This is a genomic window from Prevotella heparinolytica, assembly GCF_004342845.1.
GTDB lineage: Bacteria > Bacteroidota > Bacteroidia > Bacteroidales > Bacteroidaceae > Bacteroides > Bacteroides heparinolyticus.
The window spans coordinates 115020-172690 of sequence record NZ_SLXB01000002.1 but is presented as its reverse complement, the minus strand read 5'-3'; the positions used below and the strand labels follow the sequence as shown (position 1 = coordinate 172690).

Below are 57671 nucleotides of genomic sequence, written 5' to 3'. Positions count from 1 at the left end.
GACGAAACAGTCTATACAACTGAGTTCCTCGCGAAATTGCGTCAAGCTGTGAACGACATGGCATTGATTGCTTTGTCCGATGAAGAATTGGAGTATATGGTGCATCACTGCCGTTTCTTACCGAGAGTTTATTGGGAATGGCTTTCTTCTTTCCGATTCCACCCAGAGAAAGTCAAAATACATTTGGACGAGGAACAGCATTTGAACATTGAAATCACGGACTATCTGTACAAGGCCACCCTTTATGAGGTTCCTCTGCTTGCTCTTGTTTCGGAGTTGAAGAATCGTACATTGGGTAATGTACCTGATATGAAAGATATCCTCTGCAAGCTGTCCGAAAAGGTGATCTTTTCCAATGAACATCGTATCAGTTTTTCGGAGTTCGGTACGCGTCGGCGCTTTTCGTTCGATGTACAGGATAGAGTCATCGGCTATCTGAAAGAGGCTTCGTTGTATTGTACAGGAACATCCAACTGCTATTTTGCCATGAAACACGGCATGAAGCCGATGGGGACACATCCGCACGAATGGTTTATGTTCCACGGTGCCCAGTTCGGCTACAAACATGCCAACTATATGGCGTTGGAAAACTGGGTGAATGTGTATGACGGAGATTTAGGCATTGCTTTGTCCGACACTTATACATCGGATATCTTTTTGAACAATCTGAGCCGTAAACAAGCCAAACTGTTTGACGGTGTACGCTGTGATTCGGGCAATGAATTTCTTTTCACCGATAAGTTAGTGGCACGCTACAACGAATTGGGTATTGACTCTACTACCAAAACCATCGTATTCAGCAATGCACTGGACTTTGGCAAAGCACTCGACATTCAAGAATACTGCAAAGGCAGAATCCGTTGTGCCTTCGGCATCGGTACCAATCTGACGAACGACACCGGATTCAAGCCTTCGAACATTGTAATGAAACTGACCCGATGCAAGATGAATACCAATCAGGAATGGCGCGAATGCGTAAAGTTGTCGGATGATGCGGGAAAACATATCGGTAGTGAGGCGGAAGTCAGAGCATGCTTGTATGACTTGAGGTTGAATGAGCATTGATCCCCTCTCTATTTTTCCGTCTCTCTTTTCCTCTTATACGCAAACTCTTTCCATTTCTCCTCCGGCCAGTTTTGCCGTTGCATCTCCATGCGTGCCATCACGAAGAAGAGGTCGGATAGACGATTGACGAAACATAGTATATCCTTGTTCACGGAATCTTGTCGATGGAGTGTCCATAAGCGGCGTTCGGCACGACGAGCGATGGTGCGGGCATATTGCAGATGGGCAGATAGGGGAGTGCCGCCGGGTAAAAGGAAATAGCCGTTATCATGTAGCAAGACGGTCATGGCATCCATTTCTTGCTCGCAACGCAAAGTGAGCTCGGCAACTGAAAGCGGATTGGGATTTACCGTACCCGAAGGAGTGGCTACATGGCTCATCACCGTCATCAATTCGCATTGAATGGCATGCAGCAGGTTATATCGCTCATCTCCCGAAGGAAGCATAGAGCGTACAATGCCAATAATGGCGTTCAACTCATCAAGACATCCGTTGGCTTCGATGCGTATATCGTCTTTGGGAACACGGGCACCGCCATGAATGCCTGTGGTGCCTTTATCGCCGGTTCTGGTATAAATTCTTTTCATAAAAAAGGATTAAAAATTTATGTTATCAGTTATTTGTTTTTTCAGAACAGAGACAATGGGTCGGTCTCTCCCCAATAGAGGTGTGTATAGCTGGCAATGACGTTCTTGTATCGGAAAACAAGAGTGGTTACCGGCTGTCCTTTGGCGTTGTATACTTGTGCGACAGAATCAGGCAAATTCAGCATGCAGTTTCCTTCATCTTCCGGCAGACAGTCGCCTTCGTAGTCCTTGAAACACTCGGTGTAGGCCAGTCCTTTCTTACCGAATTGGGTATAGTGGAACTCATGCCCTCGCAGTTGCTTTCCGTTGTATTGAAATTGCCGATAGCCCAACGACAGTTTTTTGTCATGGGTTTCGGCCGAAATGTAAAAAGGAAAGACGCCAACCATTCGGTGTACCATGCGTCTGTCCGCAGATTGCATGCTTTCCGCGTCGCAGGAGATGGCTTGAGACAGATACATCATTCCGCCACACTCGGCCAAAGCTTTGCCTCCGGCTTCTATGTATTCTCGGATGGATTTTAAGGTACAACGAGCTGCCGACAGTCTATCCGCATGCTTTTCGGGATATCCTCCGGGTAAATAAAGCAAGTCGGTATCTTGAGGCAAGGGGAGGTTCTCTTCCGGATTGAAAAGGGTGACAGTGCCCATACGGTGCAGTATATCCAAATGCTCGGCATATAGAAAAGAAAAAGATTCTTCGTTACAAGCTACGGTAATGTGTAGTTTTCTGTTGTCCGTTTCCGTTTTTTCATTCTTCCTCTCCGGCAAGGGACGCATGGTTGCATTCAGCAGCAATTGCCAGTCTACGTATTGTTCCAGAAGGTCGGCAAGAGTGTTCACCTCCATATCTTTCAAGTGGCTGAAGTCGAGCCCCAGATAGCGCGTATCTTGTTCCAAAAGTTTTTGTTTGGGCAGATAGCCGAGGCAGGTCACATTAAGGTCGGAACAGACTTCTTGCAACATCTCATAATGTCTGGGCGAACCCACCCGATTGAACAGTATGCCTGCTATCTTTACTTCCGGACGGAAATGAATAAAACCGGATAGTAAAGGAGCCATGGAATAAGCGGCAGACTTGGCATCGACGACCAGCACCACGGGAAGATGAAGCAGTTCCGCTATCTCGGCAGAGGATCCCCGACTGCGGTCGTAGCCATCGAACATTCCCATCATTCCTTCCGCAACCACTACGTCGGCATCTGCCGAATAACGGGCATACAGTTCTTGCACGTGTTCTTCGGATGCCATGAAAGTGTCCAGATTGATAGAGGGACGGTGACACATGGCGGTGTGATATTTGGTATCTATGTAGTCCGGACCGCACTTGAAAGGCTGCACCTTAAAGCCTTTCCTCACCAGCAACGCCATAAGTCCGCGACTGACGGTGGTCTTTCCGCTGCCCGATGCAGGTGCAGCTATTAAAAATTGGGGTATGCTTCTCATCCTTTCTAACCGCTTCGGCAGGCACGACATCCTGCATTTTCTTTTTTCCTTCCACAAAGGTAAACATATCTCCGACAAAAACCTTATCTTAGCTGCCAAAATAAACATACGCCATGATAACCGAAGAACTGAGAAAACTCTACATCACGCATACCGGATACGAGCCGGAACACATTGACGAACTTCCTTCTTCCGGCTCCAACCGCCGTTACTTCCGTCTTACGGGAAACCTCACATTGATTGGCGTGAGCGGCGAATCGGTGGAAGAGAACCGCGCTTTCCTATACATGGCCGGGCATTTCCGCCAAAAAGGATTGCCGGTGCCGCAAGTCGTTATTCACTCCGAAGACGAGATATATTATCTGCAAGAGGATTTGGGAGACACCTTGCTGTTCAATGCCATCGAAAAAGGACGCAAGACCAGTGTCTTCGGTGAGGACGAAAAGCAACTGTTGCGTAAAACCATCCGACTGCTACCGGCCATACAATTTGCCGGCGCCGACGGGATGGACTTCTCATACTGCCATCCGCAAGCAGAGTTCAACAGCCGTTCCATCCTGTGGGATTTGAACTATTTTAAATATTGTTTTCTCAAGGCCACGGGGATGGAGTTTCAGGAAGACCGTTTGGAGGATGATTTCCAGAAGATGGCGGACGTACTGCTGCGTAGCAGCTCGGCCACCTTCATGTATCGCGATTTCCAGAGCCGCAATGTTATGATAAAGAATGGAGAGCCGTGGCTCATCGACTTTCAGGGCGGGCGGAAAGGTCCGGTCTATTATGATGTGGCTTCGTTCTTGTGGCAGGCCAAAGCCAACTATCCGGACAGCCTTCGCAAGGAACTTCTGAAAGAGTATCTTGATGCACTGTGCAAATACCGGCCCGTAGATGAGGCTTATTTTTACGCCCAACTTCGTCATTTCGTACTGTTTCGTACCATGCAGGTGCTGGGAGCCTATGGTTTCCGGGGATATTTCGAGAAGAAGCCGCATTTTATCCAGAGTGTTCCCTTTGCCATCGAGAATCTGCGCCAATTGTTGCAAGAGCCATATCCCGAATATCCCTATCTCTGCCGGATATTGCGTGAACTTACCGAATTGAAACAGTTTACGGACGACCTGCAAAAACGCCGGCTGGTAGTGAAAGTCACCAGCTTTGCTTATAAGAAAGGTATTCCCGAAGACCCTTCGGGCAACGGAGGGGGATTTGTATTCGACTGTCGTGCGGTGAACAACCCGGGTAAATACGACCGTTACAAGCCTTTTACGGGATTGGATGAACCTGTCATTCGTTTTCTCGAAGACGATGGGGAGATAACTGACTTTCTGGAACACGCATACGCTTTGGTCGACGCCTCTGTAAAACGGTACATGGAACGCGGATTCACCAGCCTGTCAGTCTGCTTCGGCTGCACGGGCGGACAGCACCGTTCCGTATATTCGGCACAGCATCTGGCCGAACATCTGAATGAGAAATTCGGCGTACAGGTGAACCTGATGCACCGCGAACAGAATATCGAACAAACATTCAAAGCAAAGAATTAGTGCTTATGAAAGCAATGATATTTGCTGCCGGTTTGGGCACACGCCTGCGTCCGCTGACCGACCATACACCCAAAGCGCTTGTTCCCGTAGCGGGAAAACCTATGTTGGAACGGGTGATACTGCGGCTGAAAGATGCAGGATTCAACGATATAACGGTCAATATCCATCACTTCGGCGGGCAAATCATCGACTACCTCCGTGCTCATGACAATTTCGGGACGAACATCCACATCAGTGACGAGCGTGATATGCTGCTCGATACCGGTGGAGGTATCGGCAAAGCACGTCCGTTTCTCGATGGCAGCGAACCTTTTCTTGTCCACAATGCCGACATCCTTTCAGAAACAGACCTTGCCGCTTTCTATCGCCATCATGTGAAGAGTGGGGCAGAGGCTACTTTGCTTGTCAGCAAGCGGGAAACCTCGCGCTATCTGCTCTTCGACGACAACCTCCGGTTGAAGGGGTGGGTCAACAAGTCTACCGGAGAGGTGAAGCCGGAGGGCTTCGACTACGGGGAAAAGGAGTTTCGCGAACTGGCTTTCGGCGGTATTCACGTCATTTCTCCCTCTCTTTTCCGCTTCATGGACGATGAGCGGTGGACGGGAAAGTTTTCCATCATACCTTTTTACCTCTCCGTTTGCCGCGAAGCATGTGTGCAGGGATACGTGCCGCAAGGAGAACAATGGTTTGATGTGGGGAAAATAGAGACGCTGAAGAAAGCGGAAGAGTGGTTGTATATGAACCACGATTCAGCCGAAAATCCCCTGTAAGCAGTCGGAACTTCCAAGCAGCTCCTTTCGCAACACACTTCAACTTACAGGACAAGTTTTGCTTTCCTTATACTCGGATCTTTGTTCGCAGTGCGCGGATATGTGTTCGCACGGTGCGGATATGTGTCCGCAGGTTGCGTTTTTGTGTCCGCAGTGCGCGAACAGAGATTCATCCCGGCTTCGGACAAAGTTTACTGCTTGCTACGAACAATCTTTTCATAAGGACTCGAAAGGTTTTTTCCATTAAACCGACAGCCCGCCATACTCTTCCTGAAAACAGATAAAGATATCCCTGAAACAATGCGCAGAAGAAAGTGGAAATAAAATCAAAACAAAATCTGATTCGGGGCAAAAAAGTGTAGGGTTTTTCTTTCCGGAGCGCTCTTATTGGTAGAAACCCTTTAAAAGCTCTTGCCTTATGAAAAACTTTGCCGGATTTACAATCGGGTGTTTGCTGCTCTGCATGTTTGGAAGCTTCACCCCGCTGGCAGCACAAGATGCCGCCGTGAACGACCTTACCATAACCGGTGTGGTAAGGAACAAGGAAAACCGGAAGCGATTGGAAAATGTGAATATATCCGTCATCGGCACCAACATGGGCACAGTGACCAACCAAGACGGCACTTTTTCTCTCAAAGTAAGCACTGCCGAAGGCTTCCGTGGAGTGGAATTCTCCCACATTGGCTACCTCAATACGCACCTCTCTCTCGAAGAATTGGAAAAGCCGGACGAACTGACCATCTGGATGATACCGGCTCCCAACCTGCTGAGCGAGATTGTGGTCTACGGAAACAATCCTCGCATCATTGTGGAGGAAGCCATCAGGAAAATCCCCGTCAACTATGCGGCCACAGACAATATGCTGACTGCTTTCTACCGGGAAACCGTGCAAAAGCGTCGCCGTTATATCGATGTCTCCGAAGCCGTGATGAATGTCTACAAAACGGCATATGACGAGCGTGACGTCAATCGTGATAGGGTACAACTCCTCAAAGGACGCCGCTTGATGAGCCAGAAACTAAGCGACACGCTGGCTGTTAAAGTAGTGGGAGGTCCCAATCTTTCTCTCTATCTGGACGTGGTGAAGAACGGCGACGCCTTGCTCAGCCCGGACAATCTGAATTACTATGATTTTCGGATGGAGGAACCGGTGAATCTGGACAACCGGATGCAGTATGTCGTCAGTTTCCGCCCGCGGGTCAGCCTGATGTACGCACTCTTCATCGGGAAGCTCTACATTGACTATGAACGCCTCTCCTTTACCCGTGCCGAATTTGAACTGGACATGGCCAACAAAGTGAAAGCAGTAGAGGCCATTCTTCACAAAAAACCTGTCGGGTTGAGATTCCGCCCGCAGGAAGTCAGTTATTTGGTGACTTATAAGCAGCAGGGCGACCGTACTTATCTGAACTATATACGAAATATCATCCGCTTTAAATGCGATTGGCAGAAACGGCTGTTCTCTTCCACCTACACCGCTTTTTCCGAAATGGTGATCACCGACCGAGACGATAATCCGCAGACGGGTATCTCCGGACGGAACGCTTTCAAACAGAAGCAAGTGTTCTACGACTTGGTGGACGAGTATTGGAACGAGGATTTTTGGAAGAACTATAATATCATAGAACCGACGGAATCGCTGGAGAATGCCGTCAATAAATTGAGGAAACAGTCCAACTGACAATTAGCCAAGCACTTGAATAATTTTTATTGATACCCTCAGGCTTTGTTTTCCGTGTTTTTACTTATATTTGGAGAAATCAAGTGATTAAAGCCATAGATTATGCCGAATGAACCGACGATATGGAGCAAAGTGAGAGAAGGGGACATCAAGACGTTCGAAGCGCTGTTCCGCCAATACTATATGCCTCTTTGCTGGTATGCCGCAAGTATTACATTGCGCGCGGGCAGGCGAGGAAATTGTAGAAGAACTCTTCTATGTGCTGTGGAAGGATAGAGAGAAACTGGAAATATCCCATTCCATCAAGAGTTATCTTTATCGTGCGGTCAGAAACGAAGCGCTGCAATACTGTGAGCATCGTGAAGTGAGAGAGCGGTATGCCTTCACCGCAGACACAAAGAGCGAGTGGGGCAGTCTGGCAGACCCTCAACAAGAAATGGAATACAAGGAACTTCAAAATCTGATTCGGCATACGCTCGGCCAAATGCCTTCGCGCCGACAGCAGATATTCAGGATGCACCGCATGCAGGGAATGAAGTACACGGATATTGCCACAGTCCTCTCGTTATCCGTCAAGACAGTAGAGGCGGAAATGACTAAGGCGCTCCGAACATTGAGAAAAGAAATTGATAATTACACCCGAACAAGATAATGGAAATAAACAACAAGAATAGAAAGACCGATGAAGCGTGGAAACGCTTGTATGCACGTCTGGAAGGCGAGGGTTTGCTGAACGGCGAAAAAGAAGGGAGGCATGTGGCTAAACGCCCGTCACGCTATCTGAAATGGGGAATACCGGCAGCAGCCCTGATTGCCGGAGTTGTTTTTTGCGTGGCATGGTGGGGGTGGCCGGGAGGAAATGAAAAAGCCCATACCCTCCTGACGCAGGAGAATAAGGAGCAAGCTACTTTGGTGAAGACATTAGAAGACGGGTCGATAGTATATCTTTCCCGGGAAAGCCAATTACAGTATCCCAAGCATTTTGCAGCTGACAAACGAACGGTAAATTTGCAAGGCGAGGCCTTCTTTGACGTGACCCGTAAACCCGGGAAAACGTTTATGATTGAAACCGACAAAGCGCGTGTAGAAGTGCTGGGAACGGCTTTTGATATACGGAGCAATGCCACGGCCCCTTTCAGCTTATCGGTACAGCGAGGCAGTGTGAAGGTTATGCTGAAAGAAAACGGTGAAACCGCTTTGGTAAGAGCCGGTGAAACCGTGACTCTGCAATCGGACAGACTGCTTCTGAGTGAAACGGCACATCCGAATGCCTTCGATCGGTATGTCAAGAACATCCGTTTCAAGGACGAGTATTTAGAAGATGTGTTGCGGGTCATCAATAAAACATCTTCCTACTGGCAAATTGAAACGGCCTCTCCCGCATTAGGTAAGAAACGGCTGACGGTGGAATTTTCCAACAACTCACCGGAATTTGTGGCCGAACTCATTTGTCTGACATTCAACTTGCAGTGTGAGCGCAAAGAAAATAAATTGGTATTGTTTTGAATGATGAATACATGAGTATAGTTCGCCTCATAATCGTTTTCTCATGGATGCTTTTCGTTACAGGCAGTGTAAAGGCAACAGGAGATGATGTGCTGGAGCGTATCATCCGCATGCCCAAAGCAAAAGGAACCGTCTATTCTTTATTAGGAAAAATATCAGAACAGTCAGGCTATCTGTTTATTTACGACAGCAAGGTTATCGACAATGATTCTATTGTTAAGTTCAGAAAGAAAGAATGCTCTGTACGGCAAGCCGTCTACGAGATAACCGGCAACCGGAATCTTGAATTAAAGGTGTTGGGACGTCATATATTGATAACACAGGCAGAGAAGAAGCCTGCAATAAAGGAGACACCTTTACCATCCCATTCCGCCATCACCGGCCGACTACTGGATAAAGAAACCGGAGAACCGGTGGTCAGCGCATCCGTCCATGTTCAGGGCACTTCGTTGGGCAACATCACCAATCAGAACGGAGAATTCAGACTCCAACTGCCTGATTCCCTAAGGCACGGCACACTCTCTTTCTCTCATCTGGGCTATGTGGGGCAAACGGTAGCGGTGGTTGCCTTGGAAGGCCGCAACAATGTCCTGAGCCTCGAACCTAAAGTCATTCCTTTGCAGGAGGTGCTTATCCGTTTGACGGAACCTAAAAAACTACTCCGCGAAATGATGGAATGCCGAAGAAAGAATCATTCCTCGAATCCGGTTTACCTGACTACCTTTTACAGAGAAGGAGTATATCTGAAAAACAAGTTTCAAAGCTTCACGGAAGCTGTCTTTAAAGTCTATAAGGCATCGATGCCGGAATCGGTTTTCAATGATCAGGTGAAGTTGCTTAAGATGAGCAAGATAGACAACAGGGAGCAAACAGACAGCGTGATAGCCAAAATCAGGTCGGGGGTAGAGGCTTGCTTGCGGTTGGACATCATGAAACACATTCCCGACTTCCTTTCTCCCGAAACGAGCGACAAGTTTTATACGTATACCTCCGGTGACATCGTTTCTGTAGGCGACCGCACGGCCAATGTAGTCAGCTTTGAGCAAAGGAGAGGAGTAAAAGGCCCTTTATTCTGTGGCGAACTCTACATAGACTCGGAGAACAAAGCTTTGTTACGCGCCCGTTTCGAAATTCAGCCCCGATACGTCAAAGAGGCTACACCTGCTTATGTAATGCATCAGGCGCAGGAAGTACGGCTGACAACGGAAAAGATCGTTTATACCGTCTCATATAAACCTTGGAACGGCATCTATCATATTCATCATATCCGTGGCGATCTCTATTTCAAGATGAAGCGTAAGCGCATATCATTCAGCAACCCCATGCTGCACACTTGGTTTGAGATGGCAACCTGCCGGATTGATAACGAGAATGTGACACGCTTTCCACGTGCCGAAAGACTACCTATGCACACAGTGTTTGCAGAAACGAACTTTCAATATGATACAGATTTCTGGGGTGATTTCAACGTGATTCCATTGGAAGAGGAACTTGAAAAGATTATTGAAAAAGTTTCTTTAAAAATAGAACGGACCGATGGTTCCGGCTTTTAATCCTCAATCGTTTGCAGGTAGAAAGTGCATATTTTAGCAGGAAATATATCGTTTTCGTGCTTTTTATTGTAATTTTGCCACGATATTAGTTTTAATTAAAAAGATTGTGACAATGAAATTACCTGAAGATCCGGTGATGCTGTATAGCTTCATCAACACAAAACTGCGTGATTTCTATCCTTCATTGGATGCTCTTTGTGAGGATATGAATGTAGAGAAAGAGGACATTGTTAGAAAACTGAAGTTGGTGGGATTTGAATATAACCCTGCAAAGAACAGATTTTGGTAAATAATGTCATTGTATAAGTAATAACAACTCCCGTTGTTTGTTGCCGTAAAGCACAATTCAACGGGAGTTTTTTGTTTTATTAAGACGGATTACTTTGATTCACCCAGATTCTTTTGAATATCAGCATCTGTAAGTTCGTAGTTCACCAAATCTCCGGATAAATACTTATCATAAGAAGCCATGTCAATCAGTCCGTGTCCGGAAAGATTGAACAGAATCACCTTTTCCTCACCCGTTTCCTTGCACATGTTGGCCTCGCGAATGGCGGCGGCAATGGCATGACACGATTCGGGAGCAGGGATAATACCTTCTGCCTGCGCAAAAAGACAACCGGCATCAAATGATTCGAGTTGCTTGATGTCAACAGCTTCTATATAACCGTCCTTCAACAGTTGCGAGACAATGACACCTGCACCGTGATAACGCAACCCTCCGGCATGGATATTGGCAGGAGTAAAATTATGTCCCAACGTAAACATGGGTAGCAAAGGGGTATATCCGGCTTCATCACCGAAATCGTATTGAAATTTACCGCGTGTAAGCTTCGGGCAAGAAGCCGGCTCGGCAGCGACGAAACGGGTCTTCTTTCCTTCAAGGATATTGTGCCGCAGAAACGGGAAAGTGATGCCACCGAAATTGGAACCTCCACCGAAACAGGCTATCACCACATCCGGATACTCGCCCGCCATAGCCATCTGCTTTTCGGCTTCCTGGCCGATGACGGTCTGATGCAACGTTACATGGCTCAACACAGAACCAAGCGTATATTTGCAGTTGGGAGTGGTTTGCGCCAATTCGATAGCTTCGGAGATGGCAGTCCCCAATGAGCCTTGATGATTGGGATGAGCCGTCAGGATGTCTTTTCCGGCACGAGTTGACATAGACGGTGACGGCGTGACTTGTGCACCGAATGTCTGCATGATGCTGCGTCGATATGGTTTCTGCTCATAGCTGATTTTCACTTGATACACAGCGGCTTCCAAACCGAAAAGACGTGCAGCATAGGCCAGGGAAGCTCCCCATTGGCCCGCACCGGTCTCAGTGGTGACATTGGTGACCCCTTCTTTCTTGCAATAGTATGCTTGCGGAATGGCCGAATTCAGCTTATGCGACCCCATCGGACTGACACTTTCGTTCTTAAAATAAATATGGGCCGGTGTGCCAAGCGCTTTCTCCAGTCCGTAGGCACGTACCAACGGAGTGCTCCGGTAGTATTTGTACATCTCGCGCACCTCTTCAGGAATTTCAATCCATGCGTCCGTCTGATTAAGTTCTTGCCGGCAGAGTTCCTCGGCAAAGATAGGATACATGTCTTCGGCTTTTAGCGGTTGTTTCGTCCGGGGGTTAAGAGGAGGCAAGGGCTTATTCACCATATCGGCCTGTATGTTATACCAATAATGTGGGATTTCCTCTTCAGGCAGGATAAATCTTTTTGTTTTGTTGCTCATAGTGGTCTTATGATTAATAATTCAAAGCCCCAAATGTAGCCATTATTTTTTTCACCCACCTTTTTTCTTTTTGTTTTTTTGTATATGACGTAAGATTTGCCTAAGTTTGTCTTGATTTGTTAAACCATGTTTTATGAAAAGCCGCCATAAACTCTTATTGAATAAGAACTATCGGATTCAGAGATTTCCATTGCTTCTGCGAGTGGTTGTAGCCATTATATCGGGACTTATTCTGGGACGACTGCTGCCCGAACCGGTGGGTCGTGTGTTCATTACATTCAATTCTCTGTTCGGAGAATTCCTTTCTTTCTCCATACCGCTGATTATCTTGGGACTTGTGGCTCCTGCCATAGCTCATTTAGGACGAGGTGCAGGCAAACTGTTGGTACTTACAGCTGCCATAGCCTACGCCTCCACTGTATTCTCAGGCTATTTCACCTATTTCTCTTGTATGGAACTTTTTCCAGACATCATTTCCCGCGAAGCGATACCGGACGGTATAGGCAAAGAAACCGTAACGGGACTGCAACCTTTTTTTGTGGTGCAGATGCCCCCTGCCTTTCAGGTGATGACTGCCCTGGTACTTGCTTTCACATTTGGGCTGGGCATGGCTTTACTGAAAACAAAGTATTTGCAGAATACATTCGATGACTTCAGAGACATAGTCTCAATTGTTATTGAAAAAGTTATTATTCCGTTGCTTCCATTCTATATTTTCGGCATTTTCTTGAATATGATCCGAAATGGAGAGGCATTTGCTGTATTGGCACAATTTTCTAAGGTGATTGTCGTAATATTCACGCTTCACATCTTGCTTCTTTTCCTTCAGTTCACGATAGCCGGTGTGATAGGGCGCAAGAATCCGTTGAAGCTTTTGCGCACCATGTTGCCCGCTTATGCCACGGCATTGGGTACTTCGTCTTCGGCTGCCACCATTCCCGTGACACTGAAACAAACCATCAAAAACGGAGTGCAGGAAAACATCGCCGGTTTTACCGTGCCTCTTTGTGCTACGATTCATATGGCCGGAAGCACCATGAAAATCACAGCTTGTGCGTTGGCTATCATGTATATGGGCAATATGCCTGTTGAATTCGGAATGATCAGCCGGTTTATCTTCATGTTGGGCATTACGATGGTGGCTGCTCCCGGTGTGCCCGGTGGCAGTATCATGGCTGCCTTGGGATTATTGAGCAGTATTTTGGGTTTCAACGAACAGTTGCAGGCATTAATGATTGCGCTCTACATAGCCATGGACAGCTTTGGCACAGCCTGCAACGTAACGGGCGACGGAGCCATTTCGGTGATAGTGGACAGAATAGCAGGAAAGCATGAACAATGCTTGTCTTAATCAATTGAATTAGAGGTGACCACTATCAAAAGAGAGAATAAATTTTATATTACGTACAATTTACGCTATTTTTGCTCCGTCAATCTAAAAAAAAGTAATGATGAAGAAGATAGTTTATACACTGGCATGCGCATCAATAATCTCACTCGCTGCATGTTCGTCGCAAGATAAGAACAAGAAAGAAGACTTGCAAACACTGCAACAAAACAGCACAGAGGTGTCTGCACCGCAACGTATGCAAGTGTCTGATATAAAAACAGCTTTCACATATAAAGGAAAAGAGTACCAATCTTCTGTACTTCGCATCCCTGACGAAACACTGCCTATTGTGAAGAATGAGCAAGGAGAGAAGTTTGTGGACAATCGTATAACGTTACGCATCAGTTGTGAAGGTAAGCAATTGGTAGACAAAGCATTCACAAAGGAAAGTTTTGCATCATTGATAGATGCCGAGTTTATGAAAAACTCTATTCTCGAAGGACTGGTCTATGACAAAACCACCCCGGAGGGAATGATATATGCGGCCAGCATCTGTTATCCGCAATCAGACTTGTATGTACCCATCCGGTTAGTCGTCACAACCGACGGAAAGATATCCATGACAAAAGAGGAGCTGATGGAGGATTATCAAACGACCAGTATCAATTGACACATTGCTCGTATCCGCAATTACTGACATAACTGAACAATCCGAAAATACGACGGAAGAATTCTTCCATGTCTGTAATTCAAAATAATCCGGCATTTACGCTTGTACAATCATAAGCCCACATTGGGGGAGGCGTATGCCCACACTTCAACGAGCGTATGCCCACACCTTAGAAGGCGTATGTCCGCACTTTAAGAGACGTATGCCCGCACCTTAGGGAAGCTGCCCCCACACTTTAGGAAAGATGAGCCCTCACTTTAAGGAAAAGTGGCTTTGGGGAAATTATAGAACTTTCAGGATTGAACCAAAATAACTCATGAAAGAAAGAGCTATTGCCCCAACTTTCATGAGTTATATGTTCAAAAGAATATCTCTAAAAAATATGCTTTAGCTTAGAAGTATGTCTTTTTTTATGGAACCGGCAGATATCAGTTTCTGAATTCCAGGCCGGTTCTCATCTGATTGACATCTACCATAATCGGTTTGCTACGATCCACTTCCTGAGCCAACAGCTTCTTCGACAAATCGTTCAGCAAGTAATGCTGGATAGCACGTTTCACCGGACGAGCGCCAAATTCAGGATCATACCCAACGTTAGCAAGAAAATCAATACCGGCATCTGTCAATATCAATCCGACGCCATTATCGGAAAGCATCTTCTGTACGCTTTTGATTTGAAGAGTGACAATCTGTTTAATTTCCTTCTCCGTCAAAGGCATAAACATGATTGTTTCGTCAATACGATTCAGGAATTCAGGACGAATGGTCTTCTTCAGCATGTTCATCACTTCTTTCTTCGTTTCCTCAATCACTTCCTCCTTATTAGTGCTGTTAAGCCTTTCCATCTGACTTTGAATGTAAGCACTACCCATATTGGAAGTCATGATGATAATCGTATTCTTGAAATTCACTGTACGCCCCTTATTATCTGTCAGACGACCGTCATCAAGCACTTGCAACAATATGTTGAATACGTCCGGATGCGCTTTTTCTATTTCGTCGAACAGCACCACGGAATATGGCTTATGTCTTACAGCTTCAGTCAACTGTCCGCCTTCATCGTAACCTACATATCCCGGAGGTGCTCCAACCAGACGAGAAACACTATGCTTTTCTTGATACTCGCTCATGTCAATGCGTGTCATCATCGTTTCGTCATCGAACAGAAATTCAGCCAAAGCCTTTGCCAATTCGGTCTTACCGACTCCTGTGGTACCTAAGAAAAGGAACGAACCGATAGGGCGTTTGGGGTCTTGCAATCCTGCACGACTGCGACGCACAGCATCGGCCACGGCTTCAATGCCTTCATCTTGTCCGATGACCCGTTTATGCAATTCTGCCTCCAAATGCAACAGTTTGTTTTTTTCGCTTTGCAGCATCTTGCTCACCGGGATACCTGTCCAGCGCGATACCACGTCAGCAATATCCTCTGCATCCACTTCCTCTTTAATCATGGCCTTATCTCCTTGCATTTCGTGCAGCTTCCGTTGCGTTTCCTCAATTTCTTTGTTCAATGCCTGCAGTTTGCCATAACGAATTTCAGCAACTTTTCCATAATCACCTTCCCGTTCTGCCTTGTCAGCTTCAAACTTCAAGTTTTCAATTTCCACTTTATTTTGCTGAATCTTATTGACCAATGTTTTTTCACTCTGCCATTTAGCTTTGTAAGAGTTTTCCTGTTCTTTCAGTTCCGCAAGTTCCTTACCTATTTGTTCCAGTTTAGGTTTGTCGTTCTCGCGCTTAATGGCTTCACGCTCAATTTCCAACTGTTTGATTTTACGTGTAATCTCATCCAATTCTTCCGGAACGGAATCAACCTCCATACGTAACTTGGCGGCAGCTTCATCCATCAGGTCGATGGCCTTATCCGGCAGAAAACGGTCGGTAATATAACGATTGCTTAGTTCTACAGCCGCAATGATGGCATCATCCTTAATTCGTACGTGGTGATGATTCTCGTAACGCTCTTTCAGTCCACGCAGAATGGAAATAGTGCTGAGTGTGTCCGGCTCGTTCACCATAACTATTTGGAAACGCCGTTCCAACGCTTTGTCTTTTTCAAAATATTTCTGATACTCATCAAGGGTAGTGGCTCCGATGCTTCTTAGTTCACCACGAGCTAAAGCTGGCTTCAATATATTGGCGGCATCCATGGCTCCTTCACTCTTTCCGGCTCCTACCAACGTATGGATTTCATCAATAAAGAGGATAATATTCCCTTCTGACTTTTTCACTTCGTTGACGACGGCTTTCAGACGTTCCTCAAACTCTCCCTTATACTTGGCACCGGCAACCAATGCCCCCATATCCAATGAATAGACTTGTTTGTCTTTCAAGTTTTCGGGTACGTCACCACGGAGAATACGGTGGGCAAGCCCTTCTACGATAGCCGTTTTACCCGTACCCGGTTCTCCGATAAGAATAGGGTTGTTCTTAGTACGTCGACTCAGAATTTGCAATACACGACGAATTTCTTCATCGCGGCCAATCACAGGATCCAGTTTGCCGCTACGCGCAGCCTCATTCAGATTAAGAGCATACTTTTCCAACGACTGATAGTTCTCATCACTAGATGGTGAAGTTACTTTTTCTCCTTTCCTCAGCTCATTAATGGCTGCACGCAATTCTTTTTCCGTCATTCCGGCATCTTTCAAAATGGAAGAAGCGGTACTTTTTACGTTGAGCAATGCCAGTAATACCGGTTCCAGAGAAACGAATTCATCTCCCATTTCCTTTGAGTATTGTGTAGCTTTTTGTAATACTTCGTTAGCTTCACGGCTCAAATATGGCTCTCCACCTGATACTTTGGGCAAAGAATCGATCTGTTTGTCGGCCACGAGTGCAATCTGTTGCCCATTCAAACTAAGTTTCTGAAAAATGAAATTGGTTACGTTTTCGCCAACTTTCATCACACTCTGAAGCAAATGTACCGGTTCAATGGATTGCTGTCTACGGTTCTGTGCCAGATTCACAGCTTCTTGTACTGCTTCTTGTGCTTTAATGGTAAAATTGTTGAAATTCATATATTGTTCTCCTTTCTATTATCAGTTTTATAACACAAGGGGAGATGCAAAAGAATTGCCAATGGCATATTCCGGACATTTTTTCAGTTATCTGATAAAAGGATTGACAAATTGTCTGATAATCTGCCAATTATGATTTAATATATATTGGTATATCATCCATTTATATCTGGAGTGTATGTGCATGATATGTTTAATTTTCTTTACCCTATTATCTACAAGGCTTTTTGCTTAGGTTAAAAAAGAGTGGTATATCAAGACTCTGAACAAAACTTTTTCTTACCTTTACAATTTAAATTGTAAACTAATAAGCAATGGGAGACAACATAAAGTTCTCAGAGAATGTGATATTGGTAGATGTTACATTTCTGAATGAAATCGTTTATAGTATAAAAAATGCTTTGGAAATGAAGCTGAACCGTAAATTACCTCATCTTGATTTGCCGGCATGGTTAAGCTATTTGGCATTGGATTCCGGACTAAGAGGGAAAAACAATGAAGTGGAAGTAATATTGGTGCATGAACCAATTTCGCAGATATTAAATAGCTGTGAGCCGTCTGACTTGAAGAGTTTGGACAACATGGCTTGCCGTACGTCGCTTGGTGAGTTTTTATTCTCTTCCGTTTCTTCTTCCGGGCTCGTTTCCACAGAAAATCTATTTCTTGACTTAATGAATCTGGCACTTGACTCTGCTGACGTGAAATGCCTAATGCTATTGCCTTTTCACCCGGCATATAGTGAAAAGGTGGAGGATACGTTATATGATTTTTTTAAAGGCAAAAATGAGGAAGAACGTAAAAAGGCCGTATATTTCACGATGGAGGAACCTCTGAAATCCGTCTGTTGCCGGTGCGAACGGGTATTTTATTCTTTGGCACATGCCTTCGGCATTAACTCTGACGACCTATAATAACATGAGCGACTTCCGTCTAAAAGTATTCCGGTCGGTAGCAAAGAACCTGAGTTTTACAAAGGCCTCGCAAGAATTGTTTATCAGCCAGCCTGCCATAACCAAGCATGTGCAAGAATTGGAAACGACCTATCAAACAAGGTTGTTTGACCGTCGTCAAGGGAATAGAATATGTCTGACAGAATCGGGAAAAATTCTTTTGGAACATTGCGAGCGCATTCTGGAAGATTATAAGCGATTGGAATATGAGATGCACCTGCTTCATAATGAATATACCGGTGAACTGAAGCTTGGAGCCAGCACCACAATAGCCCAGTATGTACTTCCTCCACTGTTGGGAAGCTTCATTGGGAAGTTTCCACAAGTCAGTCTATCCTTGATGAATGGTAATTCCCGAGAAATAGAGGCAGCTTTGCAGGAACATCGCATAGATTTAGGATTGGTAGAAGGTGTAGCTCGTCTTCCGAACATGAGATACACTACCTTGCTTGAGGACGAACTTGTAGCCGTAGTCCGTACCGGTAGCAAGCTACCCATAGGAGATGAACTTACTCCGGAAGAATTGTTGAATTATCCTTTGGTACTTCGTGAGAGAGGTTCCGGCACATTGGATGTTTTTGAGAAATCCCTGCAACGACATGATATAAAACTATCGTCACTTCGTGTACTGATGTATTTGGGCAGTACGGAAAGCATCAAACTGTTTTTGGAACACACGGATTGTCTCGGCATTGTTTCCATACGCTCCGTTATCCGTGAACTAAGTTCCGGACAATTACGTGTTGTGGATATAAACGGAATGCCGATGACCCGCGATTTCAGTTTTGTCTTGCCGCAAGGACAGGAAAGTGGATTGGCCCAAGTATTTATGCAGTTTGCCATGCACCATAACAATCGGCTATAACAAGACTTATTACTTTTCGTTATTACGCATAAGAAAAATTAAATAGGACGAAACATTTGAAGAATGTACCTTTGCCACGTTTTTTAAGCGAAGGTATAAACAACAAAATTAGAATCTATGTTCAGTCGTGAAAACAGAAGCAATACGATGCATGGCATTTTGCTGATTGCTTTATTCTCTTTTTCAGCTTTTTATATTGCTGAAATTCCCTTTGTGAAAAGCCTTTCTTTCAGCCCTCTCATTGTGGGCATCATTTTGGGTATGGGCTATGCCAACAGTTTGCGAAACCGTTTGCCGAAAACTTGGGTACCCGGCATTAAATTCTGCTCCAAGCAGGTTTTGCGCGCAGGTATTGTGCTGTATGGTTTCCGTTTGACTTTGACACAGGTTGCAGAAGTAGGATTACCGGCAGTGGTCATCGATACGATTATTGTAGCCGGAACCATTCTCATTGGCATTGGCTTGGGAAAACTTCTGAAAACAGACAAAGATACTGCACTGATAACATCTACCGGCAGTGCCATTTGTGGAGCGGCTGCCGTATTGGCTGCAGAGCCGGTAATCAGATTCGAAGGACACAAGACGGCCATTGCCGTATCTACTGTTGTCATCTTCGGTACAATATCCATGTTTCTTTACCCGATAATGTATCACGCGGGATTATTGAATGGTCTGAGCAATATGGAAGTTGCCATTTATACAGGAAGCACTTTACATGAAGTGGCGCATGTGGCAGGTGCGGGAAATGCAATGGACCCCATGGATGCTCTTGGCATTGCCGGACCGGCCACTATAACTAAAATGATTCGTGTGATGATGCTGGCTCCGGCATTGATTATCATGAGTTTTGCGTTGGCCGGGCGTAAAAAAGCCGAAGCCGGTGGGCGCATTGTAAAGAGTAAAATAATGATTCCTTGGTTTGCCTTTGGCTTTATCGGAATAATTTGTCTTAATTCACTCTTACAGTATCTCTGCGGAGCGGAAACCGTAAAGGATATTCCTTTGAATGGTGCCATTGAATATATTGATACTTTTATGCTTACAATGGCGATGACTGCATTGGGTACTGACACCAGTATCGATAAATTCAGGCAAGCCGGCGCAAAGCCATTCGTTCTGGCCTTCTTGCTTTATATTTGGTTAGTGGTTGGAGGATATCTGCAAGCAAAATATCTGATTCCGCTTTTAGCATAAAGAAATGAGTTCATTCCCTTTTTTGTGGATGAACTCACACACAGTCCAACTCAAAGACTGAACAAGGAAAGACATTGAACTAATAGTTTATAGTCCTGAAACGCTCGCCATCATACAGACTGTTTATTCGGATATTCAGTCCTTTCTTGCCTTTTAGTAAACCGGATATTTTGTCTAACTTGAAAGAAACTAATCCGCTGGCCAAAATCTGTTGATTATCCTTGTACGCATTATGGCGAAATTCAACATTAACGTAATCCGACTTTTCTTTTTCATCGGTAGAAACTTCGTTGACAATCAAACTCAGCATGTGCTTATTCGCGTGGTTACTACGATAAAACTGATATTTGATATTCAGATAATTCCCCGCAATCCATAAATCTGTAATATTGATACGATCGTCGCCAATACTGTCAGCTTTCGCAGCAGGCATGAAATAAATATCCTTGGTCAGGATATTCTCAATGCGATGAATCTTTCCGTTGTAATGATATCCTTTTATGGTTTCACTCAACTTGCTGAAGTTCACAAAAGCTCGTTGTCCATCCACAATAACATAGTTATGGATATAGGTTGTATCTCCCGGATAGAGTTTGCTCCCTTCATCCAATGCAAAATAGTATTCTTTTCCCTCAATTACCTTCACTGTACCGATGGCCAATAAAGAAGCACCTCCATCGTTGCCCAAATTATGTTGGTCAGTCATATCCGAATCGTTCATACAAGACTGTAAGGCAGGGATAAAAAGAAACAAGAGCATCCATGCCGCCATTATTTTTTTGTGCTTTTCCTTCATAAATAAGTTTATTTTTATTCTTCATAAGAAACACTTTCTAAAGTAGAATACTGCACAAGGTTCTGTTAAAAGAAATAAAACACACGTTTTTTTCTCTACTATATGCAGTATTTTTGTACCAACATCATTTACAGAACAAACACGTGTTGAAGAAAATGTAATGGAAGAAAAAGAACTGGCAGAACGGTGTAGGCTAGGAGAGAATGCTGCCCGCAAAGAGCTCTATGAGTTGTTTGCGGGACGTATGCTCAGTATATGCCTTCGTTATACAGGCAACCGAGAGACAGCCAGAGATTTGATGCATGACGGCTTTCTGAAAATATTCAACTCTTTTGACAAGTTTTCCTATAGGGGACAAGGTTCTCTGAGAGCATGGATGGAGCGTATTATGATAAATACGGTATTACAATATCTAAGGAAAAACGATGTGATGAATCAGGCATCGGCCTTAGAAAATATTCCGGAGGTTTACGAAGAGCCGGAGAGTTCATCAATAGATACCATTCCTCAGAAAGTATTGATGCAATTTATCAGTGAGCTGCCTGCAGGTTATCGCACCGTATTTAATCTATATATTTTTGAAGAAATGTCTCATAAGGAGATAGCCCGGCTTTTGGGTATTAACGAAAAGTCTTCTGCTTCGCAGTTGGCCCGTGCAAAAGCATCTTTGGCAACCAAGGTACGCGAATGGATAAAAACGAATAAATAAAGGAAAAAGATATGGAAGATGATTTATGGATAAAAAAGATAAAAGACAGGCTGGATGATTATTCCGAGCCTCTGCCTGCTTCCGGGTGGGAACGGTTGGAAAAAGAATTGTCTGCCTACAGCGGTTCGCCAATGAAGAAGATGTTTCTTGTTCATCGTTGGATTATGGTAGCCGCGGCAGCATTACTGTTGACGGTTTCTTCTATCAGTTTATGGCTGTTGAGAAGTTCTGTGGGAGAGGAGATACGGCAGACATCGACACCGATTTTAGCCTTCAGGCCTGATTTCTTGCCCAAACAAACAAAACCTGCAACTCAAACCGGTTCATCAACACCCGCTTATCGGATGGCTAAAAACCTGATGACGATGAAGCAAACAGAGCAATCGGCCATATCGGCACAACAAATAAAAAACTCAATCGATAGCAAAGAAAGAGAAGAAACTGTATCCTTTGAAAGAAATAACACCCCTATAAGCGACGGGCAAATGCCCGAATCGAGGATAAAAGAAGAAAAAGCGGAACGCTATCATCCGTCAGGCAAAGATAAGATGCATATTCAGCCCGATAAAAAGTCCGCATCGCGCAGAAGCAATAAAGGATGGGCAGTAGGATTATATACCGGAGGGCTCTCCCTAAACAATTCGGTAAATAGCAGAGACTATATGCAGGTTCATCCACACAATGTCATTAATGCAGACAGAATGGCCTTATCATTCACTGCCACTAATGTGCTCGCTATTCCCAAAGGACAAAGTCTGATATTTAAGGACGGAATGCCTTACTTGCAGCACAATGCAAGAAACATAGTATCCATTGACCACAAACAACCGCTTAGTTTGGGCATTTCGGTCAGGAAAGAACTTTACAAAGGTTTTTCGGTAGAAAGCGGTGTGACTTATACATATCTTTCTTCCGACGTAACCTTCGAGGGAAGCTTGGATAAATTGAAGCAGAAGCTACATTATATCGGCATCCCGATACGAGCCAACTGGAGCTTTGTCAATAGTAAGCACTTCACTGCATATATTTCAGCCGGTGGCAGTGTAGAAAAGTGTGTTTATGGCAAGATTGGAAGTGAAAATGAAACGGTAGAGCCTTTACAGCTATCTGTGACGGGTGCCGTGGGAGCGCAATACAATGTAAACAGAAGAATTGGTTTGTATGTGGAACCGGGAATATCTTATTTCTTCGATGATGGTTCTATGATACAAACCATAAGAAAAGAAAATCCTTGTAACTTTACACTACACGCAGGAATCCGCCTGACTTATTAACGTTATGGAGTAGCACCGGCGTTTCTCATGAACTCTTTGCTTTTTGATTCATAGTGATTGATAATCGGGGATATCTTGCAGGAAGTTATAACTACCACGTTCATAATCCATACGACAACAATAGTGCTGAAGCCCATTCGTCACTATCAGGTAATCAACTTTCAATACTATATTATACCGTGTAATCTGATCGAACACTTTCTGCGTAATGGCAATATCGGGAGCTTTATATTCCACGATCATACGGGCCGTGAGGTCTCTTCTGTAAAGCACGGTGTCACAGCGTTTTTTAGTTCCATTCAGTTGCACCTGTACCTCGTTTGCCATAAGCGCCTGCGGATACCCCTTATGCTCCAACAAAAAATGGACAAAATGCTGGCGCACCCATTCTTCGGGAGTTAGAGCGACATACCGACGGCGTATCACATCAAAAACCGTATTCTTTCCATCTTTAACGGCTATTTTTATATCAAAAGGAGGCAAGTTCAGTACCATCATATTTAAAAAGAGAACACCGGTAATTGTTGTTTCATCTAATTTTAATTTTCTAATCTACTTTTTTATTGTATTTTTGTGGGTTAAACAACCCGTTCCTCATTGTTTGGGAACAAATTTAATAAAATCTTATGAAAACAAAGCAAGAAATAGTAGCTAACTGGCTCCCTCGCTATACCAAACGTGCGTTAGAGGATTTTGGAGAGTACATCTTGTTGACCAATTTCAATAAATACGTGGAGATCTTTGCAGAGAAATTCAATGTTCCTATTCTAGGCAAAGATGCCAATATGATATCTGCCAGTGCCGAAGGAATGACGATCATCAACTTTGGAATGGGCAGCCCTAATGCAGCCATTATCATGGATTTATTAAGCGCCATTCATCCCAAAGCATGTCTGTTTCTTGGTAAATGCGGAGGTATAGATAAGAAAAATAGAATAGGGGACTTGATCCTTCCCATCGCTGCCATCCGGGGCGAAGGAACTTCGAATGACTATTTCCCCCCCGAGGTTCCCTCATTGCCGGCATTTATGCTACAGCGTGCCGTTTCTTCGGCTATTCGCGATTATGCCCGCGACTATTGGACGGGCACTGTCTACACGACCAACCGCAGAATATGGGAGCATGACGAGGACTTTAAAAAATACCTCAAGAAAACCCGTGCCATGGCCGTTGATATGGAGACAGCAACCTTGTTCAGCTGTGGTTTTGCCAATCACATTCCTACCGGAGCCCTTTTATTGGTATCCGATCAGCCCATGATTCCCGAAGGAGTGAAAACCGATAAAAGCGACAGCATGGTAACTCAAAATTATGTTACCGAGCACGTTGAAATAGGTATTGCCTCCCTGCGTATGATTCTTGATGAAAAGAAAACAGTGAAGCACCTGAAATTTGATTGGTAACCCCCAAAAAATAATCACCTCTCTTGGTGGAGTATCCCCCCCTATATATGGCAAAGCAAGAAACAACCTGTGATGATATTTTAAAAGAATTAAGAGCCGGACAATATCGCCCCATCTATTATCTAATGGGTGAGGAAGCATATTATATAGACCTTATCTCTGATTATATCATAGACAATGTTCTCACAGAAACCGAAAAAGAATTTAATCTGAGCATTGTTTATGGAGCAGACGTAGATATTGCCACGGTCATCAATGCGGCTAAGCGGTATCCAATGATGTCCGAAAGGCAGGTTGTAGTTGTAAAAGAGGCACAGGCCATCCGTAACATGGAGGAGCTTTCATACTACTTGCAGAAGCCATTAAACTCTACTATTCTGGTCATGTGCCATAAACATGGTGCACTGGATAGAAGGAAGAAACTGACTGCCGAAATAGAAAAAGTTGGCATTTTATTTGAATCAAAAAAGGTCAAAGAGGCTCAACTACCTGCATTTATCACCTCATATATGAAAAGCAAAGGAGTAGATCTCGAACCTAAAGCTACCTCCATGCTTGCCGATTTTGTTGGAACCGACCTTAGCCGCCTTACCGGAGAACTGGAAAAACTAATAATAACTCTTCCAAAAAATCAGACACGGGTCACTCCTGAACAGATAGAGCGTAATATCGGAATCAGTAAAGATTATAATAATTTCGAACTTCGCAGTGCCATAGTAGAGAAAGACATACTAAAGGCCAATAGAATAGTAAAATATTTTGAAGAAAATCCCAAGACCAATCCGATTCAAATGACTTTATCTTTACTTTTTGGTTTCTTCTCCAACCTCATGTTGGCCTATTATGCTCCGGAAAAGTCAGAGCGAGGAATAGCCGGCTTCATCGGATTGAAAACTCCCTGGCAATCTCGTGAATATCTAACAGCAATGCGTCGTTACAGTGGAGTAAAGACCATGCAAATAATCGGGGAGATTCGATATGCCGATGCGAAATCCAAAGGCGTAAAAAATGCTTCTCTAAGCGACGGAGATATTCTTCGGGAATTAGTTTTTAAGATCCTACATTAATTCAAGCTTGCTCAAAATCATAAAAATACAGAAACAGCTTCTATTATTCCATCTTCTCCATATCCTTTCCATTTTCTCTATTAGCATCCTTTTTACATATCTAAAAAATAGCAATAATAGCCTGTAATTCAAATATATATGATAAATTTAAATCTCTGAGAATCTTTTATTCAGACCAAACAGTGCCCTTATACATAAATATAGCAAGGATTCTGCAATTCATAAGCTTTTCACAAAGAGTAAAATTCCTACTATGCACCGGTTTCTATATAATAAACTCTTTTTCTCATTTGTCTTTTAAAGAGGCAAATGTATTGAATATTGATTGCAAAAACACAAGGATGTAATAATCGCTTACTTTTTAGAATTCACTTTCAGTAACGAGTTCGAAGGCAGATATACCCCTGCAGGAAGTACTTCTGAGAGGGGTAAGATCAGTATACGACTGATGTACCTTCAGTATACGACTGATCCTACATCAGTATACGACTAATGCACCCTCAATACGAAGACGAACATAACTTACCTTTTTTATCGGTTCCTTAAAAGATAAAAATGATAATATTTTTCAAAATAGAAGAATAACTAACTGAGCTTAGCAGAATGATCTACCTTTAATATTTTATACCGAACTCAAGTCTTTTATATAAAAATTCCCCGTATACTCTCTGTCCGTCCGTACTCCCAAACAAAGAGGAGTTACTCGCTTTTCAATTAAACTATATAGTTGTAAATTGCAATTATATAATAACAATTTTGAAATAAGAGGGGTACACAATTGTAATCAACGCATAATATTAATATCGCAATAATACATATAAATTTGCCAATACAATTGTAGATATACAGCTTCAATAATGTAAATCTTATATTTACAAAAGTGTTCTACCATAAGTTAAACAGCAAAATTAAACCAAATAAAACATTGATAATCAAATAAATAATTAATTCTAATAAAGTTATGAGTTATAATTGGGGTACAGTATCATCCAAACAAATGTAATACTACAGCACAAAGCCGATAATATAGATGATAATTATATGGAAATAAGATATATAACGATATTTGTTAAACAAAAAAATATGTGTAAATTTACGAATCTGACACGCCAGTATTTACATTCGTCATACGCACGAGGCTTCGCATTTCATTCGTGAACTTTCACAACGTGAGTCGAAAATTTGCTTTTGTGATTCATTTTATTTACCTTTGTAATCAGATAAAAAATAAGCACAATTGTAATAACAGCTATGTCATGAGCATAAAAGACAGATTCAAGATGGTTATGGATCGGGAGAAACTAACGGCAGTTGCCTTTGCCGAAAGTATAGGTGTAGCTCAATCTACCATTTCTCATATCTTAGGTCCACGGAACAAATATCCAAGCATGGATATAATTCTCCGATTACATGAACGATATAGTGACATCAGTCTGGATTGGTTGCTTACCGGAAAAGGCAGCATGAGCAATGAATCCAATGCATCAGCAGACAACCAATTTGACTATCCATTATTTGCTGAGAATCGAGAAAATCCGTCCGATAGGCCGATTGAATCCGAAAATCACAAGGAAACACCAGTAGGAATGCCTCAAAAAGTAAATAAAGAAACTGTAAAACAAGAAGTTATCTATAAAGAAAGGCCTCCTAGAAAAATTACCGAAATAAGAATTTTCTTCGATGACAATACATATGAGACTTTCAAACCTGAAATTAAGTAAGCAAAACAGCTCGAAGTTTCTTCTGACCTTTTAAAAGGATAATTTTGTTTTGTGCTATCTTTGCATTCGAAAGAAATACTCCTCTTTTATAGATATGAAAAAATACATTTTAGATCTGACAGTGACAGAGAACCTTCGCTTACATGCCAATTATGTATTGCTGAAGCTTACTTCTTCTTCCTTACTTCCGGAAATGCTGCCGGGACAATTTGCCGAGATTCGCGTGGACGGCTCACCAGCCACTTTCTTACGCCGCCCCATCTCTATCAACTATATAGCCAAAGAGCGTAATGAAGTCTGGTTCTTAATTCAACTCGTTGGCGAGGGAACCAAGCATTTAGGAGAAGCTAAAATTGGCGATAAGATCAATGTCATACTGCCGTTAGGAAATAGCTTCACAATGCCTCAGAAGACTTCAAATAAGCTTCTATTGGTAGGCGGAGGCGTAGGAACAGCGCCGATGCTATATTTAGGCCAACAGCTAGCGGCAAAAGGCCATAAACCGACCTTTTTGTTAGGTGCCAGAAGCGATAAAGACCTGCTTCAATTAGAACAGTTTACCACGTACGGCGATGTATACACTACCACAGAAGATGGTAGCCATGGAGAAAGAGGCTACGTGACCCAGCACTCCATATTAAATAAGGTGGATTTTGAACAAATATACACTTGTGGCCCAAAACCCATGATGATAGCTGTGGCAAAATATGCCAAGAGTAAAGGAATCAATTGCGAAGTGTCTTTGGAAAATATGATGGCATGCGGCATAGGCGCCTGCTTATGTTGCGTGGAAAATACCACCGAGGGGCATTTATGCGTATGTAAAGAAGGTCCTATTTTTAATATAAACAAACTATTATGGCAGATTTAAATGTAAATATTGGTGAACTACAAATGAAGAATCCGGTCATGACGGCATCCGGAACATTTGGCTATGGTTTGGAATTTGCCGATTTTATTGAATTAGCGCGAATAGGCGGTATAATTGTAAAGGGTACTACCCTTCACAAACGTGAAGGTAATCCATATCCTCGTATGGCAGAGACTCCTTCGGGCATGTTAAATGCTGTAGGACTGCAAAATAAGGGCGTTCATCACTTTGTTGAGCACATTTATCCATCTATTAAAGACATACAAACCAATATGATTGTGAATGTTTCGGGATCTGCCATCGAAGATTATGTTGAAACTGCTGCAATCATTAATGAACTTGACAAAATTTCTGCCATAGAATTGAACATTTCCTGCCCAAATGTAAAGCAGGGAGGAATGGCATTTGGTGTCACTGCCAAAGGAGCTGAAGAAGTGGTAAAGGCCGTCCGTTCAGTTTATAAAAAGACACTTATTGTGAAACTTTCGCCCAATGTCACTGATATTACAGAAATCGCCCGTGCCGTTGAAAATGGAGGTGCAGACAGTGTTTCTCTTATCAATACCCTCCTAGGAATGGCTATTGATGCGGAACACAGGCGCCCTATACTATCCACCGTGACCGGTGGATTGTCCGGAGCTGCTGTAAAACCTATTGCTCTACGCATGGTATGGCAAGTATCTAAAGCAGTAAAAATACCCGTCATAGGTATGGGGGGGATTATGAATTGGAAAGATGCGGTGGAGTTTATGCTTGCAGGTGCCACTGCTATTCAAATAGGTACGGCAAATTTCATAGATCCCACAGTAACCGTGAAGGTTGCAGAGAGTATCGATGATTATCTAAATAGGCATAATTATACATCTGTAAAAGACATAATAGGCGCACTTGAGGTGTGAATAATAACAAATAGCGCCCATTCGCATTTCTTATTCATAAAAAAGGACATTCCATCCGAATGCCCTTTTTCTTTTTATTTACACTTGACAAATTATTCTTCCAATAAATCAGGACGTAACCTGCGAGTTCTTTCCAATGACTGTTGCAGTTCCCACTCCTTAATCTTGGCCTCGTGTCCTGATAGTAAAATATCCGGAACCTTCCATCCTTTGTAATCAGCAGGACGTGTATACACCGGCGCCGCCAGCAGATTGTCCTGAAAAGAATCGGAAAGTGCAGACTGCTCATCGGAAATCACCCCCGGTATAATACGCACAATGGCGTCTGCCATCACAGCAGCTGCTAATTCTCCACCGGTCAATACATAATCTCCGATACTGACTTCTTTCGTTATCAGATGCTCGCGAATCCGGAAATCAATCCCCTTAAAATGCCCGCAAAGAATGATGAGATTTTGGGCAAGAGACAATGTATTGGCCATCGGTTGATCAAACTGCTCTCCATCAGGGGTGGTGAAGATTACTTCATCATAATCCCGTTCGGCCTTCAACGCATTAATGCAACGCTCAATAGGCTCTATTTTCATAACCATTCCGGCAAAACCTCCAAACGGATAATCGTCCACACGCCGGTATTTATCATTCGTATAATCGCGAAGATTGTGGATATATATCTCGGCAAGACCTTTATTTTGAGCACGTTTCATGATAGAGCAATTAAAAAATCCCTCAATCATCTCCGGCAAGACTGTAATAATGTCGATACGCATATACTGTTTTTCTATTAATTTAGCTCGAAAAGTAGATAAGACAAATCAATTGCTCAAACCGATATATCATTTTGAATGCAAAAATAGTGCAAGTTGAAAGTAAAAACAAAAATAATGTTGTTTTTACCGGAATACAGTCCGATTTTGAATAATAAAACACAAATATTCGAGGAGAAACCCGTAATTTTGCATTCAAACAATACGAATTGTACACTTATGACTGCAAAAGAAAAAATAGACAGCCTTCGTGCCGAACTGCATCGGCATAACTATAATTATTATGTACTCAATGCTCCGGAAATTTCAGATAAAGAGTTTGATGATATGATGCGCGAGCTACAAGATATGGAGCAAAGATATCCTGAATATCAAGACGATAACTCACCTACAATGCGTGTAGGGAGCGACTTAAACAAGAACTTCTTGCAGGTGGTGCATAAATATCCTATGCTTTCATTAGGCAATACATACTCCAAAGGTGAAGTAACCGATTTTTACGAAAGAGTGAAAAAGTTGCTGAACGAAGATTTCGAAATATGCTGTGAATTGAAATACGACGGCACTTCCATCTCGCTGACCTACGAAGATGGCAAGTTGATACGTGCCGTCACCCGAGGTGACGGAGAAAAAGGCGATGATGTGACAGATAATGTAAAAACAATCCGCACCATTCCGTTGGTTCTTCATGGCAATTATCCGAGAACATTCGAAATCAGAGGGGAAATTCTAATGCCATGGATGGTTTTTGAAGAATTAAACCGTGAGAAAGAAGCTCGCGAAGAACCTCTTTTCGCCAATCCGCGCAATGCGGCTTCGGGCACTCTGAAGCTACAAAACTCTACCATTGTGGCTTCTCGTAAGCTGGACGCCTACCTTTACTATCTCTTAGGAGAAGATCTGCCTTCCGACGGTCATTATGAAAATCTGCAAGCTGCATCTGAGTGGGGATTTAAAACGTCTGAACACACGAAAAAGGTGCGTAGCTTGAATGAAATCTTTGAATACATCGATTATTGGAACACCGAACGTAAAAACCTCCCTGTAGCTACGGATGGTATTGTGCTAAAGGTCAACAGTTTGAGACAACAAAGAAATCTTGGTTTCACGGCAAAATCTCCCCGTTGGGCCATAGCCTATAAATTCCAGGCAGAACGCGCCCTGACACGCTTGAATAAAGTCAGCTATCAGGTGGGGCGTACCGGTGCTGTGACTCCGGTAGCCAATCTTGACCCGGTACTGCTATCAGGCACCATTGTAAAAAGGGCTTCTCTACATAATGCAGACATTATTGATGGATTGGATTTACACATAGGTGATATGGTGTACGTGGAAAAAGGCGGTGAAATTATTCCCAAAATAACCGGAGTTGATAAAGATGCCCGCAGCATGCTTATCGGTGAAAAAGTGAAATTTATCACCCATTGCCCCGAATGTGGCAGCAAATTGATACGCTATGAAGGCGAAGCTGCCCACTATTGCCCTAATGAAACAGCTTGCCCACCACAGATTAAAGGGAAAATAGAGCATTTTATCAGCCGTAAAGCCATGAATATAGACGGGTTAGGGCCGGAAACCGTAGATGCGTTCTATCAATTGGGATTGATAAAAGATACTGCCGACCTATACAGCCTTCGGATTGACGACATAAAGAACCTCGAACGGATGGGCGAGAAATCAGCAGAGAACATCATCAATGGCATCGCGGCAAGCAAAGAAGTTCCTTTTGAAAGAGTACTCTTTGCATTGGGTATACGGTTTGTGGGCGAAACAGTAGCCAAGAAAATAGCCAAATCGTTTGCAGACATTGAAGAATTGGAGAATGCCGACCTTGAAAAACTGAAAAACATCGATGAAATCGGTGAAAAAATAGCCCGAAGCATTGTTGCTTACTTCTCCAGCCCATCAAACAGAGAGCTGGTAGAACACCTGAGAGAAAGTGGCTTACAGTTCTGCCGAAAAGAAGAGGATATGAGCGAACATACTGATAAACTGTCCGGGCAATCCATTGTAATCAGCGGTGTATTCACTCACCATTCAAGAGACGAGTACAAAGAGCTGATTGAGAAAAATGGAGGGAAAAATGTTGGTAGCATCTCATCCAAGACCAGTTTCATATTGGCCGGTGACAATATGGGACCTGCTAAATTAGAAAAAGCACAGAAATTAGGAGTAAGGATAGTGAGCGAAGATGAGTTTTTGACGCTGATTTCCTAACTATTTTCCACAAAATGTTTTTTTATAGCTTATATTTATAGGCTAAATGAAAAAAAACGTACTTTTGCGTATCATTTAATTAGAGATTACTTTATAATACTCATGATACAGGCCAAATTGAAAGGAATGGGGGTAGCACTGATTACTCCGTTTAAAGAGGATGAGAGCGTTGATTACGATGCATTAATGCGTTTGGTAGACTATCAACTTCAAAACAATACAGATTTCCTATGCGTGCTTGGCACCACAGCAGAAACCCCGACTTTAACAGAGGAGGAGAAGAAAAAAATCAAGAAAATGGTCATCGAGCGTGTAAACGGAAGGATACCCATTCTGCTTGGTGTAGGTGGGAATAACACCCGTTCCATTGTAGAAACGCTGAAAACAGACGATTTCACCGGGGTAGACGCCATCCTTTCTGTTGTGCCATACTATAACAAGCCCTCGCAAGAAGGTATTTACCAACATTACAAAGCCATCTCAGAAGCTACGGAACTGCCTATCGTGCTCTATAATGTCCCCGGTCGTACCGGAGTAAATATGAAAGCAGAAACGACTCTGCGCATTGCCCGTGACTTCAAAAATGTAATAGCTATTAAAGAAGCCTCAGGAGACATCACGCAGATGGATGATATCATCAAGGATAAACCCGCTAATTTTGATGTCATCTCCGGTGACGACGGTATAACTTTCCCCCTCATCACCTTAGGGGCTGTCGGCATCATTTCTGTTATTGGAAACGCATTTCCCCGTGAATTCAGTCGTATGGTACGTTTGGCACTACAAGGGGATTATGCAAATGCGTTGACCATTCATCACAGATTTGCAGAACTATTCAAACTTTTGTTTGTCGATGGAAATCCGGCTGGCGTAAAAGCAATGCTCAATGCCATGGGCATGATTGAGAACAAGCTCCGACTCCCATTAGTCCCAACCCGAATCACAACCTTTGAGGCCATGCGTAAGATTCTTAATGAGTTAAACATCAAATGCTAAAAACGTATAACGAACAAGAGTTATCTTCAAGAGGCATGGATAGAAAACAAAACCAGACAGTCAGTTGGTTTTATCTACTTGTACATGTGTAAGCTTGCGCTTGTACAAGTGTGAGGCGATACTTGTACAAGTGTAAAAGCCTGAAATTCCACATGTTATAAAAAGATTCCGTCTACACATTCTCAGAATGTTTCGAACTCCCTGAAGTTTTCTCTCTGGGATGCTCCGGAAAAGAAGGGAAGAAACAAAAGAACCTCTGCAATTGCAGAGGTTCTTTGTGATCGCGACAGGATTCAAACCTGTAACCGGCTGATCCGTAGTCAGCTACTCTATTCAGTTGAGCTACGCGACCCTTTGTTGTAATGTATAAACTGTGACCGCGACAGGATTCAAACCTGTAACCGGCTGATCCGTAGTCAGCTACTCTATTCAGTTGAGCTACGCGGCCTTTGGTTTTAACGGGTGCAAAGATACGCACTTTTTCTGAATTAGCAAACGATAAAGGAGTTTTTTGAAGAATTTTTATTCGACAAAACGATAATTAAACAGTTGCCAACCTATGGTCATCCCCACATTCCACTCCCTTTTCGGTGAGCTATAATGATTTAAATAGGCAGATATGGCACCGAAAGGTAAATGACATATAACAGAAATCTCTCCCATGTACTCAAAACGAGAAAGCGTTTTTCCATAAAAAGCCTTGTTTAAGGCATTCTTCCTTATCGGGAAAATCGGAGAAAATCCATAAAACTCGGCACGAAACTGAAACATATCGTTTAGAATATAAATAGGCTTGATGCCGGCTGCCATGTACTGATTGGCACGGAAAGCCTCGTTGTACATCAATTGGCTGTGTGGAGTAGGTGCAAATTCTCCGGCCTGCATCATTGTTGCCGCATAATTTTCGGAAAAGTTCTTCGATGAATACAGCGCTTCCACTATCCATCCTAACGTGAACTTGGACGTCATTGTGTGATAAGCCTCTTTCATATAAGAGATTTGCAGCCACGATTGACGTTCCTTTATAGTATTTTTTTCCGGTGTATTGCCTGACAGAAAGGTTTCTCTACCCGTAAAAATCTGAGCTATCAATTTCTCCCAATATCCTTTTGTTGCATATTGGCGTGTATTCAAAGTGCTTCCATAAAAGCCGATGGAACCTCCCCAAAGCTTATATGTACTCTTGTCGGAACGATCCTTATCAAAGTCTATGAGGCTGGACTGAAAATAATTATCCTCCAATTTGCCGTACCCGAAACTAAATTCCGCACGCTTATTCGCTAAAAAAGGCACAGCAACCATGAGCTTTGCAAAACGCTCTTCTTTTGAGTTAAACGATGGCTTATCATTCTTCGAAAACAACTTATCCTTTTTGTAGTAATCAAACGTGCTCACCGAAGCTATAAAGCGATAAGAGGTAGGAATACGGGTGGGCAGGTCTATCTTAGCCATCAATTGGGCATTATTATAAATTTTTCCCAGCTGACCGTCAAAAGTTATTTCTTTGGAGTAGTAATTCAGATTTTGATATCCCACTCCAAAATAGATCTGGTTCGAACTGGTGGTAGACACGCTTCCACCTAATTTTGCAGAGAGATTATCCTCCATCTTCACTCTCAAATGCAGTTCATACAGTCCTGCGTCAGGATTATAAACCGCATGAGGAACAATTTCTGATATCATATTATCTGTCAGCAAGCGAAAATAGCCCCGCTTCAAGTCTTCATAGGTAAAAATCTCATAGTTTTCATCATGAAACTCTTTCTTTATATAGGATTGCTGTCGTTCGTTAGCCCCTTCTATGAATATATCTCGAAAGCGGAACTGAGGTAGGTTGCTCCTGAATACCAAACGTCGCAAACGTACGTTATCCGCATTTACCCTGCGGCGAATGCGACTTTTGATGGAATCCATCATATTCAATGTCCGGTTATAGCCAATGTCATGCAATTCCTGCAAACGGTCAAAATCCAATAGATTAACATCATTATATTTGAAAGTCATCACAATGCCCAATGAATCGGGAATGGAATAGTCGGTCTTTTGCATTATCATATTTTCCAACTGGCTCATCAAATCATTTTCCTTCGGCTTTCCGGGATTTCCGGCCACCACACTACCGATAATAACATCTGGATGAAAATTCTCACGCATCACGTCAGTAGGAAAATTATTATAGATACCACCGTCATAAGCAAGTACACTGTCTATCTCTATCGGCTTGAAGACAAAAGGGAAACTCATAGAAGCACGCACAGCATCTCCTAAGTCCCCTTTACTTAGCACCAACGGCTTTTTATTGTATACATCGGAAGCTATACAACGAAATGGGACGAACAGTTTATTAAAATTGCCGTTGCAAGTAGCTGTAGCACGTGCAAACAATTCTACAAAAACCAGATTCATCTGTATCGGATTAACCATACTCGCTGGAAGTATCTGCGGCTTTATATTCAGAGAATCCCTAAACGAAAAACGAATATTGAAGAACTCCGGTGAAGGACGGTTCTTCTTAAAATAATACTCATATTTGGATTCTACCTTACCCGAATACCAACGCTTGAAATCGGGCGAGCGCAGCAAGACCTCCATATCGTCAGGAGAATAGCCCATAGCATACAAAGAGCCGATAATGGCTCCCATAGATGTTCCTGTTATATAGTCAATGGGGATATTGTTCTCTTCCAAAGCGCGGATGACGCCTATATGAGTCATACCTTTTGCTCCACCGCCACTCAATACAAGTCCCACTTTCTGAGCTTGTGCCATAAGGATACATAAAAGAAACGACCAAAATAATAAAAATCTTTTCATAGCTATGCCATTCCGGGTAAGACAAATATTCGTGCTCCAAATATAAAAAATAGTTTCCAAAAATGCCGTATTCAACGAAAAAAACATCCCTAAACCCATAAAAACAAAATAAGGGCATCACGACTCTTTTTCAAATCGTAATGCCCTACCATACATAAGTAATGAAAAGGGGTTATTTTATCAACTCAATACTTCTTTTGACAAAATTATTCAAAGCTTCGCCTTTCAGCATTCCATTCTGAAGCAGTGCCAGATCTATCAACTGACGAACTACCTTGTTTTTGGCTGCATAGGTGGTATAAACGTCTTCTTTCTGTGTTTTCAGTTCATTCCATTTCTTATCCAGCCCGGCTATTTTATCCTTTTCAGCCGTTGTAGTATCCTCGTCTTTCTTGCTTTCTTGTTGCTTTTTCAATTCATTACGTTGCTTGCCGATCTCATCTATTTCTTTTTGAATCGGGGTTACAAGCGAATTGCATTCCTTGTCTTCATCGACCACAATCTCTTTCACCAATTCATGGTCGGAATTCAGCACCAAACTATACATATCCGGCATTTCACCATAAAAACTCATTCCTGCTTGGATAGTGGCCATTTCTTTCATGCGGCGCATATACTCGCTTTGAACAATCATCACCGGGAAAGCACGTTCTCCCAAAGCCTGAGTCATAATATTGAATTCGGTTTTTTCAAGTTTAGGTAACTGGCTTTTGAAGATAACAGAAAGAGCCTCTTGCTTATCGGCTTCCAATGCTTCATGTTTCTTGTCTTCTTTAAGAATCAAATTATCAATCACGTCACTATCCACACGAGTAAAGCGCTTCTTTTCCAGCTTCTGCTCCAGCATACTTACCACAGCAATATCCAGTTGCCCATCCATCAACAATACATTATACCCCTTGTTTTTGGCAGATTCGATGTAGCTGTATTGCTCGTCTTTATTGTTGGCATACAGATAAATCAGGTTGCCGTCTTTATCCGTCTGATTGTCTTTGACCAAAGTTTTATACTCTTCGAAGGTATAGTACTTACCGTCGGTGTCGCTGAAAAGAGAGAACTCTTTTGCTCTGTCATAGAAATCTTCTTGCGTAAGCATCCCATAATTGATGAAGATTTTCAAGTCATTCCACTTTTCTTCAAACTGTTTGCGGTCATTCTTGAATATGGATTGCAAACGATCAGAGACTTTTTTAGTGATATATGTGGATATCTTTTTCACATTAGCATCGCTTTGCAAATAGGAGCGAGACACATTTAAGGGGATATCAGGCGAATCGAGCACACCGTGTAGCAGGGTCAAGAAGTCGGGAACAATACCCTCCACAGAATCCGTCACATACACTTGGTTGCAATAGAGTTGAATCTTATTCTTATTGAGTTCAATATTGCTCTTCACTTTGGGAAAGTATAAGATACCGGTAAGATGGAACGGGTAATCTACATTCAGATGAATCCAGAATAATGGCTCGTCAGACATCGGATATAGATTGCGATAGAAGTTCTTATAGTCTTCATCTTTCAGTTCACTGGGTTTAAGTGTCCACAGCGGATTTGTATTATTAACGACGTTGTCTTCGGATGTCTCAACTTGCTTGCCGTGTTTCCACTCCTTTTTCTTGCCGAATGCAACCGGAATAGGGAGGAAACTGCAATATTTATTCAGCAAAGAAGAGATTCGCGTTTCTTCAAGAAATTCTTTACAATCATCGTCGATATAGAGGATGATATCCGTACCGCACTCTGGCTTATCCACCTCTTCAATCACGAACTCAGGGCTGCCATCGCATGTCCACTTCACGGCCTGAGCACCTTCTTGATAGGATTTAGTAACAATCTCAACTTTCTTGGCCACCATGAAAGCCGAATAAAATCCAAGTCCGAAATGACCTATAATCGCATTTGCGTCATTCTTGTATTTCTCCAAAAAGTCATTGGCACCGGAAAAGGCTATTTGGTTGATGTATTTATCTATTTCTTCGGCCGTAAGTCCAATGCCACGGTCGGATACGGTAATTGTATCTTTTCCCAATGAAACGTGCACTGTCAAATCGCCGACTTCACCTTTGTACTCCCCAATAGAGGAAAGAGTCTTCAACTTTTGTGTGGCATCAACTGCATTAGAGACCAACTCACGAAGAAAAATTTCATGATCACTGTACAAAAACTTTTTAATGACGGGGAAGATATTCTCGGTAGTTACCCCTATATTTCCTTTCTTCATACTAATAAATTATATTTTGAGGTTTTATATTTTTTATCGTTTCGGCAGAGAGCGGACAAAAAAAATGCCAGCCTTTGAAGACTGACATTTTGGCGGTTGCCGTTCAATAGCAACCTATACTTTTTTAATACTCAATGCGTCTTTTTCCGCATCTACAGAAACATTCACCGTATCTCCGGGTTGTAAACCGGCAGAAACGATCAACTCGGACAATCCATCTTCCAGATAACTTTGGATGGCACGCTTCAACGGACGTGCTCCGAATTGAACATCATAACCTTTCGAAGCAAGAAACTTCTTCGCATCCTCATCTACCATCAACTTATATTCTATTGCTTCAATCCTTTCATATAAGCTTTTCAGCTCAATATCCACTATCTTGGTTATGGCTTCCAATGAAAGTTGGTCAAAAGTGATGATTTCGTCCAAACGATTCAGAAATTCCGGAGCAAAGGTTTTATTTAAAGCTTTCTGTATCACACTGCGAGAATGCTCGTTGTCGCTCATGCGGCTTTGGGTAGTGAAACCAACACCACGCCCGAACTCCTTCAATTGGCGGGTACCGATATTAGAAGTCATGATGATTACGGTATTCTTAAAATCAACGGTTCTGCCATAATTGTCAGTCAAGCGTCCTTCATCCAATACTTGCAACAAGATATTGAACACATCCGAATGCGCTTTTTCAATCTCGTCCAACAAAACTATAGAATATGGTTTACGGCGCACTTTCTCTGTCAATTGTCCTCCTTCTTCATATCCAACGTAGCCCGGAGCCGCACCAATCATACGAGATACGGTGTATTTCTCCATATATTCACTCATGTCGATACGTATCAAAGCATCGGTGGAACCGAACATATACTTGGCCAATTGTTTGGCTAAGTGCGTTTTTCCAACCCCTGTAGGGCCAAGGAACATGAATGTTCCGATAGGACGGTTAGGATCTTTCAAACCCACGCGGCTACGCAAAATGGCCTTGGTCAGCTTCTCGATAGCTTCATCTTGAGCTATTACTTTCGACTGCAATTCCTCCTTCATATTCGCCAATTTAAGTCCTTCGGCCTGTGCCATACGCTGTACGGGCACACCGGACATCATGGAAATGACATTCGCTATTTCCTCTTCTCCCACCATCTGTCGGTCGTCCTTCAAACGTGCTTCCCACTCAGCTTTCATCTCATCCAAGCGGACAGAAAGTTCTTTCTCACGGTCACGATAACTTGCTGCCAACTCAAAATTTTGCGATTTCACCGCTTCGGCTTTCAGATTACGCGCTTTCTCAATCAGTTCCTCTTGTTCCTCCACTTCTTTGGGAACGCTGATATTCGTCAAATGCATACGCGAACCGGCTTCATCCATGGCATCAATGGCCTTATCAGGGAAATTACGATCCGTAATATAGCGTCCCGACAACTTGACACAAGCTTCCAACGCTTCTTCCGTATAAGTCACGTTATGATGATCTTCGTATTTGTCCTTGATATTTTTCAATATTTGCAGTGTCTCTTCTGCTGTTGTAGGCTCAACCACCACCTTCTGGAAACGACGTTCCAAAGCACCGTCCTTTTCAATGTTCTTCCTATACTCATCAAGCGTAGTGGCTCCGATGCATTGAATCTCGCCACGTGCCAAAGCCGGCTTCAACATATTAGCCGCATCCATGGAACCGGCAGCAGCACCGGCTCCCACAATGGTATGGATTTCATCAATGAATAGAATGATATCCGGATTCTTCTGCAATTCATTGATAATAGAGCGAAGGCGCTCTTCGAACTGACCGCGATATTTCGTTCCGGCCACCACCGAAGCCATATCAAGCATCACAACACGTTTCTCAAACAAGATGCGCGACACTTTCTTCTGAACAATGCGTAAGGCCAGACCTTCCACAATGGCAGATTTTCCCACACCCGGTTCACCGATCAGTACCGGATTATTCTTTTTGCGGCGGCTCAAAATCTGAGCCAGGCGCTCAATCTCACGTTCACGCCCCACAACCGGATCCAGCTTGCCTTCCTCGGCCGCCATAGTCATATCCATACCAAAGTTATCCAATACAGGGGTGCTATTGGATGATTTTCTGGAAGTAGTCTGGGTTGTCGACGAAGATGCGCTTTTGGCACCATGAGATTCACGAGAGAAACTCATATCATCTTCCTCTTCTTCATCATCTTGAGGAAGCCCCATTCCTGCATTCGGGTTAGGAGATTTCATCGAAATCTGCTCAAATACAATTTGATAATCCACCTGATTCTCTTCCAATATAGTGGCAGCCAAATTATCTCCATCCTTTAGGATAGCCAACAGGACATGCTCTGTATCCGCCGTTGCGCTTTTTAGTAGACGCGCTTCCAGCATACACATTTTCAGGATTTTAGCAGCTATAGGAGACAAGGGAATGTCTCCGTCCGGTAAGAGAGTTTCGTCTTCGACATCTTTCAGCAATCCCTCCAAACGGTTCTTTATCCTTTGCAAGTCTATATCCAATCTGATTAAAATCTCAATAGCCTTTCCTCCTCCGTCTCGCAACATGCCGAGCAGAATGTGCTCCGGACCAATATATCTATTTCTCAAACGATTAGCTTCCTCCTTACTATAAGCAATAATATCAGAAACTCTTTGTGAAAATTGACTGTTCATATTCTATAATTCTCCTCTATAAATAAGGTTATTCACTACAAATATACGTAATTATTATCTTTCAACGTATCATTCAGTTACCTGATTTAACAATATACAAATCTCGTGCCACGATTTATCCGATGAGCCATGCCGTTTACACATTAATTATTAAGGCAAACCTGCAATGACATTAAGTGGCCACCTATTTTCCTATAATCTCCACATCAAAAGTCCTTTTATAAAAGACACAGAGGAAGAGAACACAAAGTATGTCCACACTTTAGCAAACCCATGCCCACACTTAATGAGCAGTAACCCCACACTTGAAGGGAAGTAACTCCACACTTTGTAAGGGATAAGCCCACACCTCAGGGGACATTAGCCCACAGTTTGGGGAGGCAAATCGGCATGAGAAAACAAATGGCCTACGGACTCTTTATACTAATTCTGAATCCACGAAACAAGTCAGTTTAGTAAGCGTTCTCAAAAGTTTTTGTTCATAAACTTTCGTATGTTATAAAAAAGCTGTACTTTAGCATGGTTTTTCACGAACTCGAAAATGTGTAATTAATAATCTTTTTAAATGCTTGAACAAGACAGAATTATAAAGATTAACATCGAGGAGGAAATGAAGTCATCGTACATTGACTACTCTATGTCAGTCATTGTTTCGCGTGCCCTTCCGGATGTTAGAGATGGTTTTAAACCCGTTCACCGAAGAATTCTTTTCGGAATGATGGGGTTAGGAAATACTTCAGATAAACCCTATAAGAAATCAGCCAGAGTTGTAGGTGAAGTGTTGGGAAAATACCACCCACATGGCGACTCATCTGTTTATGGCGCCTTAGTCCGCATGGCTCAGCCTTGGGCAATGCGTTACATGTTGGTAGACGGACAAGGTAACTACGGTTCCGTCGATGGCGACAGTGCAGCTGCTATGCGTTATACGGAATGCCGCCTGCGTAAAATTGGCGAAGACATGATGACAGACCTTGATAAGGAAACCGTTGATATGCAGAACAATTTCGACGACTCCTTGCAAGAGCCCACAGTCATGCCAACCCGTATTCCGAATCTTTTGGTAAACGGAGCATCAGGAATTGCGGTAGGTATGGCAACCAATATGCCGACTCACAACTTGTCCGAGGTAATTGATGCTTGTATTGCATACATCGAAAACAACGACATCGACATAGAAGAGTTAATGACCTACGTCAAAGCTCCCGACTTCCCAACCGGAGGATATATATATGGTATGAGCGGGGTTCGTGAAGCCTATCTCACGGGGCGCGGACGTGTAGTGATGCGTGCCCGAGCGGAAATTGAATCTGGAGCAACACACGATAAAATAGTCGTAACAGAGATTCCATATGGGGTTAATAAAGCCGAACTGATAAAGAATATCGCAGATTTGGCCAATGAAAAAAGAATAGAAGGCATTTCTAATGCCAACGATGAATCCGACCGTGAAGGCATGCGCATCGTCATTGATGTGAAGCGTGACGCCAACGCAAGCATTGTGCTTAACAAGCTTTATAAGATGACTATGCTGCAAACATCATTTGGTGTCAACAATGTAGCATTGGTGCACGGACGCCCTCGTATTTTAAATTTAAAAGAACTCATAAAGTACTTTATCGAGCATAGGCATGATGTAGTAATTCGTCGTACACAATATGATTTGCGTAAAGCCAAAGAACGTGCGCACATATTGGAAGGATTGATTATCGCATCTGATAACATCGACGAAGTAATAAGGATTATTCGTGCTGCGAAAACACCCAACGATGCCATAGCAAACTTGATGGAACGTTTCCAATTAAGTGAAATACAATCACGTGCCATTGTTGAAATGCGTTTACGTCAACTCACCGGACTGATGCAAGATCAGCTTCATGCCGAATACGAAGAAATCCAAAAGCAAATTGCGTATTTGGAAGAAATTCTGGTTAATGATGATCTTTGCCGCAAAGTCATCAAAGACGAATTGATCGAAGTTAAAGATAAATATGGAGATGAACGCCGTTCGGAAATCGTCTATTCTTCAGAAGAATTCAATCCTGAAGACTTCTATGCAGACGATGAAATGATCATCACGATTTCTCATTTGGGCTATATCAAACGTACTCCGTTAAGTGAGTTCCGTGCACAAAACCGGGGTGGGGTAGGCTCTAAAGGCACAGAAACCCGTGATGAAGATTTCGTAGAACATATTTATCCCGCCACTATGCATAACACCATGATGTTCTTTACACAAAAAGGTAAATGCTATTGGCTGAAAGTATACGAAATACCTGAAGGTACAAAGAACTCCAAAGGACGCGCTATCCAGAATCTTCTGAATATCGACTCTGACGACGCAGTGAATGCTTATTTACGTGTAAAAAATCTGAATGACCAAGACTTCATCAACAGTCATTACGTGCTTTTCTGTACCAAAAATGGCGTTATCAAGAAGACATTACTCGAACAATACTCACGTCCCCGTCAAAATGGTGTAAATGCCATTACGATTCGAGAAGATGACCGCGTTATCGAAGTACGTATGACAAACGGAGACAATGAAATAATCATTGCCAATCGTAATGGACGTGCCATTCGCTTCCATGAGAGTGCAGTGCGTGTTATGGGGCGTACTGCTACCGGTGTACGTGGTATGACATTGGATGAAGACGGTCAAGACGAAGTCGTTGGTATGATATGCATAACAGATCCCGAAACAGAAACAATTATGGTAGTTTCCGAACAAGGATACGGTAAGCGTTCTGATATTGAAGATTATCGCAAGACCAATCGTGGAGGTAAGGGTGTAAAGACAATGAATATCACTGATAAAACCGGAAAATTAGTAACTATCAAATCTGTGACCGACGAGAACGATTTGATGATTATCAATAAGTCCGGCATCACCATCCGTCTGAAAGTTGCCGATGTACGTATCATGGGACGTGCAACACAAGGTGTACGCCTTATCAACCTTGAAAAACGTAATGATGAAATAGGTTCCGTATGTAAAGTCACCTCAGAAAATGAAGAAGAATTCATTGAAGAAGAGAATCTTCTTGATAATCCTACCAATGATGAGATAAATAACGAGATAGAAGAATAGACATAATATTAATTTAAATTTTCAACAATCATGAAAAGAGTACTATTTTCAATGGTTTTACTACTTGCCGCAAGCTTTCTTTTTGCTCAAGAAAAAAATATAAAGGAAGCCAAGAGTATCGCTAACGAAGTAAAGCCGGACTTTGCTAAAGCAGAGTCATTGATTAATCAGGCCCTAACTAATCCTGAAACAAAAGACAATGCCGATGCATGGGATGTAGCGGGATTTATACAGAGACGCAGAAGTGAAAAGGAAATGGAAAATGCTTATTTAAGAAAACCTTACGACACGCTTCAAGTTTACAACAGCGCATTGAACATGTGCAAATATTACTTCAAATGTGACGAATTGGCACAAATTCCAAACGAAAAAGGTAAAATAAAAAATAAATATAGAAAGGCAAATGCCGCATCTATTTTGGCCGAACGTGGAAATTTAATCAACGGCGGTATTCAATATTTCAATTCGGCCTCACAAAAAGAAGGTGCTGCTGCCACAGAAGATAATAAGAAGGCACTGGAATTCTTTGCAACATACATCAATATAGCAACAAATCAGATGTTTGAGAAGGAAAACCTACTCCAAACAGATACTGTATTGCCTCAAATAGCTTATTATGCAAGCTTAACTGCAGCAAAGATGGAGGATTATCCTAATGTCTTGAAATACGCCCCGTATGCAAAAAATGACAAGGAAGTTGGGAAATATGCCATGGAGTTTATTTCCACTGCATTGAAGGCCCAAGGTGACACGATTAATTGGATTGCATCTTTAAAAGAGGGTATTCAAAAATATCCTGATCATTCTTTCTTCTTTGGACATTTGATTGATTATTATAGCAATAACAACAAATATGATGAAGCAATGCAATTTGCTGATGATATGTTGGCTAAAAATCCCAATAACACATTCTATCTATACGTAAAAGGCTATCTTTATCATAACATGAAGGACTATGATAAAGCAATTGAGTTCTATACAAAGACAATAGAAGTAGATCCCAATTATGCAGAAGCATATTCTAATCTTGGTTTAATATATTGTCTGCAAGCTCAAGATTTTTCCGAAATAGCAACAACTGATGTAAACGACTCCAAATATAAGGCTGATCAAGTTACTTTGAAGGCTTTCTACGAAAAAGCAAGACCCAACTATGAGAAGGCAAGAGAACTAAAACCCGACCAAAGAGAATTATGGTTGAATGGTTTATACAGAGTGTACTATAACTTACAACTCGGTTCTGAATTTGAAGAAATTGAGAAATTGATGCAATAATATAAATCCGTATACAAAACCAAAGGGGCTGTTCCAAAAGTGTGACAGCCCCTTTTTCTATTGTTTATTTCGGTTGAAAGTAGTATCTTACCGTTTAGTTGTCTGCTCTGGGCATATAAAGGAGGAGGCACCAGCAGCTACCATCCCCGTATGATGCTCAAAGTGCTGTTTTATGCTTACATCTTTTTAGGCTTATTCCCTGTTTTATAAGAGAACAGAGAACACATTATTTGTCCGTTTTCAACCATTTATCCAGCCATTCAAAGAACGTGCGTTGCCAAAGCACGCCGTTTTGGGGTTTCAGCACCCAATGGTTTTCATCGGGATAGATAAGCAGTTCGGCAGGTACACCTCGCATCACGGCAGCATCGAAAGCGGCCATAGCCTGATTGGCAAGGATGCGGAAATCCTTTTCTCCGTGGATGCAGAGGATGGGGGTATCCCATTTATCGACGAAGAGATGCGGTGAATTGGCAAAAGTCCGTTGTGCCGTGGCATTGTTTTTTTCCCAATAAGCGCCACCCATGTCCCAGTTGGCAAACCATTTCTCTTCTGTTTCCAGATATTGCATTTCCATATTGAAGATGCCGTCGTGGGCGATGAATGCTTTGAAACGTTTGTCGTGGTGTCCGGCAAGCCAATAGACGGAGAAGCCTCCGAAGCTGGCACCCACACAGCCAAGATGGTCTTTGTTTACGAAAGGCTCTTTCGATATTTCGTCGATGGCGGTGAAGTAGTCTTTCATGCATTGTCCGCCGTAATCGCCGCTGATGGCTTCGTTCCACTCTACACCGAAGCCGGGCAATCCGCGACGGTTGGGAGCTACGATGATGTAATCGTTGGCGGCCATAATCTGGAAGTTCCAGCGATAGCTCCAGAACTGGCTGACGGGACTTTGCGGACCGCCTTCGCAGAAGAGCAGGGTGGGGTATTTCTTGTTCGGGTCGAACCGGGGCGGATAAATGACCCACGTCAGCATCTGTTTTCCGTCGGTGGTCGTCATCCAACGGGGTTCCACTTTACCCATATCCAATTGGTCGTAGATGTGTTTGTTCTCGAAAGTCAGTTGACGGACATCAGAAAAATCAGCACCGTTGCGACTGGTATTCACTGCATATATTTCATCAGCCATGCTCATGGAGTGGCGTTTGGCTATGAGCTTGTCGCCGCAGAGGGCAAGCGAGGCGTAGTCGTACACACCGTCGGTAAGCCGGGTCAGCTTGTCGCCATCGGTCAGAGAAAGCCGATATATATGTGTCTCGCCGTGCCACACGCCGATGAAGAAGATGCTTTGCGAATCCTTGTTCCACAAGAAGGCATCGACGTTGGATTCGAAGGCTTTGCTGACAAAACGTTTCTCGCCGGTTTCGAGGTTCATGATGAAGAGACGGTTGAGGTCGGCTTCGTAACCGTCGCGCTCCATGCTTTGCCAAGCGATGTATTTGCCGTCGGGAGAGTATTGGGGATTGGTGTCGTAGCCCTTGTTCTCTTCGGTGATGTTGATTGTTTTCTTTGTGGCGAGGTCGTAGATGTAGATATCCGAGTTGGTAGAAATGGCGTATGCCAGACCTGTTTTTTTGCGGCAGGTATAGGCCACTTTGTCCGAAGCGGGACTCCATGCCAACTGCTCAATGCCGCCCCAAGGCTTCATCGGGCTTTCGTAGGGTTCGCCTTCGAGAATATCGGTTACATTGCTGATGCCGTTTCCGTCGAAGTCGGCCACAAAGGGGTGGGGAGCGGTGGTCACCCATTCATCCCAATGTTTATACATCAGGTCGTCGACGATGATGCCGGTTGCTTTAGGCAGGTCGGGATGTTTGTCGGCGGTGCTCTTCACGGTTTTCACTTGAGCGATGAAAAGCAGTTTCTTCCCGTCGGGCGAGAAAGAGAATCCCTCGATGTCGCCGTCATATTGAGTCAGTTGCTTACGCTCTGTCCCATTTGGGTTCATCTCCCACACTTGGTTGCTGCCGCTTTCGCTGCTCAGGAATGCCAGTTTCTTGCCGTCCTTGAACCATACGGGCTGTGCTTCTTTCCATGTGCTTTGGGTGATTTGGGTGTTTGCGCTACCGTCGGCGTCCATCACGAAGACTTCGCTGTTGCTTTTGTTCTGGGGCACGCTGTAATAAGACACCGTGTAGGCTATCTGCTTTTCATCGGGCGAAACGGTCACACTGCCGATTCTTCCCATTGCCCACAGGGCTTCGGGCGTCATGCGCCTGCCTTCAATCTTGATGTCGGAGCGACGGATAAGCGTCGATGCGTCTTGCCCTCCGGCATTCTTTGTTCCTCCGCAGGAGGCCAATGTCATTGCTGCTGACATAAGCAAAAGATTTACTTGTTTCATACTGAGTTTTGGTTTCAGGGTTATTTACCGCAAAGATATAATAAAGAAATGTTTGAAACAAGTTGAGGGGGGCTTTGTTATCTTCGGATGAGGGGCATGCGTCGCATATACGAGGCAGGCGGTGTCGCATATACGAGGCTGGTGGTGTCGCATATACGAAGCAGGCGGTGTCGCATATACGAAGCAGGCGGTGTCGCATATACAAGGCAGGCAACGACATCATAGTGAGGCACGCAACGACATCATAGTGAGGCATGCAACGACATCATAGTGAGGCATGCGATGACACCGCAGTGAGGCATGTGATGACACCGCAGTGAAGCATGCGATGACACCGCAGTGAAGCATATGATGACACCGCAGTGAGGCATGCGATGACACCGCAGTGAGGCGTGCGATGACACCGCAGTGAGGCAACGCCCCCCCTGCGGCGACATTCCGCCAAAGGCGGCCCGAAGTGCTATATCTTTCTTTCTCTCCAGTTTCCTCTCCTCATGTATATCCGCGAAAACAACAACATGAGAGAGGCGTAGAGAATCTCCCCGGTCCAGCAGACGGCTACATCGAGTTGCAGATAGAGAACAATGTAGGTGATGTATCCCACGTAGATGACCAGTACCGCCATTTCCAAACCTAAGGCAGTGCGTGTATTTCCCGTTCCGGATACTGCTTGGAAATAGACATTGGAAGGCACCATGACCAGATAGGAGGCACACAACACCCACAACGAATGCACAGCAGCCTGCTGCAAGTCGGGCATGTCGGTATAGATGCTCAGGATGAGTTTTGGGAAAAGGGCGAAAAACAGAGCCAAAGGGAGGACGAAGAGATAGGCTATGTATATGTGCCGGCGGACAGTGGGTATGACGCTGTCGGAATGGCCTGCGCCAATCTGGTTGCTTACCAGCGAGCCGCAGGTGGAGGCAAAAGCTATGAGCACCATAAACAAAATGCCGGATACATTGCGCACAAGGTTGGTGACGGCCAGCGGACGTTCGCCCAAATGTTCCACATAAAGGAAGAACAAAAACCAAGTGGAGTGTGAGACAAAATTCTGTATCATGGTCCAAAGCGAGATGTTCAACATACGTTTCAGCACTCCGAAGTCTATCCGGGGTATGCTGTCCAGCCCGTACTTGCGGCAGTCGATGCGACTGCGTGTGTAAAGAACGAAGAACAGCAGCGAAACCGCTTCGGCCAGCGACGACCCTATGGCGGCTCCGACGATGCCGAGTGCAGGCAATCCCAACTTGCCGAAGATGAGAATATAGTTGAACACCACATTGCCCAGCACCATCACAACCGAGTTCAGCGTAAGCGTTCTTGTCTGTGTGGTTCCCAAGAAGAAAGCGCGGAATATCACCGCACTGAAAGAGAACAGTGCGCCGAACACCCGCCAATGCAAATAGTCGGCCGCGGCCTCGTAAATCTGCCCGGAAGCCACAATGCGTTTCAGGATAAGAGGCGAACAGCAATATGACAGTAAAAAAATAACCGCCGCCAGTCCCACCTGAAAGTAGATGCCCTGATAGAACAAGTTCCCTATCTCCTTGTATTGTCCTTCACCGTTGCGGCGGGCCATAAGTATCTGAGTGCCGATGCTGAAGCCGAAAGCCAACATGAAAATGACCAGATAGAAGATTCCGGCAATGGCGGATGCCCCCAACTCCACTTCTCCCACACGTCCTAAGAAAGCGGTGTCCGTCATTCCTATCATCTGCTCCATGAGAAGGCTGATTAGGATGGGGTAGGCGATGAGCCAGATTTGCTTATAGCTGTATTGGGTCTGCATACGGCGGGGTGTTGACGGCATGTTTCAATGATAATAGAGGCGACGAAGGGCCGCGCTTTGTTGTTCCTTCATGGCGCAGCCCTTCATTTATCGGTCCTTTACTGTTATTTCCTGTTCTGTCTTTCCTTCATCATCTGCTCCTGTTGCTTCTGCATGGCTTCCAGACGGGCGGCAAATCCTGTCTTCTTCATTTTCTTCGGGTCTTTCTTATTGGCTTCCAATTGGGCAAGAAGCGCTTCTTCATCGGTCATCTTGCGCATAACCAGCGTGGTTGCCACGCTAATCAGCGTAGAGAGGAAGTAATAATAGTTCAACCCCGATGGATAGTCGTTCAAGATAAACAGGAACATGACGGGCATCAGGTAGGACATCCACTTCATGGCTGCCATTTGCGGATTGGCTCCCGTGTCTTGCTGCTGCATCATGTACTTCGTGTTCAGAATGTTGGTAACCGTCATCAGCAGGCAAAACAAGCTGAGATGGCTTCCCATGAACGGAATATGGAACGGGAAGTTTATTATAGCGTCGTAGGTGGAGAGGTCGTCGGCCCACAAGAAACTCTGCTGACGGAGTTCGATGGCGCTCGGCACGAACATGAACAACGCCATCAGGATAGGGAACTGTATCAGCATGGGCAAACAGCCGCCCATCGGACTGACACCGTATTGGCTATACAGCCCCATGACCTCCTGTTGCTTCTTCATGGCATCTTCCTGCTTGGGATATTTCTTGTTTATCTCGTCGATTTTAGGCTTCAGCACTCGCATCCTGGCGGATGAAATATAGGTCTTCCACGTTGCCGGGAATACCACGATTTTTACAATCAGCGTCATCAGCAGCAGTACGATGCCCATGCTCAACCCCCAGCCCGACAGCCAGTCGAAAATGTTGATGGTGAACCACTTGTTTATCCAGCGGATGAGAGGCCAACCCAGATAAACCAGCCGGTTCAGTTCCCATTCCTTGTCAAGCTCGTTGCCTGCGGCACTGAGTGTCTTGTAGTGGTTGGGGCCGAAGTAGAAATAGAGTTTGGTGGGTTCTTGTCCGCTCGGGTCGAACTTGGTGCTCATCTCGGCCGAATAGTCTTTTATGTAGCCGCTTCCTTGAGCATCCATCTTGGATACCAGCTTGGTCTTTTCAAAGTCGGCATCGGCAAGAAACACGGACGAGAAGAACTGGTTCTTGAAGGCTATCCATTCCAGTCGTTCGGGCACATCCTTACTGTCGTCTTTATTGGCTGAAAGGTGGTCGGCTCCATCACCGCTGACTTTATAGGTCAGCTCGGACAGACGATTTTCATACGTATATCCCTTTTCTATCTGACGGGCACGCTGCCACCACTCTATATCCACTGAGTTGTTGGCAGATGCCAGCTTGTCGCCCATACCGACGGCTTGAATGGTAAAATCCACCAGATAAGAGTCGCGACGCATGGTGTAGGTGAAGTCGATGTATCCGGTACTGTCGGCCGACAGACGCATGGTGACACTGCTATCCGTGCGCTGAACCGCCGTGAAGTAATAATCCTTCGTCTGAATGGTCTCTTTCTTATTATAAAACAAGAAATTCATGGAGGCGTCGTTGCCGCTGAAGAGGGTGACGGGGGTGGTTTTGTCTTGCCCCATATACTCTTTCAGCGTGGCCGAGGCAATGCGTCCGCCCTTGGTGCCGATGGCAATCTCTGCCAGATTGTTGCTGATGATGATTTGCGAGTCGGTGCCTTGGCGGGCATTGAAGAAGATAGCGGCGGAGTCGACGCTTGCTTCGGCTTCCTTCTCGTTGGCCAGTGCGGCTTCCGACTTTGCTTTAAGCGCCTCTTGGCGTTGCTGCACTTGGGCGATGGAATCGTAGTAACGCTGCTGTGCCTCCAGTTGTTCTTGGCTGGGACGGCTCAGGAAACTGAATCCCACTAACAATATCGCTATCAGAACGAGCCCTGTGATGGTATTTTTATCCATAAGAGTTTTTACTGTTTGGCTATTTATGATTTAACTGTTTCGATTACGGTTTACTATTCAGACGTTTTGTCGTTTTTCTCATTCTCGATGGCGGCCTTCACGAAAGATACGAACAGCGGATGCGGATTGAGCACCGTGCTGCTGTATTCGGGATGGAACTGCGTGCCGACAAACCATTTCAGTTTCGGTATCTCGACGATTTCCACCAAGTCCGATTCGGGATTGATGCCTGTACATTTCATGCCGGCAGCTTCGTATTGTTCCTTATAGGCATTGTTGAACTCGTAGCGATGCCGGTGTCGTTCTTGAATATGCTCGGTGCCGTATGCCTCGTAGGCTTTACTGCCTTTCTGCAATACACATTCGTAAGCGCCCAAGCGCATGGTTCCGCCCATGTTGGTGATAGATTTCTGCTCTTCCATGATGTCGATAACGTTGTGAGATGTCTTCTCGTCCATCTCGCGGCTGTTGGCGTCGGCATAGCCCAGCACGTTGCGCGCGAACTCGATGGCGATGCATTGCATGCCCAGACAGATGCCAAAAGTAGGAATATCGTGCGTGCGGGCATATTTGATGGCGATAAACTTTCCGGGGATGCCTCTTTCGCCGAATCCCGGTCCGATGAGTATGCCCGACATGCCTTTCAAAGCTTCGGCCACATTCTCTTCGGTCAGTTTCTCGCTGTTCACGAAGTCTACCGACACCTTGCGGTCGTTGTAGGTTCCGGCCTGCGAAAGGGCTTCACGGATGGATTTGTAGGCATCTTGCAGATCGTATTTTCCCACGAGGGCGATGTGCAAGGGTGCTGTCTTTTCAGCTTTGTGCCGACGTTCGAGGAAAGTGTGCCACGGCCCCAGTGCCGGAAGTTCGCCTACGGGCAGTCCCATCTTTTTCAGGATAGTGACATCAAGGCCTTGCGCCTGCATCAGAATGGGTACTTCGTATATGGTGGGCGCATCGATGCTTTGCACCACGGCGTTTTCGTCGACATTACAAAAAAGAGCCACTTTCTTGCGCAATCCCGAACCAAGTTCGTGTTCGGTGCGCAGCACAAGAATGTCGGGCTGTATACCGGCGCTCTGCAACTCTTTCACCGAATGCTGGGTAGGTTTGGTTTTAAGTTCGCCGGCTGCGGCAAGGTAGGGCACATAAGTAAGGTGTACGCACAAGGCGTCTTTGCCCAACTCCCATTTGAGCTGACGAATGCTTTCAAGATAAGGCAGCGACTCGATGTCTCCTACCGTACCGCCTATTTCGGTGATGACGAAATCGAACTTATGTTTGTTGCCCAACAGTTTCACGTTACGCTTGATTTCATCCGTGATGTGAGGAATCACCTGAATGGTTTTTCCCAAATAGTCGCCCCGGCGTTCCTTGTCGATGACACTTTTGTATATGCGTCCGGTCGTGATGTTGTTTGCTTTGGTGGTCTGAATACCCAAAAAGCGCTCGTAGTGTCCTAAATCGAGGTCGGCCTCGTGACCGTCTACCGTGACGTAGCACTCGCCATGCTCATAAGGGTTCAGCGTGCCCGGGTCGATGTTGATATACGGATCGAATTTCTGGATGGTTACTTTGTAACCTCTTGCTTGCAGCAATTTGCCGATGGAGGATGATATAATGCCCTTGCCTAATGAAGAGGCAACGCCACCGGTGACGAAAATATACTTTGTTTCTCCCACAACTATATTGTTTTATTAATCGTTAAGTATGTGATTAAAATGTTTTTATACTGTCAACTTTCAGTCATTCAGAAAGATGTGTAAAACGTCCATTCTCTTTATAAATGCGCGGAGAGCACACCGGTTTGCCGGAAAAACACCATCGAAAGAAATGGTGCTTTTTTGTTTGAGCCGCCCCTTAAAAAGCGCAAAATTAAGAAAAAAAGAAGAAGTAGAGAAAGTTTCGGTGAAACAAATCTAAAAAAATGCGATTTCATCGAAGAACCGGACATTGCTTTTTCTTGCGTGTTTTTTATGTATTCTGGAGTTTTTGGGCTAATTTTGCGCACAAATCAGAGATTTTAGAGACTTATGAAGAATAGACATATCACTGTTGGGGTGATTGCCGCCTTGTTTTCAATGCCGATAGCGGCACATAACACATGGGATGTTGCTCCTAAAAACATGCGGCAAGAGATAGCCGCTCCGATTGATACGCTGACGGGAATCATGAAGGATTACATGATATTGAAGCTGAAACCGGAGGAAGGACGTTATAAAATGGATACGGTTTCCATTTTATACGAGAAGTACATCGGAGTGCTGGACTATTTGAACGATCCTTCCACGCCCGAACGGTATATAGCTTTTAATCCGGATTATTACCGGCTATTCGTTCCTCTTACTTATTATTACGCACCTATGGGGCGGCTTTCCGAGGTGGATTGGAAGTTTTCAGCAGACGATACGGGACGGGAGGAAGCTTCTGCTTTGTTGCCGTTCGATACCTTGAGTTTCACTTCCAAGGAGCGTGTCAACCGATTGGTAGACCATACGTTGTTGAATACCTATGTGAATTGTCCGGAACTCGTAGTCAATACCGAGCGCGAAGTTATGAAAGGACGGATTTTCCAAGATAACATAGAAAAAGAAGTCTCCTCGAAACCTTCAGTACTGAAGCTCTTTGCTCAAGAAGACGCGGTAGGGGTGAGGGAAGATGCCGACGTGATTATACATAAACCCAATTGGTGGTTGTTCGGTGGAAACGGCTCGTTGCAATTCACTCAGAACTATATTTCCGATAACTGGTATAAAGGAGGCGAGAGCACGAACGCATTGTTTGCCAATTTACAGCTCTTTGCCAACTACAATGACAAAGAGATGCTGCAGTGGGAGAATCTGCTGGACGTGAAACTGGGATTCAGTTCGGCTCCTTCGGACACTTGCCATAAATATATGGTGAGCACCGACCAGATTCGTCTTTACAGTAAGCTGGGTATCCAGGCCGCACACAATTGGTATTACACGGTGTCTACGGATATGCGGACACAGCTCTTCCGCAGTTACAAGAAAAACACCAATGATTTGGTGACGTCTTTCCTTGCGCCGCTCGACTGGACTATCAGTATCGGTATGGACTATAAGTTGAAAAAGAAACGGTTCAATCTTTCCGTATTCATCGGTCCGCTGACCTACATGCTGCGCTATGTGGGTAACGACAAGGTGGACGAGGTAAGTTTCGGTTTGGACAAGGGCCGGAGGTTGAAGCATAACTTCGGTTCGCAGGTGCAACCCACACTCTCGTGGATTATCATTCCATCCATCGTATTGGATTCCCGCATGGACTTCCAAACTAGCTATGAGTGGACGCGTGTGGAATGGGAAAACACCGTGAATTTCGTGCTGAACCGCTATCTCTCCACCAAGCTCTATGTGCATGCCCGCTACGACGACAGTTCCAAACCGAAATCGGGCAACAGTTACTTTCAAGTAAAGGAATTACTCAGCTTCGGTATAAATTATAAGTGGTAGAAGCGAAAAGTTGGTGTCTTATATGCGGATAGCAATCAATGTGCGGATGGAATACAGGAGAATAATTTTACAAACTACGCCTTTATTCCTTTTCATTTGGGATCAAAAACAGAGTTGTCTTTTCTCACTCCTATACAGAGGGTAGATCAGTATACGACTGATGTACCCTCTGTCGTATACTGATGTGGAATCAGTCGTATACTGATCCACCCCCTTGCCAGAAGGTATTCTGGCGTAGGTGACGACTTATAGCCCGACGGTCGGATTGAGGGAAAATATGACTTGGAAATATTATTACATATCAACCTTTCTGTCACACAATTTTATCATGGATGTTTGTGCAGGCCGGAGACTTTTCCGTACTTAAATAGAAGGACGGATTCATGGAGCTGTTCTGAAATATAATTTATCCCGCCGCCCGCGTATCAAGACTGTCCCTTCATTTCTTCGAGTGGAAATATGACAGAAAAAATGTGCAAAAATGAAAAAAGAACGTTATCGCACACATAAAAAATCCCTTTCTCCCTTGTAGTTCATAAATTATATGTAAATTTGCCGCGATTTGTAATGCACACTTTGCAAAATGGCGAATACTATCATAAGACATCAAGGTATTGTGGAAAACATAAGTGATTCTCATCTTCAAGTGAGAATTGTTCAAACCTCGGCATGCGCTTCGTGTAGCGCCAAAGGACATTGCACCGCTGCCGAAACAAAAGAGAAACTTGTCGATGTGTATGATGTGAACGCCGCATCCTACAGCCCCGGAGACCGAGTATGGGTGGCAGGTCGACTCTCTATGGGGGCAATGGCCGTATTATTGGCCTTTATCCTTCCTTTCCTCGTTTTAATCGTCTCGCTATTCGTCCTTATGGCTGTCCGAAATGACGAACTGTTTGCCGCGCTCGGCTCGTTGGCTCTTCTTATACCTTATTATTATATACTGTGGCTGAACAAGGCACGCATAGGGAAGAAATTCTCGTTTTCGGTGCAACCTATGAACTGACTAATAACAAAACAATAATTAATAAATGACTAATTTATGAATGTAATTCTGATTGCAGTGATTTCGCTGGGAGCCATAGCGCTGGTGTCAGCCGCTATCCTTTACGTTGCTTCCAAGAAATTCGCCGTGTATGAAGATCCGCGAATTGCCCGGGTAGGCGAAGTGCTTCCGCAGGCTAATTGCGGTGGATGTGGTTACCCCGGTTGTAGCGGATTTGCAGATGCTTGTGTGAAGGCTGGTTCGCTGGAAGGTAAGTTTTGCCCCGTAGGCGGACAGCCTGTCATGGACAAGATTGCCGGTATTTTAGGGTTGGACGCCGTTGCTTCCGAACCTTTGGTTGCGGTGGTGAGGTGTAACGGGACATGTGCCAACCGTCCCCGCCTGAACCAATACGACGGTGTCATGAGTTGTGCCATCGCCGCTTCACTTTACGGTGGTGAAACAGGTTGTAGCTATGGATGCTTGGGATGTGGCGACTGTGTAGCTGCCTGCCGGTTCGATGCCATCCACATGAATCCGGAAACCGGACTTCCTGAGGTGGACGAAGAGAAATGTACAGCTTGTGGCGCATGCGTCAAGGCATGTCCCAAAACCATCATCGAACTACGTCCCCAAGGCAAAAAATCGCGCCGCATCTATGTGCAGTGCGTAAACAAAGACAAGGGTGCCGTGGCGCGCAAGGCTTGCACCGTGGCATGTATCGGCTGCGGCAAGTGTGTCAAGGCGTGTGCTTTCGATGCCATCACGTTGGAAAACAATCTGGCCTACATCGACCCTTACAAGTGCAAGCTCTGCCGCAAGTGCGAAGAGGCATGTCCGCAAGACACCATTATCGCGCTGAACTTCCCGCCACGTAAACCCAAAACAGAATCGGTTGCTCCACCTGTTGAGAAGGTTGCCGAAACTTCCCCTAAGGCTGCCGAAGCCGCTCTTGAAACAGCCGAAACTCCGAAAACGGCAAAAGTGACCGAAGTTGTAGAAGCCCCGAAACCGGAGGCATGAATTAATGAGTAAATAAACGACTAAAAATACAGAATTGTATGTTGAAGACATTTTCAATCGGTGGAGTTCATCCACACGAAAATAAACTTTCAGCTCATCAGCCCATTGTCAAGGCAGATGTTCCGGCAAAGGCCGTCATCTTGCTTGGACAACACATCGGCGCTCCTGCCAAGCCCATAGTAGCCAAAGGCGATGCAGTGAAAGTAGGTACGAAGATTGCCGAACCAGGCGGTTTTGTATCGGCAGCCATCCACTCGTCGGTCAGTGGAAAAGTGGCTAAGATTGATACGATTATCGATGCCAGTGGTTATGCCAAACCCGCCATCTTCATCGATGTGGAAGGAGATGAATGGGAAGAATCCATCGACCGTAGCGAGACGCTGGTAAAGGAGTGCGCCCTCGGTGCGGAGGAGATTGTGAAGAAGATAACCGATGCCGGTATCGTGGGATTGGGCGGAGCCTGTTTTCCCACGCAAGTGAAGCTGTGTCCTCCTCCCGCATTCAAGGCCGACTGCGTCATCATCAATGCCGTGGAGTGCGAACCTTATCTTACTGCCGACCACCAGCTGATGCTGGAGCATGCCGAAGAAATCATGGTGGGAGTGTCCATCCTGATGAAAGCCGTGAAAGTGAACAAAGCCTTTATTGGTATTGAGAACAACAAGCCTGATGCCATTCAGTTGATGGGCAAAGTGGCATCTGCCTATGCAGGTATCGAAGTAGTACCTTTAAAAGTGCAGTATCCGCAAGGAGGCGAAAAACAACTGATTGATGCCGTCATCAGTCGTCAGGTGGCAGCCGGAGCGTTGCCCATTTCCACCGGAGCCGTTGTGCAGAACGTGGGTACGGCATTTGCCGTATATCAGGCCGTCCAAAAGAATAAGCCATTGTTTGAGCGTGTCATCACTGTCACCGGTAAATCTCTCTCAAAGCCTTCCAATTTCCTTGCCCGTATCGGCACGCCCATGAAGCAATTGATTGATGCCTGCGGAGGTCTGCCCGAAGATACGGGAAAGATTATCGGCGGCGGCCCCATGATGGGCAAAGCGTTGGTGAATACAGACGTGCCCACCGCAAAAGGCAGTTCGGGCATCCTTATCATGAACGACAAGGAGGCCAAGCGAAGCGAAGTGCAGCCCTGTATTCGTTGTGCCAAGTGTGTATCGGCCTGCCCTATGGGACTGGAACCTTACCTGCTTGCCACTGTGTCGGCTCACGGAGATTTCGAGAAAGTAGAGAAAGAAGACGTCATGTCGTGCATAGAATGCGGTTCGTGCCAGTTTACATGTCCTTCCAACCGTCCGTTGCTGGACTATATCCGTTTGGGAAAGGGCAAAGTAGGAGCTATGATTCGCGCGCGTCAAGTAAAAAAATGAAAGTAGAATTTTATCCTTATGAATAAATTAATC

General features: G+C 44.3%; 42 protein-coding genes, 2 tRNA genes and 1 pseudogene (2 of these 45 cut by a window edge). 29 read left to right on the top strand and 16 right to left on the bottom strand.

Features of this window, described 5'->3' with window-relative positions; genetic code table 11:
* Positions 1-1065 carry the 3' portion of a nicotinate phosphoribosyltransferase gene (pncB, locus tag EV202_RS02215; RefSeq protein ID WP_131925136.1) on the top strand. Its footprint begins 105 nt before the window's first position, so the window shows 1065 of its 1170 coding nt (coding positions 106-1170); its start codon lies off the left edge, out of view; its stop codon occupies positions 1063-1065.
* An 8-nt stretch (positions 1066-1073) separates the two neighbouring features.
* Here the strand turns inward: pncB and EV202_RS02210 are convergent, their stop codons facing one another.
* Positions 1074-1652 (bottom strand): cob(I)yrinic acid a,c-diamide adenosyltransferase, encoded by a 579-nt coding sequence (locus EV202_RS02210; RefSeq protein ID WP_106068562.1) that lies wholly within the window; start codon positions 1650-1652, stop codon positions 1074-1076.
* A 41-nt stretch (positions 1653-1693) separates the two neighbouring features.
* Positions 1694-3097: a cobyrinate a,c-diamide synthase gene (locus EV202_RS02205; protein ID WP_131925133.1), complete on the bottom strand. Its 1404-nt coding sequence runs from the start codon at positions 3095-3097 to the stop codon at positions 1694-1696.
* Positions 3098-3210: 113 nt separating this feature from the next.
* On the opposite strand from EV202_RS02205, the gene EV202_RS02200 reads away from it, so the two are divergent.
* From EV202_RS02200 to EV202_RS02170, 7 genes and pseudogenes are all read left to right on the top strand, one after another.
* Positions 3211-4641, top strand: a complete 1431-nt coding sequence (locus EV202_RS02200; protein WP_106068563.1) for a RapZ C-terminal domain-containing protein — start codon at positions 3211-3213, stop codon at positions 4639-4641.
* Between the two features lie 5 nt (positions 4642-4646).
* A complete protein-coding gene (locus EV202_RS02195) occupies positions 4647-5411 on the top strand; it encodes a nucleotidyltransferase family protein (RefSeq protein ID WP_131925129.1) in 765 nt (254 codons plus the stop codon).
* Between the two features lie 418 nt (positions 5412-5829).
* Positions 5830-7092, top strand: a complete 1263-nt coding sequence (locus EV202_RS02190; protein WP_131925126.1) for a carboxypeptidase-like regulatory domain-containing protein — start codon at positions 5830-5832, stop codon at positions 7090-7092.
* A 102-nt stretch (positions 7093-7194) separates the two neighbouring features.
* Positions 7195-7744 (top strand): annotated as a pseudogene (locus EV202_RS02185) (RNA polymerase sigma-70 factor).
* Positions 7741-8598, top strand: coding sequence for a FecR family protein (locus EV202_RS02180; protein ID WP_131925123.1), 858 nt, complete (start codon positions 7741-7743; stop codon positions 8596-8598). Before EV202_RS02185 ends, EV202_RS02180 begins: the two are co-directional and overlap by 4 nt.
* An 11-nt stretch (positions 8599-8609) precedes the next feature.
* Positions 8610-10151 (top strand): carboxypeptidase-like regulatory domain-containing protein, encoded by a 1542-nt coding sequence (locus EV202_RS02175; RefSeq protein WP_131925120.1) that lies wholly within the window; start codon positions 8610-8612, stop codon positions 10149-10151.
* 112 nt (positions 10152-10263) lie between these two features.
* Positions 10264-10440, top strand: coding sequence for a DUF4250 domain-containing protein (locus EV202_RS02170; protein ID WP_131925117.1), 177 nt, complete (start codon positions 10264-10266; stop codon positions 10438-10440).
* An 89-nt stretch (positions 10441-10529) separates the two neighbouring features.
* Here EV202_RS02170 and EV202_RS02165 read toward each other — a convergent pair whose 3' ends face one another.
* Positions 10530-11888, bottom strand: a complete 1359-nt coding sequence (locus tag EV202_RS02165; protein ID WP_131925114.1) for a TrpB-like pyridoxal phosphate-dependent enzyme — start codon at positions 11886-11888, stop codon at positions 10530-10532.
* Between the two features lie 133 nt (positions 11889-12021).
* On the opposite strand from EV202_RS02165, the gene EV202_RS02160 reads away from it, so the two are divergent.
* Positions 12022-13239 carry a dicarboxylate/amino acid:cation symporter gene (locus EV202_RS02160; protein ID WP_131925111.1) on the top strand — a complete coding sequence of 406 codons (1218 nt, stop codon included), beginning with the start codon at positions 12022-12024 and terminating at the stop codon, positions 13237-13239.
* Between the two features lie 100 nt (positions 13240-13339).
* Positions 13340-13888 (top strand): DUF4738 domain-containing protein, encoded by a 549-nt coding sequence (locus EV202_RS02155; RefSeq protein WP_131925194.1) that lies wholly within the window; start codon positions 13340-13342, stop codon positions 13886-13888.
* Positions 13889-14316: 428 nt separating this feature from the next.
* Here EV202_RS02155 and clpB read toward each other — a convergent pair whose 3' ends face one another.
* Positions 14317-16911 (bottom strand): ATP-dependent chaperone ClpB, encoded by a 2595-nt coding sequence (gene clpB, locus EV202_RS02150; protein ID WP_131925108.1) that lies wholly within the window; start codon positions 16909-16911, stop codon positions 14317-14319.
* A gap of 314 nt (positions 16912-17225) precedes the next feature.
* Here clpB and EV202_RS02145 point away from each other — a divergent pair, with 314 nt between their 5' ends.
* The 3 genes from EV202_RS02145 to EV202_RS02135 all read left to right on the top strand — a co-directional run bounded on the left by EV202_RS02145 (position 17226) and on the right by EV202_RS02135 (position 19920).
* Positions 17226-17822, top strand: coding sequence for a DUF6621 family protein (locus EV202_RS02145; RefSeq protein ID WP_131925105.1), 597 nt, complete (start codon positions 17226-17228; stop codon positions 17820-17822).
* Positions 17823-17826: 4 nt separating this feature from the next.
* Positions 17827-18726, top strand: a complete 900-nt coding sequence (locus tag EV202_RS02140; RefSeq protein ID WP_106070440.1) for a LysR family transcriptional regulator — start codon at positions 17827-17829, stop codon at positions 18724-18726.
* 117 nt (positions 18727-18843) lie between these two features.
* Entirely contained in the window at positions 18844-19920 is a 1077-nt protein-coding gene (locus tag EV202_RS02135) for a YeiH family protein (protein WP_106068573.1), read from the top strand.
* A 79-nt stretch (positions 19921-19999) separates the two neighbouring features.
* Here EV202_RS02135 and EV202_RS02130 read toward each other — a convergent pair whose 3' ends face one another.
* On the bottom strand, positions 20000-20716 hold the full coding sequence (locus EV202_RS02130; RefSeq protein ID WP_131752628.1) for a NigD1/NigD2 family lipoprotein: 717 nt from the start codon (positions 20714-20716) through the stop codon (positions 20000-20002).
* Positions 20717-20876: 160 nt separating this feature from the next.
* Between EV202_RS02130 and EV202_RS02125 the strand changes: the two genes are divergently transcribed.
* Complete coding sequence (locus EV202_RS02125; protein WP_131925102.1) at positions 20877-21425, top strand: RNA polymerase sigma factor; 549 nt, start codon at positions 20877-20879, stop codon at positions 21423-21425.
* An 11-nt stretch (positions 21426-21436) separates the two neighbouring features.
* Positions 21437-22699, top strand: a complete 1263-nt coding sequence (locus tag EV202_RS02120; protein ID WP_131925100.1) for an outer membrane beta-barrel protein — start codon at positions 21437-21439, stop codon at positions 22697-22699.
* A gap of 48 nt (positions 22700-22747) precedes the next feature.
* On the opposite strand, the gene EV202_RS02115 is transcribed toward EV202_RS02120, so the two are convergent.
* A complete protein-coding gene (locus EV202_RS02115; RefSeq protein WP_106068577.1) occupies positions 22748-23197 on the bottom strand; it encodes a type I restriction enzyme HsdR N-terminal domain-containing protein in 450 nt (149 codons plus the stop codon).
* A gap of 128 nt (positions 23198-23325) precedes the next feature.
* Between EV202_RS02115 and EV202_RS02110 the strand changes: the two genes are divergently transcribed.
* From EV202_RS02110 to EV202_RS02090, 5 genes are all read left to right on the top strand, one after another.
* Entirely contained in the window at positions 23326-24102 is a 777-nt protein-coding gene (locus EV202_RS02110) for an AMP nucleosidase (protein ID WP_106068578.1), read from the top strand.
* A gap of 47 nt (positions 24103-24149) precedes the next feature.
* Entirely contained in the window at positions 24150-25169 is a 1020-nt protein-coding gene (gene holA / locus EV202_RS02105) for a DNA polymerase III subunit delta (RefSeq protein ID WP_131925097.1), read from the top strand.
* Between the two features lie 1256 nt (positions 25170-26425).
* Complete coding sequence (locus tag EV202_RS02100) at positions 26426-26890, top strand: helix-turn-helix domain-containing protein (protein WP_106068580.1); 465 nt, start codon at positions 26426-26428, stop codon at positions 26888-26890.
* Positions 26891-26984: 94 nt separating this feature from the next.
* On the top strand, positions 26985-27761 hold the full coding sequence (locus EV202_RS02095; protein ID WP_106068581.1) for a dihydroorotate dehydrogenase electron transfer subunit: 777 nt from the start codon (positions 26985-26987) through the stop codon (positions 27759-27761).
* Entirely contained in the window at positions 27749-28660 is a 912-nt protein-coding gene (locus EV202_RS02090) for a dihydroorotate dehydrogenase (RefSeq protein ID WP_131925094.1), read from the top strand. The genes EV202_RS02095 and EV202_RS02090 overlap by 13 nt, the downstream gene beginning before the upstream one ends.
* 92 nt (positions 28661-28752) lie before the next feature.
* Here the strand turns inward: EV202_RS02090 and trmD are convergent, their stop codons facing one another.
* The gene (gene trmD / locus EV202_RS02085) at positions 28753-29430 is read right to left on the bottom strand and encodes a tRNA (guanosine(37)-N1)-methyltransferase TrmD (protein WP_131925092.1); all 678 of its coding nucleotides are present in this window, start codon (positions 29428-29430) and stop codon (positions 28753-28755) included.
* A 216-nt stretch (positions 29431-29646) separates the two neighbouring features.
* Here trmD and ligA point away from each other — a divergent pair, with 216 nt between their 5' ends.
* Positions 29647-31644, top strand: a complete 1998-nt coding sequence (gene ligA, locus EV202_RS02080) for an NAD-dependent DNA ligase LigA (RefSeq protein WP_131925090.1) — start codon at positions 29647-29649, stop codon at positions 31642-31644.
* A 102-nt stretch (positions 31645-31746) separates the two neighbouring features.
* Positions 31747-32640 carry a 4-hydroxy-tetrahydrodipicolinate synthase gene (gene dapA / locus EV202_RS02075; RefSeq protein ID WP_106070441.1) on the top strand — a complete coding sequence of 298 codons (894 nt, stop codon included), beginning with the start codon at positions 31747-31749 and terminating at the stop codon, positions 32638-32640.
* Positions 32641-32918: 278 nt separating this feature from the next.
* Here the strand turns inward: dapA and EV202_RS02070 are convergent.
* The 5 genes from EV202_RS02070 to EV202_RS02050 all read right to left on the bottom strand — a co-directional run bounded on the left by EV202_RS02070 (position 32919) and on the right by EV202_RS02050 (position 40318).
* A tRNA-Arg gene (locus tag EV202_RS02070) sits at positions 32919-32992 on the bottom strand.
* A gap of 22 nt (positions 32993-33014) precedes the next feature.
* Positions 33015-33088, bottom strand: a tRNA-Arg gene (locus EV202_RS02065).
* A gap of 74 nt (positions 33089-33162) precedes the next feature.
* Positions 33163-35454 (bottom strand): patatin-like phospholipase family protein, encoded by a 2292-nt coding sequence (locus tag EV202_RS02060; protein ID WP_131925088.1) that lies wholly within the window; start codon positions 35452-35454, stop codon positions 33163-33165.
* A 172-nt stretch (positions 35455-35626) separates the two neighbouring features.
* Complete coding sequence (gene htpG / locus EV202_RS02055; protein ID WP_131925086.1) at positions 35627-37675, bottom strand: molecular chaperone HtpG; 2049 nt, start codon at positions 37673-37675, stop codon at positions 35627-35629.
* Between the two features lie 114 nt (positions 37676-37789).
* Positions 37790-40318 (bottom strand): ATP-dependent Clp protease ATP-binding subunit, encoded by a 2529-nt coding sequence (locus tag EV202_RS02050; RefSeq protein ID WP_106068586.1) that lies wholly within the window; start codon positions 40316-40318, stop codon positions 37790-37792.
* 565 nt (positions 40319-40883) lie between these two features.
* Here EV202_RS02050 and gyrA point away from each other — a divergent pair.
* Positions 40884-43409, top strand: a complete 2526-nt coding sequence (gene gyrA / locus EV202_RS02045; RefSeq protein ID WP_106068587.1) for a DNA gyrase subunit A — start codon at positions 40884-40886, stop codon at positions 43407-43409.
* A 30-nt stretch (positions 43410-43439) separates the two neighbouring features.
* Positions 43440-44684 carry a tetratricopeptide repeat protein gene (locus tag EV202_RS02040; RefSeq protein ID WP_131925084.1) on the top strand — a complete coding sequence of 415 codons (1245 nt, stop codon included), beginning with the start codon at positions 43440-43442 and terminating at the stop codon, positions 44682-44684.
* A gap of 226 nt (positions 44685-44910) precedes the next feature.
* Here the strand turns inward: EV202_RS02040 and EV202_RS02035 are convergent, their stop codons facing one another.
* The 4 genes from EV202_RS02035 to EV202_RS02020 form a co-directional block, all read right to left on the bottom strand.
* The gene (locus EV202_RS02035) at positions 44911-47031 is read right to left on the bottom strand and encodes a S9 family peptidase (RefSeq protein WP_234878226.1); all 2121 of its coding nucleotides are present in this window, start codon (positions 47029-47031) and stop codon (positions 44911-44913) included.
* Positions 47032-47491: 460 nt separating this feature from the next.
* Complete coding sequence (locus EV202_RS02030) at positions 47492-48823, bottom strand: MATE family efflux transporter (RefSeq protein WP_131925190.1); 1332 nt, start codon at positions 48821-48823, stop codon at positions 47492-47494.
* Between the two features lie 104 nt (positions 48824-48927).
* The gene (yidC, locus tag EV202_RS02025; RefSeq protein ID WP_131925083.1) at positions 48928-50781 is read right to left on the bottom strand and encodes a membrane protein insertase YidC; all 1854 of its coding nucleotides are present in this window, start codon (positions 50779-50781) and stop codon (positions 48928-48930) included.
* 53 nt (positions 50782-50834) lie between these two features.
* The gene (locus tag EV202_RS02020; RefSeq protein WP_131925081.1) at positions 50835-52463 is read right to left on the bottom strand and encodes a CTP synthase; all 1629 of its coding nucleotides are present in this window, start codon (positions 52461-52463) and stop codon (positions 50835-50837) included.
* A gap of 351 nt (positions 52464-52814) precedes the next feature.
* Between EV202_RS02020 and EV202_RS02015 the strand changes: the two genes are divergently transcribed.
* The 5 genes from EV202_RS02015 to EV202_RS01995 all read left to right on the top strand — a co-directional run.
* Positions 52815-54254 (top strand): DUF3078 domain-containing protein, encoded by a 1440-nt coding sequence (locus EV202_RS02015; protein WP_165899387.1) that lies wholly within the window; start codon positions 52815-52817, stop codon positions 54252-54254.
* Positions 54255-54837: 583 nt separating this feature from the next.
* Positions 54838-55260 carry a SoxR reducing system RseC family protein gene (locus EV202_RS02010; RefSeq protein WP_106068592.1) on the top strand — a complete coding sequence of 141 codons (423 nt, stop codon included), beginning with the start codon at positions 54838-54840 and terminating at the stop codon, positions 55258-55260.
* Positions 55261-55296: 36 nt separating this feature from the next.
* Positions 55297-56262, top strand: coding sequence for a Fe-S cluster domain-containing protein (locus EV202_RS02005; RefSeq protein ID WP_131925079.1), 966 nt, complete (start codon positions 55297-55299; stop codon positions 56260-56262).
* 38 nt (positions 56263-56300) lie between these two features.
* Complete coding sequence (rsxC, locus tag EV202_RS02000; RefSeq protein WP_106068594.1) at positions 56301-57638, top strand: electron transport complex subunit RsxC; 1338 nt, start codon at positions 56301-56303, stop codon at positions 57636-57638.
* A gap of 18 nt (positions 57639-57656) precedes the next feature.
* A protein-coding gene (locus tag EV202_RS01995; protein WP_106068595.1) for an RnfABCDGE type electron transport complex subunit D crosses the window boundary here: on the top strand, positions 57657-57671 show its beginning. Its footprint extends 978 nt past the window's final position; only the first 15 of its 993 coding nucleotides appear in the window; it begins with the start codon at positions 57657-57659; the stop codon falls past the right edge of the window.

What these genes read in the sequence shown, in the direction of transcription:
- EV202_RS02210 (WP_106068562.1), bottom strand. Translation starts at nt 1,652, where the DNA reads ATGAAAAGAATTTATACCAGAACCGGCGATAAAGGCACCACAGGCATT.
- EV202_RS02205 (WP_131925133.1), bottom strand. Translation starts at nt 3,097, where the DNA reads ATGAGAAGCATACCCCAATTTTTAATAGCTGCACCTGCATCGGGCAGC.
- EV202_RS02200 (WP_106068563.1), top strand. Translation starts at nt 3,211, where the DNA reads ATGATAACCGAAGAACTGAGAAAACTCTACATCACGCATACCGGATAC.
- EV202_RS02195 (WP_131925129.1), top strand. Translation starts at nt 4,647, where the DNA reads ATGAAAGCAATGATATTTGCTGCCGGTTTGGGCACACGCCTGCGTCCG.
- EV202_RS02190 (WP_131925126.1), top strand. Translation starts at nt 5,830, where the DNA reads ATGAAAAACTTTGCCGGATTTACAATCGGGTGTTTGCTGCTCTGCATG.
- EV202_RS02175 (WP_131925120.1), top strand. Translation starts at nt 8,610, where the DNA reads ATGAGTATAGTTCGCCTCATAATCGTTTTCTCATGGATGCTTTTCGTT.
- EV202_RS02170 (WP_131925117.1), top strand. Translation starts at nt 10,264, where the DNA reads ATGAAATTACCTGAAGATCCGGTGATGCTGTATAGCTTCATCAACACA.
- EV202_RS02165 (WP_131925114.1), bottom strand. Translation starts at nt 11,888, where the DNA reads ATGAGCAACAAAACAAAAAGATTTATCCTGCCTGAAGAGGAAATCCCA.
- EV202_RS02160 (WP_131925111.1), top strand. Translation starts at nt 12,022, where the DNA reads ATGAAAAGCCGCCATAAACTCTTATTGAATAAGAACTATCGGATTCAG.
- EV202_RS02155 (WP_131925194.1), top strand. Translation starts at nt 13,340, where the DNA reads ATGAAGAAGATAGTTTATACACTGGCATGCGCATCAATAATCTCACTC.
- clpB (WP_131925108.1), bottom strand. Translation starts at nt 16,911, where the DNA reads ATGAATTTCAACAATTTTACCATTAAAGCACAAGAAGCAGTACAAGAA.
- EV202_RS02145 (WP_131925105.1), top strand. Translation starts at nt 17,226, where the DNA reads ATGGGAGACAACATAAAGTTCTCAGAGAATGTGATATTGGTAGATGTT.
- EV202_RS02140 (WP_106070440.1), top strand. Translation starts at nt 17,827, where the DNA reads ATGAGCGACTTCCGTCTAAAAGTATTCCGGTCGGTAGCAAAGAACCTG.
- EV202_RS02135 (WP_106068573.1), top strand. Translation starts at nt 18,844, where the DNA reads ATGTTCAGTCGTGAAAACAGAAGCAATACGATGCATGGCATTTTGCTG.
- EV202_RS02130 (WP_131752628.1), bottom strand. Translation starts at nt 20,716, where the DNA reads ATGAAGGAAAAGCACAAAAAAATAATGGCGGCATGGATGCTCTTGTTT.
- EV202_RS02125 (WP_131925102.1), top strand. Translation starts at nt 20,877, where the DNA reads ATGGAAGAAAAAGAACTGGCAGAACGGTGTAGGCTAGGAGAGAATGCT.
- EV202_RS02120 (WP_131925100.1), top strand. Translation starts at nt 21,437, where the DNA reads ATGGAAGATGATTTATGGATAAAAAAGATAAAAGACAGGCTGGATGAT.
- EV202_RS02115 (WP_106068577.1), bottom strand. Translation starts at nt 23,197, where the DNA reads ATGATGGTACTGAACTTGCCTCCTTTTGATATAAAAATAGCCGTTAAA.
- EV202_RS02110 (WP_106068578.1), top strand. Translation starts at nt 23,326, where the DNA reads ATGAAAACAAAGCAAGAAATAGTAGCTAACTGGCTCCCTCGCTATACC.
- holA (WP_131925097.1), top strand. Translation starts at nt 24,150, where the DNA reads ATGGCAAAGCAAGAAACAACCTGTGATGATATTTTAAAAGAATTAAGA.
- EV202_RS02100 (WP_106068580.1), top strand. Translation starts at nt 26,426, where the DNA reads ATGAGCATAAAAGACAGATTCAAGATGGTTATGGATCGGGAGAAACTA.
- EV202_RS02095 (WP_106068581.1), top strand. Translation starts at nt 26,985, where the DNA reads ATGAAAAAATACATTTTAGATCTGACAGTGACAGAGAACCTTCGCTTA.
- EV202_RS02090 (WP_131925094.1), top strand. Translation starts at nt 27,749, where the DNA reads ATGGCAGATTTAAATGTAAATATTGGTGAACTACAAATGAAGAATCCG.
- trmD (WP_131925092.1), bottom strand. Translation starts at nt 29,430, where the DNA reads ATGCGTATCGACATTATTACAGTCTTGCCGGAGATGATTGAGGGATTT.
- ligA (WP_131925090.1), top strand. Translation starts at nt 29,647, where the DNA reads ATGACTGCAAAAGAAAAAATAGACAGCCTTCGTGCCGAACTGCATCGG.
- dapA (WP_106070441.1), top strand. Translation starts at nt 31,747, where the DNA reads ATGATACAGGCCAAATTGAAAGGAATGGGGGTAGCACTGATTACTCCG.
- EV202_RS02060 (WP_131925088.1), bottom strand. Translation starts at nt 35,454, where the DNA reads ATGAAAAGATTTTTATTATTTTGGTCGTTTCTTTTATGTATCCTTATG.
- htpG (WP_131925086.1), bottom strand. Translation starts at nt 37,675, where the DNA reads ATGAAGAAAGGAAATATAGGGGTAACTACCGAGAATATCTTCCCCGTC.
- EV202_RS02050 (WP_106068586.1), bottom strand. Translation starts at nt 40,318, where the DNA reads ATGAACAGTCAATTTTCACAAAGAGTTTCTGATATTATTGCTTATAGT.
- gyrA (WP_106068587.1), top strand. Translation starts at nt 40,884, where the DNA reads ATGCTTGAACAAGACAGAATTATAAAGATTAACATCGAGGAGGAAATG.
- EV202_RS02040 (WP_131925084.1), top strand. Translation starts at nt 43,440, where the DNA reads ATGAAAAGAGTACTATTTTCAATGGTTTTACTACTTGCCGCAAGCTTT.
- EV202_RS02035 (WP_234878226.1), bottom strand. Translation starts at nt 47,031, where the DNA reads ATGAAACAAGTAAATCTTTTGCTTATGTCAGCAGCAATGACATTGGCC.
- EV202_RS02030 (WP_131925190.1), bottom strand. Translation starts at nt 48,823, where the DNA reads ATGCAGACCCAATACAGCTATAAGCAAATCTGGCTCATCGCCTACCCC.
- yidC (WP_131925083.1), bottom strand. Translation starts at nt 50,781, where the DNA reads ATGGATAAAAATACCATCACAGGGCTCGTTCTGATAGCGATATTGTTA.
- EV202_RS02015 (WP_165899387.1), top strand. Translation starts at nt 52,815, where the DNA reads ATGAAGAATAGACATATCACTGTTGGGGTGATTGCCGCCTTGTTTTCA.
- EV202_RS02010 (WP_106068592.1), top strand. Translation starts at nt 54,838, where the DNA reads ATGGCGAATACTATCATAAGACATCAAGGTATTGTGGAAAACATAAGT.
- EV202_RS02005 (WP_131925079.1), top strand. Translation starts at nt 55,297, where the DNA reads ATGAATGTAATTCTGATTGCAGTGATTTCGCTGGGAGCCATAGCGCTG.
- rsxC (WP_106068594.1), top strand. Translation starts at nt 56,301, where the DNA reads ATGTTGAAGACATTTTCAATCGGTGGAGTTCATCCACACGAAAATAAA.